The following is a 57,354-nucleotide window of genomic DNA, read 5'->3' as shown; positions in this document are numbered from 1 at the left end:
CTCAGCATCATCGGCTACGGCGCCGGAGACGCCGGCAACAACCTCGCCTTCACCACCGCCACCATGTTCCTGCTGGTGTACTACACGGACGTCGCCGGCATTTCCGCCGCAGCGGCAGGCACCCTCCTGCTCGTCGTCAGGATCTTCGACGCGTTCGCCGACGTCTTCGCCGGCCGCCTGGTGGACCGGACCTACAGCAAGCGCTTCGGGAAGTTCCGTCCGTTCATCATGTTCGGCTCCATCCCGCTGCTGCTCCTGAGCGTTGCAACCTTCTCCGTCCCGCAGCTGGGCGAGTCCGGCACCCTGCTCTACGCCTTCGTCACCTATGCCGCCCTTGGCCTGGCCTACAGCCTGGTCAACATCCCCTACGGCTCGCTGGCCGGCGCCATGACCCAGGACCCCGGGGACCGGGCCAAGCTCGGCTCCGCCAGGATGGTCGGCGCGCTGCTGGTAGGCTCGGCCCTCGGCATCTTCGTGGCACCCCTCATCAAGCCTGGCGCTGACCTGCAGGCAACCTTCACCACCATCACCCTGGTGTTCGTCGGCATCGGCACCGTCCTGTACTTCTTCACCGTCCTTACCGCCAAGGAACGCGTCCACCGCGCAGTACCGAACGTTTCCCTCAAGCAGAGCATGGAAACCCTCAAGGGCAACAAGCCCCTCCTGATGCTCTGCATCAGCTCCTTCCTCTTCCTCTCCGGCTACCTGGCACTGACCTCCGTGCAGCTGTACTACCTGCGCGACGTCCTCGGCCGCCTGGACTTGTACCCGGTGCTGTCCATCATCCAGCTTGTCCTGACCTTCGTCCTGGCCGCGTTCATGCCCAAGCTGGTCCGCAACATCGGCAAGAAGCACGTCTACATCTACTCCTCCCTAATCACTGTCGCCGGTGGTGTGGTTATCTTCTTCACGCCGGCAAGCCAGACCATGATCGGCTTTGCCGGCCTCGTGCTCAGCCTCGTCGGCGTGCTCGCGATGAGCATCGTGGTGTGGGCCCTCGAAGCAGACACCGTGGAATACGGCGAATGGAAGACCGGCGTCCGCACCGAAGGCATCACCTACGCCCTGTTCTCCTTCACCCGCAAGACCGGTCAGGCCGTGGGCGGCGCCCTCGCCGCATACGCGCTCGCACTGGGCGGTTACAAGTCCGGCGGCGTCGCCCAGACCCCGGACGCCGTGTTCGGCATTCAGATCGCAGCGGGTGCACTACCTGCCGTACTGACAATCTTCGCGGTATTGGTCATGACCAAGTACACACTGACCGATGCCAAGCACGCCGAGATCCTCACAGAGATCAGGGCCCGCCGCGAAAGCGGCGATGCCCCCAAAAAGGCCGACGCCGCCGTCGAGCCCTCCAACGACGACACAGACGGCACCGAAACAAACACGGCCACGAAGCCGCACGCGGCGCCCACCAACTGACCCCTAAACCAGTCCATCCGAAAGGACCTGTTGTGAAAATCATTGCCGCGGAAGTCTTCGTGACAAGCCCCTCCCGTAACTTCGTGACCCTCCGGATCACCACCGAGGACGGCGTCACCGGCATCGGTGACGCCACCCTTAACGGGCGCGAGCTCGCAGTGGCGGCGTACCTGAAGGAGCACGTCGCCCAGCTGCTGATCGGCAAGGACCCGCACCGCATTGAGGACACCTGGCAGTTCCTCTACCGGTCCTCGTACTGGCGCCGCGGCCCGGTGACCATGGCCGCGATCGCCGCAGTGGACATGGCCCTGTGGGACATCAAGGGCAAAATGGCCGGAATGCCCGTCTACCAACTGCTGGGCGGCGCGTCCCGCAACGGCCTACGCGCCTACGGCCACGCGTCCGGCTCCGACATCCCCTCGCTGTTCGACTCCGTCCGGGAACACCTGGAGCTGGGCTACAAGTCCATCCGCATCCAGGCCGCCGTCCCCGGGATCAAGGCCGTGTACGGCGTCGCAGCTCAGGCGCAGGCCTCGGGGGAGCGCTACGACTACGAGCCCGCGGGCCGCGGCGCGTTCCCGATGGAGGAGGACTGGGACACCCGGGCCTACCTGCGCCACCTGCCCACCGTGTTCGAAGCCGTCCGCAACGAGTTCGGTCCCGAAATCCCATTGCTGCACGACGGGCACCACCGCATGACGCCGATCCAGGCCGCGAAGCTGGGCAAGGCGCTGGAGCCCTATGACCTGTTCTGGCTGGAAGACTGCACCCCGGCCGAAAACCAGGAGGCGCTGCGCCTGGTGCGTTCGCACACCACCACGCCGCTGGCCATCGGGGAAATCTTCAACACCGTCTACGACTACCAGACGATCATCAAGGAACAGCTCATCGACTACGTGCGGGCTGCGTCCACCCACTTCGGCGGGATCTCCCCGCTGAAAAAGGTCATGGACTTCGCCGCGCAGTACCAGATCAAGTCCGGCTTCCACGGCCCCACCGACATTTCACCGGTAGGGTTCGCCGCGCAGCTGCACGTGGGCCTGGCCATCCACAACTACGGCATCCAGGAATACATGCAGCACTCCGCGGCGACCAACGAGGTCTTCGAGCAGTCGATGACCTTCACCGACGGGTACCTGCACCCGGGAGACAAGCCCGGCATCGGCGTTGAATTCAACGAAGAAGCAGCCGCAGCGTACCCGTACCAGCAGGCCTACCTGCCCTACAACCGCCTCGTCGACGGCACCGTCCATGACTGGTGACCTGAAGCCAGCTGCTCCCGCCCATCGCCACATCGTGGTGATGGGCGTGACCAGCTGCGGCAAGAGCACAGTGGGCGCGACCATCGCCGAACGCATCGGAGCTGAATTCGTCGACGGCGATTCGCTCCACCCGCAGTCCAATATCGACAAGATGGCCTCTGGCACTCCCTTGAACGACGGAGACCGGGCACCGTGGCTGGCCGAAATAGGCCGACGGTTCTCAGCATCTGACTCCGGCTTGGTGATCGCCTGCAACGCACTCAAACGCGCATACCGGGACATCATCCGCAGCGGCGATCCGTCCGTGGTGTTCGTGCACCTGCACGGAACGCGGGAACTGCTGGCCAGCCGGATGGCGGCACGGCCAGGACACTTCATGCCCCTTTCGCTGCTGGACTCGCAGCTGGAAACCCTCGAAGAGCTGCAGGTCGATGAGGCCGGCGTGGTCGTGGACATCGCGACGCCGGTGGCCCAGATCGTGGATGACGCTGTCGCGACACTGCCCAACCTTGCCGGCCGCTCCGCAAAGAACAACGACGCCGCGCCGTTCAATCTCGACGACGATGCCGTTGCGTAGGTCGAGTTGAGTTGAACTTCAGGTGACCTGCTACAGGTGACCGGTTATCAATGCGTCAAAAAGGCCCAAAATAGGCGCCCGGATCGAGGCACCACCCGAAAGCCCGGCATTCGGGGCAGGTGGCAGGCTATATAACCCGTCCCCAATCCGCCAAGTTCGGGGAGGTCCCAGCCTGAACCCAGGGGCTGGGCCTTTCCCTCTTCAACTCCCAACTGCTACATGAGCAAGGAGAAAACAGAATGACTACTCAGTTAACTAGAAGGCCCCGGACCATGCCGACGGATGTGCTCATCGCAGATTTTGTCGTCGCCACAGCTGAAGAACGCGACTTTGAACTCGACAGGGCCCTAGCCACTGCCCAATTCCAAGCATCGATGGACCGCACGCTGGGCGTTGTCGTAACCCGACACGACTTTTGCCGGTTTTCCGTGTCACTGACAGCCGACGTCCCATACGGAACCATCCACGAACGCGACCAGGCAAGCCACCACTAAGACCCTCACGGCGCCACCTGGTTCCGATGCAGCCGGCCGAACGGTAGATGCCGACAGCGGCAGCCCACTTCTACTCCCGTGCTTCAAGCCGCCGATAACCGATGTTTCGTCAAGCTGAGGGTAAGGGGACCTTCGGGTGAAAGTACGTGAAACTCGTGAAAGCGGTGAAACTTCAGTCCCTCATCACTCGCTGCCGCTCGGGGGACGCATTTCCTGCGGCGGCTGCTGTCAGGGCGGGTGTAGCATCAGGCCGAAGCCGGGACGAGAAATGGAGCGGCCACGCAGCCTGGATCGATTTATGTAAAGCTAGGCTGCCCGGGGCGCTTCAATAATGGCCAACTGCCCGGTTTCAGGGACGCCAGGAAATTGGACCTGCGGGGCCTCAACAGCGTCCACCGGAGGCTCCTGCGCGGAGCGCATGCGAAGAAGCGCGACCGCGGAAATGAGGAACCATGCGATATTCGTGACCACGGACGGCCATGCCTCATGGAATGCGCCATTGACGATGAAGGCACAGGCACCGAGGAGATTCGCGATCTGGAAGCCCCGGCCGGCCTTCAACCAACCCATGGAGACAGCAAGGTACGCACTCAGTATCGCAACCGCACCTGCCCAACCGGAGATTTCCCACAGCAGTTCCATGATGTCCTTTCATAGGTGACGCCCGACTGCCATCCGCCGGGCGGAGTGTAGATGGAGGGCTATAAACGTGTGTTTTGGAAGCGGCCATTGCCGAGTGGATGAGGCATCGCTGGACCAGCCTCTGCTCAACCAGTCTCAACAGCAATTATGAGGACCACGCACCTTTAGATCAATTGCATTCGACTGAAGAGGTGGTTTAGAAATAGTAAATATGGACATCGACCCACGACGGCTGCGCGTGCTTCTTGCTGTTGCCCGCACGGGCGGGGTGCTCGCCGCGGCTGACGAGCTGGGGATCACGCCGTCTGCCGTATCCCAGCAGCTCAGCAAACTGGAGGACGAGACAGGGCACGCATTGGTGGTGCGGACGCCCAGAGGCTCAGTGTTGACGCCTGCCGGTCTCGCGGTAGCAGAAGCGGGCGAGGAGATCGAACGAGCACTCAACGTCGCGCGCGCCCGCATGGAAGGCGGGGCCAGGGTCGCAGGGGCAGTGCGGGTTGGCGGATTCACCAGCTTTATCCGGACGGTGGTGATCCCGCGCCTGCCCGAGTGGCGCAGCCAGTACCCGCAATTGCAGATCCGGATCGTCGAGGACGACTTTCCTGCCCTGATGCGGCTCCTCCGTCAGCGCCAGCTCGACGCCGTCGTGGTCGAGCTTGACTCAACGACGGCCGGGCAACGTTTGCTTTCCGCGGGCATGACCGAGGAGCCACTACTGGACGAGCCATGGAAGCTGGTGGTTCCGCCGGGCGCCCTGCTCAGCACCGAGAACGTCGACCTTGCCCGTCTGCCGCTTCCGTGGCTCGGCGTTGAGTCCTCAGCCGCCAACGCTTCGGTTTTGGGTCGACTTCGTGAATCAACGGGTGCCCGCATTGAAACTGTGCACCAGTACCAGGACACACTGACCGCTCTCGCGCTCGTCGCTGCGGGTGAGGGTATCGCCATCGTGCCGACCTTGGCCTTGACCGGCGTCGTTCAGGACGGGGTTGACGTCCTGGATGTCCCCGGCCTGGGTACGCGACGCATCGTTCTGTGGCGGTTCGACCAGCGGCGGTCACCCAGCATGCCGATAGACACTGTTGCACGCCTGCTGCGGGAATCGGCTGCGGCATTCGACACGCGGTCGACATCCTGACCGGCCTCACCTTCAAACCTTTGTCATCGTCTCGCCTACACGGCTCCAGTCTCTGTCGATCCTTGGGTTCGACAAGGAACACGGATCGCCGCAATCTACGATCCGACGACCGACCGGAAGCGTTCTGGCCAGGGTTTCAGCTGGCCGTGAGGCCGTCATCAGGTCTGCCGGCGCCATTTCCCGGATTTCATCGTCGCCACCACCTCCAGGCCTGCATCGAGCACCACTACATCCGCGCGCTTGCCGGGCTCCAGACGGCCGACGTCGGCCAGCCCCAGCATGTCCGCGGGATTCTGGCTTGCCGAGCGGACCGCGTCAGCGAGGGGGATGCCCGCGTGGTTTACCGCGTGCCGCACGGCTGCGTCCAGCGTCAGGACACTGCCGGCGATCGCTCCGTTGCTGGCAAGACGGGCCTCGCCGTTGGCCACCTGGACCTCCAGCCCTCCCAGCCTGTACGTCCCTTCCGAGGCGCACGCCGCCGCCATTGCATCGGTCACGAAAACGGCCCTGGCGGGGCTTCCCGTGATGAAGCGGACGAGTGAGGGATGCAGGTGCACGCCGTCGGCAATGACCTCGGCAAAAACGGTCGGGTCTTCCAGCAGAGCCAGGGCCGGGCCGGGTTCGCGGTGGTGCAGGGGCCGCATGGCGTTGAACACATGGGTGCCCACCGTGGCACCGGCGGCGATCGCCTCGCGGGCAAGGTCATAGCCGGCGCCGGTGTGGCCAATGGCGGCGACAGCGCCATGGCCGGTGATCTGCCGGATGGCCGCGAGGCCTCCGTCAAGTTCTGGCGCCAAAGTCACCATCCGTACCGCGCCCCGGCCTGCCAGCATCAGCCTGTCGATGCTGGCCGGGTCGGGCAGCCGCAGCAGCTCCTTGGTATGTGCTCCGCGGTGGGAGGGGCTGAGCCAGGGGCCCTCCAGATGGATCCCGGCAAGCACGCCGTCCTCCACCAGACCCGCCAGGGCGGCAACGGCGGTCTCAAGCTCCGCCAAGGGCGCAGTCACGAGACTTGCCATCAGCGTGGTGGTGCCGTGCTCGAGGTGCACCGCGGCGATCCCGACGGCGGCCGCAGCGGGATCCGGATCATTGAAGCTGAAACCACCGCCGCCGTGAATGTGGGCGTCGATAAAACCCGGCGCCAGGGTCCCCTCCGGAAAGCTGACGTCAGGCTCCCGGGGAGGGGGCCCCGCTTCCACCGCGCTGACCTGGCCGGACCGGATCTCCACCCAGCCCGGCTCCAGGACAGTGCCGGGCGTGATCACGCGGGCGGCGGAAATGAGCGTCGTACTCACCAGGTTTCCGTGATTTTGCGCAGGCCCCGGGGCGCGTCGGGGTCGCGGTGCCGGGCCGCGGCCATGGCGTGGGCCAGTCGCTGCAGGGGAAGGATTTCGAGGAGCGGGGAGAGCTGCTCGTGGACCGGCGGCAGCGGCACTACATGGTTCGCCGGCCGGGCCGCGGCAGGGTCGCCGACAAGGCATACGTCCGCCCCGCGCTCCGCCAGCCGCTCCAGCACCGGGGATAGCGCCCGGCCGCCGGCACCCGGCGAAGCGATGGCGATGACCGGGCGGTCCTCGTCAATCATGGCGAACGGTCCGTGCAGGAGATCGGCTCCGGAGAACGCATGGGCGGCCAGATAGGACGTTTCCATCAGCTTCAACGCCGCCTCCCGTGCCGTGGGGTAGGAGAAACCGCGCCCCGTGGTGATGATGTGGTTCACAAACCGGTACCGGTCTGCCACCTCCAGTATCTCCGGTCTGGCCAGGACATCGGCGGCATGGCCGGGCAGGACCGACGCCGCGGCGCCGTCCCCGCCGGCCCAGGCATCAATCAGCAGCCAGAGCGCCAGCAGCTGCGACGTGTAACTCTTGGTGGCGGCCACGGCACGCTCCGGCCCCGCCAGGATGTCCACGTGGTACTGCGCTGCAGTTGCCAGCGGCGACGACGGCGCGTTGGTCACGGCCACGGTGACGGCGCCGCCCCGCGCCGCGGCGGCGGTGGAGTCCACCAGGTCCGGGGATCCGCCCGATTGGCTGACCGCCAGCCAGAGGACGCCTTCCATCTTCGGTTCGGCGCCGTATACGGTGAGGCTCGACGGCGATGCGAGTCCGGCGGGCAGCCCCAGAACAGTCTCGATGAGGTACTTCGCGTACAGGGCAGCGTGGTCGCTCGTGCCCCGGGCCGCCAGCAGGACGTAACGGATTTCTGACGTGCGAAGGGTGGCGGCCAGGCGCTGAATGTCGGCATGGCCGAGGTCGAGCTGCCGGGCGAGGGCCTCGGGCTGCTCGAGGATTTCGGCGGCCATCAAGGCCCCGGGTGCCTGGAGGGCGGAACCGGCTGCGGGCATTGTGGTGTTCTGCGGGGTCATAGGATCTCCTCGTGATCGGGCGGGTCGCTGAAGTGTGGTGGTTCTTAGGCCGGGGCGTGGACGGGATTCTTCGGCTGGCGGGCCGCGTGGTGCGCCCTGGGGCTGGCCAGTTCCAGGGCCAGCTGGACTGCGCCCCATGCCGGGGCGCAGTCCAGCACTCTGATGTCCGTAAGGCCGCGCCGTTCCAGAAGCTTTCTGACGCGGCCGGCCAGGGCCGGCTGGTTGACCAGCATCCCGCCGGCCATCAGGACGGGCAAAGCAGCGGTGCCAGTAGCAGCGGTGCCGCCTACCGTGCCCAGCCGCTGGTTCACAGTGACGGCCAGTGAGGCCAGCTGCTCCGCGGCGTCCTCGACGATGGCCGTGCTGGAGCCATCCCCCAGGGCGGCGTCCGCGAACACTGCGCCGGCAAGACTGGCCCAATATCGGCGTTCGGGGTTGCGGTAGAAGAGGTCCAGCAGCGCCGGGGGTTCGGCGGCGCCGGTCTCTTCCAGAATGCTCGCCGACAATGGCCCTGCGGGCTGGCCGCGGTCGTGTTCGGCGAGGGCGTTGCGGACAGCGCTGCGGGTGATGGCGTAGCCGCTCCCTTCATCGCCCAGCAGGAAGCCCCAGCCGCCTGCCCTGGCCTCGCTGCCTTCCACGTTGCGGGCCCAGGCCGCGGAGCCGGTCCCGGAGATCAGGACGGTGCCGGCATCCAGGCCTGCCGCTGCGAGGATGATGCGCGTGTCGTGGACCACCTGGATCCGGGCTCCCGGGAATCTCCGGGAGAGCAGGGCGGCGAGCCGTTCCCGGCTCCCGGCGGTGTCTGCGCCGGCAGCGCCGGCGCAGACCGTGTGGATTCCGTGGCTTTCCCGGGTGCCGACACCGAGCCGGATGGCGAGTTCGTCCAGTGCCGCGGACGCCGCAGGCTCTCCGACTGAGGTGATGTTCGCGCTGCCGACGCTGACCTCGGAAACCCGCTGCGCGCCGTCGTCGGCCTTGTGGTTGACAGCGTTGCGGGCCAGGATGGCGTGGGTTTTGGACCCGCCGATGTCGAGGCCCAGAACCAGCGGCATTATTTGGCCGCCGGCGCGCTGCCGGTCTGTTCGGGCCAGCGGGCGCCGTTTTCCCAGTAGTGGCGGATCTCTTCGAGGTTCCGGCCCTTGGTTTCCGGGGCGAGGCGGTGCACGAAGATGAACCCGGCGACGGCGAGTACACCGAACACCGCGAAGGTGCCCGCTCCACCGAGCCGCTGCAGCATGGTCAGGAAGAACGCGGCGACGATGACGTTGGCCACGAGGTCGGAGGTCAGCATGGCGCTGGCGCCGAGGGAACGCAGGCGGGCCGGGAACGATTCGCCGGCGTAGACCCAGACCAGCGCGCCGAAGCCGAAGGTGAAGCCGACCGTGAACAGCAGCACGCCCAGGAACCCGATGACGGTCAGGGCACCGCCAAAGTCGCGGCCCACCATGAAGACGGCGACAAGGATGATGTTGGCGACAATCATCATGCCGATGCCGCCGAGCAGGATGGGACGCCGTCCCAGCCGGTCCACAAGCGACAGCGACACGAAGACGGCAACCAGGGCGGCGGCCTGGACCAGGGCAGGGAACAGGAGCAGTGCGGCGTTGCCGGTGAAGCCCATCGCTTCGAAGATCCGCGGGCTGTAGTAGACCACGGCGTTGATGCCGGTGATCTGGATGAAGAAGCCCAGCCCGACCACGAACACTGTCGCCTTCAGGTACGGGGAGCGCAGCATTTCCCGCAGGCCACCGCCGCGTTCTTCGCTGATGGCCCGCTGCATGTCGGCCAGCTCGGCGTCCACGTCGGCGTCCGGTTCGATGGAGGAGAGGGTGCGGCGGGCGTCTTCCGTGCGTCCGCGCATCATGTACCAGCGGGCGGTGTCGGGGAGCCGGAGCGTAACGGCGAGGACCACCACGGCGGGGATGGCCGCCAGCCCCAGCATCAGGCGCCAGTTCTCGGTGGCGGACAGCGCGTAGGCGGCGAGGTATCCGCCGATGATGCCGATGACGGTGGCCACCTGGTAGGCGACGAGCAGCGCGCCCCTGACTTTCGGCGGTGCCGATTCCGCCACGAACACCGGCACCACCACCACGGAAATGCCGATGGTCAGGCCCAGCAGCAGCCTGGCGATGAGCAGCATGGGGACGTCCAGGGCCACGGCACTCAGGGCGGCGAAGGCAGCATATGCGCCGGCGACTCCCACCATGCAGGCCTTGCGGCCGAGGAGATTCGCCAGCCAACCGCCCAGCACGGCGCCGAGGACTTCACCGACGACGACGGCGGTGGTCACCAGTTCCTGCTGGCTGGTGGAGAGCTGGAACTCCTTGGTGATAAAGAGCAGGGCGCCAGCGATATTGGAAAGATCGTAGCCGTAAATAATCCCGATGGTGGCGGCGGCGCCGCCGACCAGGAGGCCCAGACGGGGCGTATGGCGAAGGTCTTGCAGGAACGACATCATTGGGTCCTTGTCTGCCTGGATGGATGGGGTGGGGCGCGCGTCCTAGCGCTTGCACAATTGGTATAAACCAATTTCCTCCATTTTGGCGTAGACCAATTTTTCTGTCAATAGGTAATATCGCAGCATGGAGACCCCCGCTGCCGCCGCGCTGCCCAAGTACTACGTGCTGAAGGAGCAGATCCTCGCGCTCATCGAAGATGCTGCCCCCGGCACCCTGATTCCGACGGAGCGGGCGCTGGCTGAACAATACGGAACGTCGCGCACCACCGTCCGACAGGCAATAGGGGAGCTGGTGGCCGAGGGGCGCCTGGACAGGACGCAGGGCAGGGGCACATTTGTCGCTCCGCCGAAGGTGACGCATGTCCGCCAGCTCACCTCGTTCTCGGACGACGCGGCGAGTCAGGGGCTGACGGCGTCTGCGAGGATTCTGGACATCAGTCTGGTGCCCGCAGACCCCGCGACGGCGAGACGGCTTGGGGTGGATGCCGGGACAGAGGTCCACCGGGTCGAGCGGATCAGGCTGGTCAACGGGGAACCGCTGGCCCACGAGACAGCCTTCCTGGCCGGTTCGCTGCCGGACCTTGCACACAACGTGGAGATCCGCGGATCGCTGTATTCGGCCCTCAACGAGGACTACGGAATACGCATCAGTGAAGTGGAGGACACAGTGGAGACAAAGCTGGCAGGCCCCGATGAAGTCCGGCTCCTGGATGTCGAAATGGGAGCCCCGATGCTGCTGGTGCACCGGCTCGGAATCGATGCGGAAGCTGTGCCTGTGGAGTGGACGCGGTCAGTGTTCAGGGGCGACAGGTTCCGCTTCGTGGCCAGAATGCGCATGTAGGACTTCGGCGGACTGCCGCCGCGCTTGACACTCCCGGCCCTTCTACGCGCCGAATCTTTACGCCGTACTGCGGGGCGTTAAGCCGTATTGCGTCGTGAGTCTGTGCGTGTCCTCGGCCATTGTGGACCACCGGTCCGGGTGGTTGGTTTGGTGCACAAGCATCAGCAGAACGGGGGAACGATGATCACGGCCTTGGCTCACAGGATCCGGATGCAGTGTGGCGCCGAACTGAGCGTGTTCCGTGACCGGGTGTCTGCCTTGGCCTGGCAGGACATCGGCACTGGCGGTTTCGACGGGGCGGCAACAGTCATGGCGTCCCGTCCCTCCTTGGCCACGCCAGGCGTGACCGTGGACATCGTGGGGGTTGCCCACTGGCATGCCCCGTCCGGAACCGCCGCCATCGGGATCTCTGTGGCTATGCTCCTTGGCTCGGATCGCGGTGGTTTGGATGGCGGTGATTCAGACCGTGCGGCGGCAGGGGTCTATTGGGAAGAGGCCCATGCCTGGGCAGGTGCAGTGGCCGGAGGGCAGTGGGCGGCGGCGGAATTTACCGGCAGCCAAGAGGCGCCCGGGGGAGTGATCTTCCAGTATCTGCTCAAAGCCCACGAGGCGTCTTACGCCATCGATCACTTCCAGGGAGCGCTCTAACCGGAAGCTGAACCGGTGGAAGCTCCGGACCTGCAGAGATCTCGCCAGCGGAAATCCTGCAGAGTTGGGGGAACAGCAGGGTTGGGGAACAGCAGGGTCGGGAAACAGCAGAAGATCCGGCGGGAACAGTCCCGCCGGATCTTCTGTTTGGGCCGCGGTCAGGGCTTGGGCCGCGGCTTGGGCCGGTCAGTCCTTTCCGAGCCCGGCTGCGGACGTCTTCTGCCCGGTCACCCTGTTCAGGGCGGTGAGGTCGAAGATGCCGTTGAGGTCGGCCTGCTTGGTGGTTCCGGCGTCCACACCGTCCTGCAGCAGCTTCTTGAAGGCACCGGCCAGCGGGTCCACAGTGAACACGATGTTCTGCAGCGACCGGTCGATGACGTTCTGCTGCAGCGCCTTGCCCGCCGTTTCCTTCAGGGCCGCGTTCACCTTGGTGGTTTTTTCCGCAGCCGGAGCGTCATTGAGCCACTTCACGGCTTGCACGTGGCCCTTCAGCAGTCCCTCCACGGTCTCCGGGTGCTCGGCGGCGAACTTCTTGTTCACGATCAGGATGGTGGTGGGGAACTCGCCGGGCTTGCCGGTCAGGGAACCGTCCCAGAGGTCTTTCTCGTCCACCAGGACCTTGGCCCCGGCCTGGAGCACCAGGCGGGAGGCCCATGGCTCCGGCAGCCACGCGCCGTCGAGCTTTCCGCTCTGGAACAGCTTCAGCGTCTGGGCATTCTCGGTGGGGTTGATCGCGACGTCTCCGCCGCCGTCGGGATTTGTCTTGTAACCCTGCTTGCCGAGCCAGGCGCGGAGCGCCACATCCTGCGTGCCGCCCAGCTGCGGCGAAGCCAGGGTCTTGCCCTTCAGGTCGGCTGCGGTCTTGATCTCCGGTTTCACCACCAGCTGGGCCCCGCCGGACGCTGCGCCGGCGATGATGCTGATGGACTCGCCCTTGCTCTTGACGAAGGAGTTGATCGCCGGGTTCGGGCCGATGTACGTGGCGTCGATGGCGCCGGCGTTCAGCGCCTCGATGGCTGCCGGGCCCGCGTTAAACACCTGCGTGGAGAGCTTGGTGCTGCCGAGATTGTTCTTGATAAAGCCCTCGTTAACCCCAATCAGGGCCGGGGCGTGCGTGATGTTGCCGAAATAGCCCAGCTTCAGTTCCGCAGCGGGACTGGTGGCGACGGCGGCGCTCGTGGGTGCCGTGCCCGTGCTGCGGGCCGCGGTGGCCGCCGCGGCAGCGCCGGCGCCGAGGAGGGCTACCAGGCCCACGGCGATGCCGATTTTGAGCTGGCGGGGACGTTTCGGGTTGCGGGTCTCACCGGCCGCAATGCGGGTTGTTCCGGCGTTGTCATCTGAGGTCGACATCGTGTTCCTTCGGTGGTGTTCGGGCTTGTTGGACCGAGGTTACGTAGGCCCCCAAGGCCGCCACAACGCCCGCCGTCGCGCACGTTCACCGGAAGTCGTGGACGTTCACCGAAGGTCGCGGACGTTCACCGAACGTCGCGGACGTTCGCCGGGAGTCGCACAGCGTCAAAAAGCGTCGGGCGCCGACCTCAGGGCGTCCAGGATGGCAGGCAGGAGGTGGTGGTTCCGTCCCCACACCGGGTCGAGCAGCTCGAGGTACCAGGAGTCCGCAAGGACGAGGGCCAGCGTTTCGTTGCTTTCCTCCGCCCAGTCCCGGATTTGTTCGGATTCGATGGGGCTCTCGCTGGTCCCCAGGACGGTGACCACCTCGTCGCCGTCGAGCGTCACGGGAATGGACGCGCGGCTCATCTCTCCCGGGGCATGGGCGATCGCAACGAACTCCGTCTGCGTTGAAAGCTGCAGGAGCCGCCGCGCCGACTCGGGGGAGCAGAAGCCCGTCACGTACTCTCGCTGGGCATGGCGGGCATCCGCCGCGAGTCCCGGCTGGGATTCCTTCGTGAAGAACCCGCTGCGGTTGATCTCCGCGAGTTGCCCGGCGATGGGCAGGGTCTCGTCGTCAAAGCCAGGCGCAAGGGTTCCTGCCTGGTACTCGCTCTTGCCTTCCAGCCACCGTGCCGTCAGCTCGCCGGCGGCGGCAAGGGTGGTGGCTTGCCGCCATACTTCCCTGTCCACCAGGAGCCGGCCGTAGCTGTCCCGTTCGTCCGTGAAGTGATTGTTCATATGTTCGAGCCTAGACGTGGCAGCCGTCTGCCGGACAGGGGATGTGACGCCTCCGAACGCAGGGTGAACCGGCGTTACTCCCCGTCTTGCCTGCATCGATTGCTCCGTAGCGGCCCTTATGGCGCCCCAGAACGGCAGTTACTCAGCAGTCGATGGGATTTTCACAAAAAAATTTTCCTGGGCTCTGTCGATTCCCGTTCGCCCTGTTCGACGGAATAGTAGAAGGACGCACACGGCGTCCTCGTCCAGGCAAGGAGACAGACCATGAAGTACATGTTCATCATGCGTTCAACCGAAGAAGCCCTTGAAGCGTCAAAGAAGATCCCGTTCGAGGAGATCCTCAACAAAATGGGGGCCTACAACGAGTCGCTCATCAAGGCAGGGGTCATGCTGGCCGGGGAGGGCCTCGCTGACGTCTCCGAGGACAATGCCTTCGTTGTCGACTTCTCGGAGGAACCGCCGATCATCACGGACGGGCCTTACGGCGAGACCCACGAGCTGTTCAACGGGTTCTGGATCGTCCAGGTCGGGTCGAAGGAGGAGGCCGCCGAATGGGCACGCCGGTGCCCGCTCGGCCCGGGCTCGAAGCTTGAGGTCCGGCGCGTGCATGAAGCTGAGGACTTCGCGGACTTCGCCGACAACGAATACATCCGGAAAGAGACGGGGTGGCGCGAGCAGTTGGGCCAGTCCTGATCCGCAGGCCGGAGGGGCGGAGTCCGCGGTGAGCGGGGGAGCAGGATCCGCGGTGCGGCGGCGGATCGAAGCGCTGTGGCGGATCGAAGGCTCCCGGATCATCGCGGTTCTGGCCCGGGTCACGCGGGACATCGGGCTCGCCGAGGACCTGGCCCAGGAGGCGTTGGCCGACGCCCTGGAGCAGTGGCCGGTGTCCGGAGTTCCGCGGAATCCGGCCGCCTGGCTCACCGCGGTAGCCAAACGCAAGGCGATTGACGCGTGGCGGCGGGCCGAGGGGCTCGACGAACGCTACCGCGCCATCGCGCACGGGCTGGAGGAGGACGACGGTGTGGCGTGGGAGCCGGTGGACGACGACGTGCTCCGGCTCGTGTTCACCGCGTGCCACCCGGTGCTCTCGCGGGAGGCGCAGGTGGCCCTGACGCTGCGGGTGGTCAGCGGCCTGACTACGGAGGAGCTCGGGCGCCTTTTCCTTGTTCCCGTCGCCACAGTGCAGCAGCGGATCGTCCGTGCCAAGAAGACCCTTGCGGCCGCCAAGGTGCCGTTCGAAGTCCCCGAGCCGAACGAGTGGAAGGAACGGCTCGGCGGCGTCCTGGGAGTCGTGTACCTCATGTTCACGGAGGGATACGCGGCGACGTCGGGGGAGCGGTGGATCCGTCCGGACCTCGCCCGCGAGGCACTCAGGATCGGGCGTGTCCTCGCGGGGCTCGTCCCGCGCGAGCCCGAGGTCCACGCACTGGTGGCCCTCATGGAGTTCCAGGCTTCGCGCTTCGCCGCCCGCACCCGGCCTGATGGCACTCCCATCCTGCTGGCGGAGCAGGACCGCACCCGGTGGGACCGTGCCCAGATCGGGCGGGGCAGTGCAGCCCTCGCGCGGAGCGATGCGTTGGGCCGGGGGCGGGGCAACTACGCCCTGCAGGCGGCAATAGCGGAATGCCACGCCACGGCGCCAAGCGTCGGGGAGACGGACTGGCAGCGCATCGTGCTGCTCTACGAGGCGCTCGGCCGGATCGCTCCCGGCCCGGTTGTGGAACTCAACCGGGCCGTGGCCGTATCCATGGCCACGGGGCCGGCCGCCGCGCTGGTTATCGTGGACCGTCTCGTCACCGGCGGCTCCCTCCGCGGAGCCCATTTGCTTCCCAGCGTCCGCGGCGAGCTGCTGGTCCGGCTCGGCCGCCTGGAAGAAGCCCGCGCGGAGTTCACTGCTGCAGCTGCGCTGGCCAAGAACCAGCGCACGCGGGCGCTTCTGGAAGCAAGAGCTGCGAATATCTGAAGCAACCGTTGATTGCTTGGCCACATGCGCATAGCCTGTGTCTCGGCAGTGTTCCTCAATCCTTGTTGGGGGGAAGGCTTGAACAGTCTTCATCTCTGGGGACACTCGCCGGAAAAGGCTGGCTCCACGGTCTCAGCACGCCTGGAGCCAGCTTTCGGCGTTTCAGATCCGCCGCTCGTTCCGCCCAGTTTGCTGTCCGGAGTGAAGGCAGCAGACCCTCCATTACTGTCCTTCCGCCGGCCAATGGCCGCACCGGGGCGGAGCAGGTACAACTGAATCATGACGACCTCACCGTTGGTGCTCGGCCCGATGATGCGGTACGTGGATGAGACCTCGGCGAGTATCTGGGTGGAGACCCGGAATGCTGCCCGGGTCTCGGTTCGTGCCGGCGGCAGGGACTGGGAGGCCAGCACCTTCGCAGTGCACGGCCACCATTATGCGCTCGTGGAGGTCGACGGACTGGAGCCAGGAACGGTCACGCCCTACACCCTCGACGTCAACGGAATCCGGGTCTGGCCCGATCGAGGGTCCGGGTTCCCGGCGTCAATGATCGCGGCGCTGAAGCCCGGAAAGCCGCTGCGGATGGCGTACGGTTCATGCCGCACCAGCGTCCCGCACGATGAGTCCGGCAACCGGACCCACGGCGTCGACTCGCTGAGGGCGTATGCACTGCGGATGGCCTCCGGAGGTGACACGCCATGGCCGGATCTGGTGGCGTTCCTCGGGGACCAGGTGTATGCCGACTCGACCAGCGAACAGATGCAGCAGTTCATCCGCGCCCGCCGGGACATCAATGCACCGCCGGGCGAGGAGCTCAAGGATTACGAGGAATACGCTCACCTCTACTACCTGGCCTGGTCCGACCCGGCAAACAGGTGGCTGCTGTCCACCCTGCCCAGCGCCATGATCTTCGATGACCACGACATCCGCGACGACTGGAACGCCTCGCTGAGCTGGAAGAAGAAAATGGAAGCCATGCCCTGGTGGCATGAGCGGATTGTCGCGGGGCTGGCCTCGTACTGGGTCTACCAGCATCTGGGGAACCTGTCACCGCAGGAGCGGGCCGGGGATCCCGTCTGGCAACAGGTTGCCCGGCACGGCGGCGAGGCCGAACCCGACCTGAGCGCGGAGCTCGACAGTCTCGCGGACCGGGCCGACCAGAAGCCGGAATCGTACCGGTGGAGTTTCTGCCGGGACTTCGGTGACACCCGGCTGATGGTGGTGGACTCCCGGGCTGCCCGGAACCTGGTGCCGGAAGAGCGCGCCTTGCTGGATGAGGCGGAAATGGCCTGGCTCGACGGCAAGATGCGTGGCGGTTTCCGCCACCTGCTGGTGGCCATGTCGTTGCCTTTCCGGCTGCCGATGGGCCTGCACCACGTCGAAGCCTGGGATGAGGCCATTTCCGAAGGTGCGTGGGGAAAACTTGCCGCCCGGGCCGGCGAGAAGCTGCGGCAGGCGCTGGACCTTGAACATTGGGGCGCCTTCCAGGACAGCTTCCAGGACGTTGCGGCCATCGCGGCCGAGGTTGCCGACGGTAAACGCGGCCCGGCGCCGGAAACTGTGACCTTCCTCGCGGGCGACGTCCACTTCTCCTACGTTTCCGAGGTGGAACGTGCCTCGGGCAGCCGGATCGTGCAGGCAGTCTGCTCCCCAATCCGCAACCCGCTGCCCCGGCTCATGAGGTCGTTCACGGCCATCACGTCCTACGGCCTGGCCACGCCGGTAGGGGCCTGGGTGGCGCGCTCGGCGAAGGTCCCGAACCCCCCGTTCCGCTGGTCCTCACTCAAGGGGCCATGGTTCGACAACAATCTGGCCTTCCTCGAGGTGTCACCGGAAGGGCTGAAACTATGGTGGCAGACAGGCGTGGTGAACGGCGGCGATCATCTGCACCCCGGGCTGGAACGGGTCGCCTCCTTCACCGTGGCCCCCCGGAGATCAGAGGAGACCGCCCGCGAACAGCTTTGAACCGGGCCTGGAATTTACCGGGGCCTGGGATTCACTGCCCGACGCCTCGCGGCTAAGGCCCGAGGTTCAGAACAGCGGGGAAAGTCCGTTCCAGCCGGGGCCGACCTGCACACGCGGGAGCAGGAAGCCGGTGCCGGTGCCCGGGTACAGCCACAGCACGCCGCTGCCGTCGCGCGCCAGCAGGTCAGGCCTGCGGTCGCCGTTGAAGTCGCCAGGGCTTACGACGGCGGTCATGACGTTCCAGCCGTGGCCCACCCTCGTGCGGGGGAGCCAGCCACCGGTGCCGTTGCCGCGGTAAAGCCACAGGTGTCCGGTTGCCGTCTCCCGCGCCAGGATATCCGCAGTGCCGTCACTGTTGAAGTCGCCGGGACCAACGAGGGAATTGACGGTGTTCCACCCGGCCCCCACACGGAGGCGCGGCAGGAATCCGCCGGTGCCGTTCCCGAGGTAGAGCCAGAGGTAGCCCGTGGCTGTTTCCCGCGCCAGGATGTCCACCCGCTGGTCGCCGTTGAAGTCGCCGGGGCCGACGACGGCGCTAAAGATGTTCCAACCGTTGCCCACCCGGAGCCGCGGCAGGAATCCGCCGGTGCCGTTGCCGCGGTAGAGCCAGAGGTAGCCGGTAGCCGTTTCCCGGGCAAGGACGTCCAGCGGACCGTCACCGTTGAAGTCGCCAGGTGTCTCGAGCAGGCTGAAGCCGTTCCAGCCGTTGCCGATGCTCACTCCGGGCAGCCTGCCCCCGCGTCCCGTCCCGGGATACATCCGCAGTTCGCCGGTGGCGGGTACGCGGGCGAGGATGTCGGTGTTCCAGTCGCCGCTGAAGTCAGCCGTCGAACCCGAGAGGCTCGATGCCGGAATCGGCAGGGGAGTGAACGCGTAAGGATCGCAGGTCAGATCGTAGTCCCGGCTGTCGTCGTACCACTGCGAAATGTAGACGCGCCCGCCGGAGAAACTTGCCTGGCGGCAGCGGTCCAGCGCTTCACCGGGATAGTCCAGCCGGCCGGCAGTGGCCCAGACCGGAACGCCGGGCAACCGCCATGACCCGGTGATGCTTGTCCAGCCGGAGGCAAATGAGTAGAGGCCGTAGGACAGTTTGGCATCGCGCAGGCCGCGCATGAGGCCCTCGATGATGTACCGGTTCTCACGCTGCTGCAGTGCAGTGGCGGTGGGCCAGGGCTGGGCGGGCCGGGGTTCGACGTCGATCCATACCACCCGAGGCGCAAAGCCCGTCCGCGTGAGGCTGGCGAGGGCAAACCGCGCTTCGGCGTAACCCACGTTGGACAGGTGCCCGGCGCGCGTGGCGGAAGACCAGGGCCCCTGGGTCCGGTAGGCGGAGAGCTGTGCGGGGGTGGGGAAGGCCGCCATGGTGTAGGCCTGGGCCGGCTTGTTGTTGGTTTTGGCCCAGTTCACCTGGCTGGCAAGGCACGGGTTCTCCGTGAAGGGGAGCCCTTTTGTCAGGCCGATGACGACAAACTGGGACGAAGCAGGCGGAAGCGGCAGTCCAAAGCCGCCCACCGCCGTCGGGCACTGGGGCCAGGAGATGTCGTGACCGCGCAGCGATACGGCCTGGGCAGGAGGTGCGCCCGGGATGAAGCCGATGATCAGGGCCAGGAAGACGAGGAGGGCGGTGAGGAGGCGCCGCGCCGATGCCGCCGTCACGTCGACCACCTGCTTCTGACGGCGGTCACGGGGCAGCCGCTGACGTTCCGCGCGGGGAATACCAGCTCCAGGAAAACCAGCCCCGAATGATGAACAATTGCCGTCCATCGCCGTCCGCTCCTTTGCCACCCTCAGTTTACGTCGGGAAGCGGCGGCAGGCTCCTGGTCCCCGTCAGGCGCGTTGTCCGGGGCTCAGCGGATGACCGGAACCCCAGAAGCCTTGATGTATTGGTCCACGCGGTCACGGGCCAGGGCCGTCCTGATCTGAGCGAGTGCTGCGGGATCCTGCAGGACAATTGACCGCCCGTCGAACGAGGTGCTCACGCCTGCGGTGGGCAGAGCGAAGAACGCAGCATTCTTCAGCGGGAGATTGCGCAGGCTGTACGCCAGCCCTGCCAAGGTTTCCTGATCCAGCCCGGTGCTGACCGCAACGATTCTTGAGAGGGAAGCAACGGTCTTGCGGAGGGTCACGGGATTGGTGATGGTCTTGGGCTGGAGGAGTTCGGCGATCAGCGCCTTCACGAAGGTCTGCTGGTTCCGTACACGCTGGTAGTCCCCGTCGCTGAAGGCGTAGCGTTCCCGGACGAACTCCAGGGCATGGGCGCCATTGAGTTTCTGCACGCCCTGCGGGAACGTGTGCCGGCTGTCGTGGGTCGACGTGAACGGCGTCCGGACGTCAACCCGCACTCCGCCAAGGGCATCGACCAGTTCTACGAACCTGCCGAAGTCGATCACGATGGAGTGGTCAATGTGCCGGCCGAACAGTGCCCCGACGGTTTGCCGCATGGCGGGCACGCCGCCCCAGGCAAGGCCGTCGTTGATCTTTGAGTAGCCGTAGCCGGGGATTTCAGCCCAGAGGTCGCGCATAACGGAAATGCCGTGGACGCTCTTGCGGTCGGCCGAGACATGGATCAGGAAAAGGGTGTCAGCACGCTGGTCAGTGGCGAGCCTCCGCACGGTGTCCTTCGCGTTGGTCCCCCTCGTGTCGCTGCCGATAAGCAGGATGTTGACCGGCTGGCCCCGGAGGCGGTCAGCCGGGGGTGCCGGAGGCTTGGGCTTTGGCGCAGGAGTAGTGGCCTTCGGCTTGGGAGTTGGGGAAGTGGCTGGAGGCGCAGTCGGGGCACTCGGGGCACTCTCCGGACCGTTGGCCCGGGCCTGGGACCAAAAGTAGAGGCCTGCCAGCAGCGGAATCAGAAGCCCCAGCGTCACAATGAATGCCAAGACCTTGGGCTGCACGCGTCGTTGCGTATCACTCATGGGATAACTATGTGCCTGAAACGACTTAATGGAAAAGGGCTCGCCGGGCCTCATCCAGTAAATGGAATAGGGCTCCCGGGGCCTCACCGAGCGGTGCCCGAAGGCACCGCTGGATGAAGCCTCGGCGCCGCTAGCCCAGGGTCGAGGTGTCGATCACGAAGCGGTACCGGACATCGGAGGCAAGGACTCGTTCGTAGGCGTCGTTGATCTTTTCTGCCGGAATGACCTCGATTTCTGCGCCGAGCTGGTGTTCGGCACAGAAATCGAGCATTTCCTGGGTCTCGCGGATCCCGCCGATCGCCGAGCCGGCAAACGACCGGCGTCCCATGATCAGGGAGAACACCTGGACGGGGAGTGGTTCCGCCGGAGCGCCCACATTCACCAGGGCGCCGTCGAGGGTCAGCAGCTGCAGGTAGGCGCTGATGTCGATCTTGGCGCTGACGGTGTTGATGATCAGGTCGAAGGAGCCGGCCAGCTGCTCGAAAGTTCCGGGATCACTGGTGGCGTAGTAGGCGTCGGCGCCGAGGCGCAGGCCGTCTTCCTGCTTCTTCAGCGACTGGGAGAGGACGGTGACGTCGGCACCCATGGCGGAGGCGAGCTTGACGGCCATGTGCCCGAGTCCACCGAGGCCGACGACGGCGACCTTCTTGCCGGGCCCGGCGCCCCAGTGGCGCAGCGGGGAGTAGGTGGTGATGCCCGCGCACAGCAGCGGGGCCGCGGCATCGAGTTCGATGCCCTCCGGGATCCTGACGACGAAGTCTTCGGTCACCACGACATGGGTGGAGTAACCGCCTTGGGTGATGGTTCCATCACGGTCCACGGCGCCGTAGGTACCGGTCATCCCTACGAGGCAGTACTGCTCCTCGCCCTTTTGGCAGTTGGCGCATTCGCGGCAGGAGTTGACCATGCAGCCGACGCCCACCCGGTCACCCACGGCGTACTTGGTCACCTCGGAGCCAACCTTCGTGACGATTCCGGCGATTTCGTGGCCGGGGGCCAGCGGGTAGGACTGGGGCCCCCAGTCGCCGCGGACGGTGTGGATGTCGGAGTGGCAGATGCCGGCGTACTTGATCTCGATGAGGACGTCACTTGGGCCGACGTCACGGCGCTCGATGGTGGTCGGGGCGAGGGGTTCGGTGGCGGACGGGGCGGCGTAGGCGCTAACGCTCAGCATGTCTCTCCTGATGGGGGGATGGGGTGTTGGTTGTTCCGCGGAGACGGAACCGGTCAAAGCCGCTGCAAACTTGGGCGGTTGCCTCGGATGTCCTGTGCTGTTCAGGAACTGCAGTCCAGGAACTGCTTTCCAGGAAGCGGGGCTCACTATCCATGGAACAGGGGATCGCCAGCGTGAGGGAGTCCCTGCTGATAGGGGTATTGCCAGTGCCTCCCTCACTGAGCCCGGACCTTTTCAGCCTTGAGGCTATGGACAACCGGACCGAGGTCCGCGAGTTCCTGGCCTTCCCGGCGGCCAAAGGCGGACGCGCCGGACAGTGACTGGATCCTCGGCTGGCTTCCCGCCAAAGCATCCGGCTGCGGCCGGTGGTCCTGCTGCGCCGACGTAGACTGGCAGGATGCGGTTGGTTGCAAGTGACATAGACGGAACGATCCTGGGGCACGACGGAAAAATCAGTGTCCGCACGGTCCGGGCGTTCCACGCCTGCCGGGAGGCCGGCGTCGAGCTCGTCTTCGTAACCGGCCGTCCGCCGCGCTGGCTGCACCCGCTGGAAAAACAGCTGGGGCACACCGGCACGGTGATCTGCTCGAACGGCGCAGTGGTGTGGGACCTCGAGGCGGACAAACTGGTGTCCGCGCAGACCATGGCCCTGGACGACGTCTTCGAGGTCCGCCGGATCATCAAGAAGCTCCGCCCTACCGCGCTGTTCGCTGCCGAAACCCTCACCGGATTCCACCTGGAGCCTGGCTTCATCGAAAACGACACGAGCGAACTCCTGTCCGAGTTCACACCAGCCCCGCTGGACGAGACGCTCACGGCAGATGACGCGGTCGTGAAGTTCCTTGCCATCATCCGCGAAGGCACCGCAGATGAGTTCCTCGCAGCGGTGAGCCCCGCCGTCGGGAATCTCGCCACCGTCACGCATTCAGCGCCTACCGTCGCCATGCTGGAACTGTCCGTCCCGGGCATCAATAAGGCTGTCACTCTCGCCGGCTACGCTGCGGCGCGGGGAATCGACGCCGCGGATGTGGTGGCCTTCGGCGATATGCCCAACGACATCGAAATGCTCCGCTGGGCCGGCCACGGTTATGCGATGGCCAGCGGCCACCCGGAAGCGATCCGCGCCGCCGGGCAGCAGGCGCCGCATTTTGACGACGACGGCGTGGCCCAGATTCTCGAGGAGAAGCTCGCCGAACTCGGCGTCAGACTGCCGTAAAAGCGCTGTGACGCTGCCCTTCTTTTCGTCCCCGGAATCAGCAGCCGGCGCCCACATGCCCATCGCCATGGCCCACAGGGGCTTCTCCCTTGACGGCCTGGAGAACTCCATGGCGGCCTTCGGCGCCGCCGTCGGGCTCGGCTACCGCTACCTTGAAACGGACGTGCACACGACCACCGACGGCGTGCTGCTGCTCTTTCATGACGCCGCCCTGGACCGGATCACGGACAGCGCCGGACGCATCGCCGACCTGACCGCCGAAGAGGTGTCCCGGGCGCGGATCGGCGGGACGGAACCCGTGCCCACCTTCGATGAACTCGTGGCGGCCTTCCCCGGGACCCGGTTCAACCTCGACGTCAAGGACTGGCATTCAGTCCGGAGCGTTGCGGACGCAATCGAGCGGCATGCTGTCCATGACCGCGTACTCATCGCCAGCTTTTCGGACCGCCGACGGCGTGCGGTACTGCGGCTGCTCAGCCGCCGCACCGCGTCGTCCGCCGGGACGTCGGTCAACGCTGCTTTCATGGCGTTGTCGCCGCTGCTCGCCGTACCCGGCCTGCGTTCGTGGGTGCGGCCCGTGCTGCGCCGGGTGCTGCGCGATGTTGATGCCCTGCAGGTGCCGGTCCGGTACCGCGGCTTTCCCGTCGTCACGCCCGGCTTCGTCCGCCGCGCGCACGGGCTGGGACTGAACGTCCACGCATGGACCATCAACGATCCGGCCGAGATGCACCGGCTCCTGGACCTCGGCGTGGACGGGATCGTCTCCGACCGCGCCGACCTGCTCAAGGACGTCCTGGAAAGCCGCGGCGCCTGGTCCTAGTAGTACTTTCTTAGGTTTCGGCTGTGGTCTTTTCACTCTGCAGGTCAAGTAGGAAACGTACGAGGGCCGGTTCAGTCCCCTGCCGGCGCGCCTGCTACCCTCCCAGCGGCGCCATGATGAACCGCGAAGGGACCGCTGCCCGGAACGGCGCCAGGACGGCCGGATCCGCGGTGGCCCTCCAGTCGATGACCTGGTTGCTGGGTTCCGTTTCCTCTTTGGTGTACTCGAACCACATGGCCAGTTTCATCTGCGGGAATTGTGTTTCGAATCCGGCATCGAACAGCTGCTTCCACCAGGCAGATTTGATCTCCAGCGCTGCCGCGCCGTCTGTGCGGGCCGTGTTGTAGAAGGCGGCGGTCTCGGAAATGGCGAACGGCTTGGCGTGCCCTACCGCGTAGGCGGCATAAAAGTCCGGGACGGCTGTTTCATCCACGAAGCCGGTCCTGTATGTTCCGGTGATTTTCGCGGCCAGCTTGCCCGGGGCAGGAATCTCGTTTTCGCCCCACGGGTGGACATCGCCGTAGTGATAGAGCGTGAGTCCCACCCAGTCCACGGCAGCGTCGCCTGGCCAATAGGGCCCGTAGGGGTCATCGTCCATGGAGAGCCTGCCGTCGCCGTTGGTGTCCAGGACAGAGAATGCCGCGGCCGCGGGCTTCGCCTCGTGTGCCCCGCCGGGGAACGGGTAGCCTCCGCCTTCGTTCGGGGACCACAGCATAGTTGATCCGGGGACTGCATGGGCGGCTGCTGCCACCTGGCGGAATTTTTCGATGAAGAGCTCCGGCTGCTGGCCCCATGGATACCATGATCCGTTCATTTCATGGGCGAAGCGCACCATAACCGGGACACCCTTGCGGGTCCACGCCGTCAGGTCCTGCGAGAAGTCCGCAAGCACTTCAGGCGTGATGGACGCGAGGCCGTTCCAAGGCTCCAGCGTCAACATCATGGCGGAATGGGCGTCAGCCAGCTGGGATATCTCCTCGCCCACTTCCTTTTCCTCCTCCGGTGTCAGCGGGAAGCTGACATAGCGTCCGTACACTGCGGGCGTCGCCCCCAGCCGGGATGCATAGCCGTCCGCGGAATCGTGCTGCCAGTCCAGCTGGACGCCATAGTAGGCCTCCCCGTGCTCGGGCACGGGCAGCGGGACGTGCCGCTCGGTGAATGCAAAGGCCAGGGAAGCGGTTGCGACCGCAAGGAGCACCATGCAGACAACCACCTTCCGGGCTGGGTTTTCCCGGTTCCGCACGCGGTTCACCGTACGCTCTTCTCGGTCCTCAGGATGACGGACGCCACCATCAGCGCTAATTCAGCAGTGATCGCGGCTGCGAAGATGATACCCAGCAGGGGCTGATACACCACCGCATGCAGGGCTGCGGCCAGGGGTACACCGATGAAGACAGAGGCCATGGCAACCGCGGCCAACAACAGGGTCAGGCACACCAGGCGACTGCACCGGCTGGCGCCGCCCTGGGCCGTCGGCATGGGCAGTTCCTCGCTGGCAACGGCCGCCCTTGTTTGGGCCGTTTTTGGCGTCAAGCCGTCCCCGACGGCGACTGTTGCGGTTGGTTCCATGTCAATCACCGTTCCTGACGCTCGCGAGGTCTGCCTGCTTCGTCTTGGGGGTTGGCGTCCACTGCACGTTGCGTTTTCCGGAGATCCAGTTGGCAACAGCCCAAAGCGCCGCAGAACTTTCGCAGATTCCTGCTATGGGGGCAACCGCGACCGACCGGGCTATTTCCGCTGCCCGCTCCCATCTGTCCAGCCCCGCGTCGGCCACATTGTGCCACGCACCAACGAACACCGAACCGAGCCACATGGCGCCGACCACGGACAGCCAGAGGTTGGCCGCCCCGGGGATCAGCGGAGGTTGGTCGAGCATCAGGGCCGTGATAGCGCGGGCTACGAAGATCGGAACCACCAGTAGCGAAAGCGTCCCCACGATGGCGCCGAGTGCGAAGGTGGCGATGCGGAACCGTGTGCCCCACAACAATCCTGTCCTGGTCCGCAGTGGAAGGGCCCGGAAGCGCGGTCTCCGGGCCGCGGCGGTGATCCCCTGCAGCACGCCAAAGATCCAGCGGTAGCGCTGTTTGAAGGCGCTGTGCAACGAGAAGGGAGCCTGTTCCAGCATGAGGCAGCCGTGCCAGTCGAAAATATTGCGGCCGTACTTGGTAAACGCGTTCATTCCGAACACATAGTCCTCGGCAATGAACGGCTGGCCGTCCAGGGAGCCGATGTCCCAGCCCAGTTCGTTCTCAAGGGCTTCCTCCACCACGAGGTTGGAACCGTGCAGGTGGAACGGGACGCCTGATTCCATCACCTGGCGGCACTCATAGCAGCCCATCGGGCGGCTTGCCTCCATCGACCGGCAAAGCACGGACGCGTGAAGGTATTCCAAGGGGTAGTAGATGGGGCCTTCGAGGATCATCTTTGTTGTGGTGGAGAGGACTCTGATCAGCTTGCGGAGCTCATCGGGAACCATAACGCTCTCCTCGTCGTAGTGGACGATGAAAGTGCGGCCCGGTTTCCTGTTCCACAGCCCTCGCCGGTTTTCCACGGCATAATGCAGGCCCCGCGCCTTGAGGCCGGTGCCGGCGGGGGTTTCGTAGCTGGCCGGGATCACCAGGGCGTCGACGGCGATGGGAGCGCCGTGGAAGACACTCCGGACCGTCTCCGCCTGCTCAAAGGATTCGGTCACCACTTCCACTGACAGGAACCGCCGGTAGAAGGCGGGGTCTTCACGGCCAAGCTCGATGACGTTACGGATGCCCCGCAGGACGACGGCGGTACTGCCCGCCGAGCCGCGGGTGGTGATCTGGATCTTGACGAACGGCACGTCCAGTTTGCGCAGCCCAGCCGTGGTCACAGCCTCACGCCGCCGGTAGCGCTGCCAGAAGAAAATGAAGCTCCACCAGTATCCGGCCATCCGGAGGCCAATAACCGAGACAGCCACGAAAAGGAACGGACCCAGCATCATCAGCGCGGCATCCATAAAATCCGACACGGTGATCACGTCCACGTCCCCATGGAGGGGTAGGGGTGCGCCGGGCCAGTCCCCACTGGCACGGCGCCCATGAGTATCGCTTCTTCACGCATTTTGAGACCTTTTGCGATAGGCGGTGTTCAGTTGAACCACAAGTTCACAGCATGGGAAAGCGCACGTCATGAGTACCCGATACCCGCTAATAGTTGGCTGCCGTCTTCGGTCTCTTGTGCTTGTACGCAGAACGGGATGGGCAACCACTTGGTCCTGGCGCTGGATCTCTGTTGGTTGACCCGAAGCGCGCGGCACAGCGAGCCCCTTACGAGGGAGAAGATAAAGGTGCCCGGTGGGAGGCACCCCGCGTAGTGCACCGCAATGCGCCGCGGGCGCGGCTTTCCGTGACGAGTTCCGGCTGCGGCGTCAGGAACCGCGCGCTGGAGGCCCCAAACAATCCCTCAAAGATCACCCAGGACTCCACGTGCCGGTCCGTAAGATCCGTTCAACCACGCACCACACCTGCCCGCCGACCAAGAGGCCGACGCCGACACCACCAAGGCCCCCTAATTCAGCATGCTCCCAGCCCGTCCGCCTCTCCTGCGTTGGATCGCCCATCCGTCTAACTGCGGCCGAGACCGGTGGTTGGGTCCTGGTCGCCTTCCGAAGGGTCGGCCCGGAGTTCGTCGGGATCGGGGTCGGGGAGTCCGGCCGAACCGGCGACATCCCGGGGAAGGTCCGATCCCTCCGCCGCGCCAATGCCTCCTGAATCCGTTGTGCCGCCCGCTTCTGCGCTGCCTGTATCCGGGCCGGCCGTGTCCGCGGCGCCCGTTTCAGAGCCGGCCGTGTCCGAGCCGCGCGCTTCTGAGCCGCCTGTTTCCGGGCCGGGCGTTTCTGGACTGCCGGACGCGGCGCCTGAGGTGCCCGGTCCGCCGTCGTTATCCATTGCGTTGGAGCCTTCGCTGATGGAGGAGTGGACCTGAACGTCGTCGTCCCGGGTGCCGGGCTCCGGCACATGGGCGTCATCTGTAGGTTTGGACGTCCCCGCCAGATCCTCCATGGCGTTCTCCGCTGCTTTGCCTATGCTGTCGCCGATTCCCATCAGCTTGCTCCTTCGTCACTCCGGCGTAGGGCCGGATATCGCGACATCTGACTGTTCCAGAATTATCAGCATGCTTACAATTAGTCCAGTGCCCCCGGGCGACGGAGGCCAAGCTCCACCGTCATCAACGTCTGCTGTCATTTCACCAATGACCCAAACCCACGGAGGACTGCAGGACCATGAGCAGCTATCACCCAGAAAACGACCCCGCAAACCCGGACCGCGACGAGGCCGCCGACGCAGCCGGCGAACATCGGAAGCACGGAACCGAACGTGACCCGGCCGGATCACCCAACCCCGACCCCCTGAACGGCAATATCACCGGCCTCGAACCGGGCGGCGGAGTGCCCCCGGGCGAAACGCCGCCGGCCGAGGACCAGATGAGCGGCGACCAGGGGCACGAGGAGTAACGCCGGATCTCCACACAGCCCGGCACTCCGGGCGTGCGCGGAATCCGGGACGCATCAATATGGAATGGGAGAGACTTAGCGGGGCAACTGACCGCATGACGCACCGGGCAAGCGTGTTCCTGGCTGTTGCTGGCAGGATGGTGCCATGCGCATCCTCATTGCCCCGGACAAGTTCAAGGGTTCCCTCACTGCCATCGAAGCCGCCGCTGCCATCGCCGAAGGCGCCCTCCGCGTCTATCCCGACGCCGTCGCCACGCAGTTCCCCGTGGCGGACGGCGGTGAAGGGACCCTCGAAGCGGCGGTGGCCGCCGGTTATGAAGAGCGGCTTAATGCCGTCGTCGGCCCCATCCTGGCGCCGATCGGCGCGGCCTGGGGGCTCCGCAAGGACGCCTTTGGCGGCACGACGGCAGTCATCGAGACGGCCCAGGCGTCCGGCCTGGCGCACATGGATCCGACGCCGGAGAATTCCCTCCGTGCCCACAGTTACGGCTGCGGACAGCTGATTGCCGCGGCCCTGGATGCCGGGGCCACCGAGATCGTGCTGGGTGTCGGCGGTTCGGCCATGACCGACGGCGGCAGCGGGGCCCTGCGTGCCCTGGGCCTCAAGCCCCTGGACGCGGCCGGAAATGTGGTGCCCCTGGGCGGCGGATCGCTCGCGGACGTTGTTGCCCTGGACGCCTCCGGCTTGGATCCCCGTCTGTCAGCGGTGAACTTTCGGATCGCCGTCGACGTACGGAACCCGCTGTTCGGCACCGCCGGCGCCGCCCACGTCTTCGGTCCCCAAAAGGGGGCCGACGAGCACGCGGTGGAGAAGCTCGACGCCGGCCTGCGCAACTGGGCGTCCATTCTCAGGGAGGCAACCGGCCGGGACGTCAACGTTCCGGGAGCCGGGGCGGCGGGCGGCTTCCCGGCGTCATTCCTTGCCTTCACGCACGCCACGCTGGAAGGCGGCTTCGCGCTCGTGGCCGGGCTGACCGGCCTCGCCGAGCAGCTCAAGGACGCCGATCTGGTCATCACCGGGGAAGGGTCCATGGACTCGCAGTCGCTGACGGGCAAGGCGCCCATTGCGCTCGCGGATGCCTCCCGGGAGCTCGGCATCCCGGTGATCGTGGTTGCGGGGCGGATTCTGGTCACGCCTGAGGACCTGGCGGAACACGGGGTCGTCGCAGCAGCACAACTGCTGGACGTGGCCGCAAGCCCGGAAGACGCCGTCGCCAACGCCGCGAAGTACCTCACCTGGGCCACAAGCCAGGTGCTCGAAGGCGCCTGATCAGCCCGGCTGCCTCTTGGCCTGGCGGTGAAGGTGCACTGGGATGTACGCGAGGAGCAGCACCAGCACCGCAAGGAGCACCAGCCCGGCGGTGATTCCGGCGGCCCGCCCTGCCACCACATCGAACACCAGCGCAGCCGTACCGACGCTCAAGGCTGCCACGCCGCTGAGCGCGATTTTGGTGATGTTGTCCGCGCTGGTCACAAGTGTCGCCTTGAGCCGTTGGCGGAACAGTCGCCGGTGCACGCTGACGGGCAGGAGGATGAAGGCGGTGGTCAGGGCTGCCAGTGCCACGTCCACGAGGTAGAGTCCGGTCTGGAAGTCGTCCAGGGTTTCAAAGCGGGCCTGGAAAGGCAGCGTCAGGAGGAAACCTGCAAGGATCTGCACGCCTGTCTGCAGCACCCGCAGTTCCTGCAGCAGCTCCATCCAGTTGCGGTCGAGCTGTTCCTCGCGGGTCTCATTCCTGCCGCTGCCTTGAGGGATGTCCGTGTCTGTCATGCCTCCACCTCCATCGGCCAAGTGCTGGCCCGCTTGCTCCAAACCTAGGCTCAAGCCGGGCCCAATTCAACGACTGATAAGTTTGCTGAGTATTTCCTGGCACGCTGTGGACTTGCTCCTCCAACCTGCGTTAGGTTCAAAGAGCCGGACACCCTGAAGTCTTGGAAGGGGGTTGTGGAAAGCGCGCACAGTGGAGCCGCCCTGATGGCCAGCCCCGATAATCAGCCCCGAATAACCTGCACCGTTAGTGACCCAGACCGTTAGTAGGTGGACTATGAGTGATCCAGCCAAACAGCCTGACCAGCCCAGAGACCCCCGGGGAACATACCCGTCAGAGCCCTTTCCCGAGCAGGAACAGAAGCAGCCCGGCCTCACGGCACCGATGGATCCGCAGCCAGACCACGGTGAGCTGAGCTATGAGGGCAGTGAAAAGCTGCAGGGCAAGGCCGCGCTCATCACCGGTGGCGATTCTGGCATCGGCAAGGCGGTGGCGATTGCCTTCGCCCGCGAAGGTGCTGACGTCGCCATTTCCTACCTGCCGGAGGAGGAAGCGGACGCCCAGGACACAGCGGAATGGATCCGCAAGACCGGCCGGCGTGCCCTGCTTCTTGCCGGTGACGGCCGGAGCGAAGATTTCAGCACGAATATCGTGGAGGATGCCTTCGCGGAGTTCGGACGGCTGGATGTGGTGGTGCTCAACGCCGCATACCAGAAAAACCGCGACAGCTTCGAATCGCTCCCCACGGAGGAGTTCGACCGCGTCTTTCAGACCAACCTCTACTCCCTTCTATGGACCGCCCGCGCCGCGGTGCCGCACCTGACAGCGGGGGCGTCGATCATCACCACGACGTCCATCCAGGCATTCAACCCGTCACCGGGACTGATCGACTACGCCATGACAAAGGCGGCCCAGGTTGCCTTCACCAAGGCCCTCGCCCAGGAACTCGGGCCTAAAGGCATCCGCGTCAACGCCGTGGCGCCCGGCCCCATCTGGACGCCGCTCATTCCCGCCACGGAGTGGCCGCACAAGCTGCCCAAGTTCGGTCAGGACACCCCGTTGCAGCGCCCCGGCCAGCCCGCGGAACTCGCGCCCGCCTATGTCCTGCTGGCCTCCGACGCCGGCTCGTACATCTCCGGGGCGGTGCTTCCCGTTACCGGCGGCAAGGGGTTGTAAGCCGGGGGACACGGGACCTTTCCGGTAATTTCCAGTTATTTCCAGCAATCAGGAGGATCACATGAGCCAGGACAACCAGCACGCAGCCCCTGAAGAGGAAGTCGGAGGTTATGGCACCCCTACCGTGGAGCAGGAAATGGGCGGAAAGCAGTTTGCCCAGCCCCGCGAGGAGGAGGACTTCGATGAAGCGGGCCTGAACCAGGACAGCCCGGAGGGCGAGACCTTCGACACCGGCACCCCGAACCTCAGCCACTTTGCCGAAGAGGACCAGGACAGCGCGGGCGAACCCGGGGCCGGCCGGTTCGGCGGAACTGACGAGCAGCTCCATGCCGAGGCCGACGCCAGCCGGCCCGGCTTCGACGCTGTACCAGGGGAGTCGCCGATTCCCCGCGATGCTGATGCGTTCCCGGGCGCCGATGCAGGGACCGGAGCTCCGGGGGACACGGTGGTGCCGTCCGCAGACGCCGAGATTGATGAGCGCAACGCGGATGAGCAGGGCGCCGACCAGTTCTCCTCGGAGCCGGGCAAGGACGCCGCCGGCCTGCCTGACGGCAGCGGGAACGACCTGCCCAAGGAAAAGTCGCCGAATGATGAGGACGAAACGTTCGACGCCGGGTAACGGGGCAGATTCTTAGACCCGGCCTGGGGTTTCAAGGCCGCATTTCTGCACCGCTTTAAAGCCCGCGGGTAGGTGGCGCCCCTGAATTACCGGGGCGCCACCTTGCTTTGGCGGGACAAAGCGGTGCAGAAACGCCTAGGAAGGTGGCAGAAAAGCACCAAGGGTGGCTGGCCGGGGAACCAAAAGCTCCGGGGAAGGCTGCCTGGGAGGCCTACCGTTTCTTCGGTGACCGCTTTGCCGCGGCATTGATGGCTGCCTTCACGGCCGGGGGAAGTCCCGACTGCTCGGTCTCAGGCTCGGCCGCCGTCCCGCGGGCCTTCGCGATGGCCTTCATGCCGTGGTAGATCGCCAAGGCGGCGGCGGTGCCCAGTGCAATACCGGTGAACTTCAGGTCCCCGATGATCCAGGTGTAATCGGCGATGCCGATGATGAGCGCGACGGCGGCCGTCGTGAGGTTCACCGGGTTGGAGAAGTTCACCTTGGCTTGGACCCAGATCTTCACGCCCAGGATGCCGATCATGCCGTACAGCATGGTGGCCGCGCCGCCCAGCACACCCGGCGGGACGGTGGCGATCAGTTCGCCGAACTTGGGAGAGAAGCTCAGCAGGATGGCGAAGATGCCGGCCACCCAGTACGCGGCGGTGGAGTAGACCTTCGTCGCCGCCATGACGCCGATGTTTTCCGCGTAGGTGGTGGTGCCCGATCCTCCGCCGATGCCGGCCAGCACGGTGGCGGCGCCGTCTGCCATCAGGGCGCGGCCTGACACGCCGTCAAGGTTCTGCCCGGTCATGGCGGACACGGACTTCACGTGCCCGATATTCTCCGCCACCAGCACCAGCACCACCGGAACGAAGAGGCCCACAACGCCCAGGTGGAACTCCGGCGTCTGGAACTGCGGCAGGCCGACCCAGGCCGCGGCGTCCATCTTGGCGTAATTGACCTCTCCGCGGATCATGGCCGCGAGATACCCCACCACCACGCCCACGAGGATGCTGAGGCGGCCGATGATCCCACGGAACAGGACGCTCGCCACGATGATGGTCACGAGCGTGATGAGCGCCGTGACAGGGGCGGCGTCGAAGTTGTTCTTGGCCGCCGGCGCGAGGTTGAGGCCGATCAGCGCCACAATGGCGCCGGTGACAATCGGCGGCATGAGCCTGTTGATCCAGCCTGCGCCGAACCTCTGCACGATGGCGCCGATCACGGCAAGTCCGACGCCGGCCAGCACCACGCCGCCCAGGGCGCCGGGAACGCCGAACTGCTGCTGGGACGCCATGATGGGCGCAATGAACGCGAAGCTGGAGCCGAGGTAGCTGGGCACCATGCCCTTCGTAATCACCAGGAACAGCAGTGTGCCGATGCCGGAGAAGAACAGGGTGGTGGCCGGAGGCATTCCGGTGATGATGGGCACGAGGAACGTGGCGCCGAACATGGCCACGACATGCTGCATGCCGATGCCGATGGTGATGGGCCAGGCAAGCCGTTCTCCCGGGGCAACAACTTCACCGGGGCGGACCGCTTTGCCGTTGCCGTGCAGCTTCCATTTGGTTCCGAGCATGCTCATTGCCGGGGCCTTTCAGAGGGGTAGCCCGCGGTGGGGCTGGGTCGTCCGGTGCAACAATTCCGGTGCAACAATACCGCGCCGCGGCCGTGAGCAAGAGGGCGGCGGAAGGGCGCACGAGAGGTGCCATGAGGGCTGGGACGCGAGCCGCGCGCGGCATGTGCCCAAGGTCACGCCCGATAACATGCCGTCAGGGGAAGAGGATGCCGCCGCACAAGGTTGGAACCATGGAAAGCAGGACCACCCCGCCACATCCCAGCAGGAACGGCGGCCATGCGAAAGGGAACCGAATGACCATCGCCCATGAAGAAGCCGTGATCGATTCCGCCGCTGTGGACGCGATCTTCGCCGAAGCCCGCACCGCCAACGCCTTCACGGGCGAGGTCACGGAGCAGCAGGCCCGCGCCATCTATGAACTGACCAAGTTTGGTCCCACCGCATTCAACTCGCAGCCGCTGCGCGTCACGTACGTGCGGTCGGACGAGGCCCGCGCCAAGCTCGTGGACGCCCTCGCCGCCGGGAACCGCGCCAAGACGGCTTCCGCCCCGCTCGTTGCGATCCTCAGCTATGACACCTCATGGCAGGAGCAGTGGGACAACTTCCTGCCTGGTTACAACGCGCCCAAGGCCATGTACGACGCCTCCGAGGACCTTGCAGCCTCCACGGGCAACAACAACGCGCACCTGCAGGCGGGCTACTTCATCCTCGCCGTGCGCTCCCTCGGCTTCGCGGCTGGCCCCATGACGGGCGCGGACTTTGCCGCCATCGATGCCGAGTTCTTCCCGGCCGGAGACCGGAAGAGCTTCCTCGTCGTCAACATAGGCCAGCCCGGACCCGACGCCTGGGGCCAGGCCAAGCCGAAGTTCGCGTACGACGACGTCGTCCGGACAGTCTGATTCGTCCAGCCAGTCTGCGGCCCGGCTGCCTGCCGCCGCTAAGGCTGTGGCCGGTCTGTCTGCGGCCGTTTAGACTGCGCCCGTAAAACTGCACCAAGACGCGCAATTGCCTCCGGCAACATGGGGGACATTCCGGAGGCAATCGGGGCAGTATTTCTGCAGTCGAAACTGCAAGGCATGCGTCCGGGCCTAGTCCAAGTTTAGACCTGTTCTGGCAAGTTGAGCCGGTCTCCGGTGGCACACTTGGGATATGCGGAACCTCATCATGGTGGCGTTCGTGGAGCCGGTCGCGGAGGGCCAGGTTTTCCTGCGGACCGAGTGGCCGCTGCACATCACCCTGGTGCGTTTCGACCTCGGGAACGACGACGACACAGCCCGGTTCGCGGCGCTCGCCGAAGTGCCGGCCAAGCAGGCGCTGGGCACGGTCCTGACGGTCGGCGCCGATGACCGCTTCGGATACCGGGGCTCCGTGCCCGTCAGCCTGGTGGAAGCTGATCCGGCGCTCCAGGCGCTGCACGACTCCCTCGTCCAGTTGGTGGAGGAGCTGTCCGGACGTGTTGCCAGCCCGCACCATACGCGGCGGCACTTCCGCCCGCATGTGTCCCACCACGGTGAGAAACGCGTGAACCCGGGCGACGCCGTCGTGCTTGACCAAATAGCGCTCGTGGACATGGCGCCGGATGGTGACCGTACCATCCGGCGCATCCTCGCGCTGTGGGAGCTTAGGAAATAACCCCGTCCACGAGTGCCTTGGCCTCTGCCTGCACCTGCTTCAGGTGGTCGGCGCCCTTGAAGGACTCGGCGTAGATCTTGTAGACGTCTTCGGTGCCGGAGGGGCGGGCGGCGAACCAGGCGTTCTCCGTGACCACCTTCAGCCCGCCGATGGAAGCTCCGTTGCCCGGCGCTTCCGTGAGCTTCGCGGTGATCGTCTCGCCTGCCAGTTCGGTGGCGGTAACGTCGGACGGCGACAGCTTGCCGAGCGCTGCCTTCTGCTCCCGCGTGGCGGCGGCGTCGATGCGGGCGTAGACGGGGTCGCCGAACTGGTCCGTGAGCCCCTTGTACAGCTGCGACGGCGACTTGCCGGTGACGGCGGTGATTTCCGAGGCGAGCAGGGCCAGCAGGATGCCGTCCTTGTCGGTGGTCCAAACGCTGCCGTCCATCTTGTTGAACGAAGCGCCGGCAGATTCCTCGCCGCCGAACGCCCCTTCGCCGGACAGCAGGCCCGGAACGAACCACTTGAAGCCCACGGGCACCTCGACCAGCTTGCGGCCCAGGCTCTCGGCCACACGGTCAATGATGGAGGAGGACACGAGTGTCTTGCCCACCACCGAATTCGGGTTCCAGCCGCTGCGGTGGCGGTAGAGGTAGTCGATGGCGACAGCGAGGTAGTGGTTCGGGTTCATCAGTCCGCCGTCCGGGGTGACAATGCCGTGGCGGTCAGCGTCGGCGTCGTTTCCGGTGGCGACGTCGTAGCTGGCGCCGTCGGACATCCGGTTGATGAGCGACGCCATGGCCGACGGCGAGGAGCAGTCCATGCGGATCTTCTCGTCCCAGTCCAGGGTCATGAACGCCCACTGCGGATCCACGGTCGGGTTGACCACGGTGAGGTTGAGGTTGTGGCGCTCGCCGATTTCGCCCCAGTAATCCACGGACGCGCCGCCCATGGGATCGGCACCGATCCGGACGCCGGCCTCGCGGATGGCGTTCAGGTCCAGCACCGAAGGGAGATCGTCCACATAGCTGCTGAGGAAGTCGAACGTGCCTGTGGTCTCGGCCTCGACGGCTTCCGCCAACGGGATCCGCTTCACGCCGCGGAGGCCGTTTTCCAAGAGTTCATTGGCACGGTTGGCAATCCAGCCGGTGGCGTCGGAGTCCGCGGGGCCGCCGTGCGGCGGGTTGTACTTGAAGCCGCCGTCACCGGGAGGGTTGTGGCTGGGCGTGACCACGATGCCGTCAGCGTGCGGGGTGCCAGCCGGGGCGTTCCGGTTGTAGGTGAGGATGGCGTGGCTCAGGGCGGGGGTGGGCGTGTAGCCGTGGCGGGCGTCAACGAGGACCTTCACGCCGTTGGCGGCGAGAACTTCCAGGGCCGAGTTCTGCGCCGGTTCACTGAGCCCGTGGGTGTCCTTGGCCAGGAACAGCGGTCCGGTGATGCCCTGCCCGGCCCGATATTCCACGATAGCCTGGGTGATGGCCACGATGTGCGCCTCGTTGAAGGACGCCTTCAGGCTGGACCCGCGGTGTCCGGAGGTCCCGAACGCCACGCGCTGGCCGGGATCACCCAGGTCAGGCTTGACGTCGTAGTACGCATCCAGAAGAGCGGTCAGGTCAACAAGGTCGTGGGGTTGGGCAACTGTGCCCGCGCGGCTAGACATGGCACCAGCATGCCAGACGACGGCGGACTCAACACGACATTTCCGGAATCCGGCCCCTATGACGCCGAAATGTCGGAAACAATGCGGACCATGTGGACGAAGGATAATAAACTCCCCGGGTTTAGAAGCCGTTGGGCGGCTGTAATGTTTTGCCTAGGACATTTCAGAGGGGAATCCCATGACCGAGCAGCGCCCTAACGGAACCGGCGGCGACCAGACACCGAGGGGCTACCAGCCGCCGTCGTATATTCCGCCGCAGGGTTCGGACCTGCCTGCGCCTCCGCTGTACACGCCGCCCTATGACCAGTCCGGCCAGCACTACGGGAACCAGTACGGGCAGCAATACGGTGGCCAGTACGGCCAACAATATGGACAGCAGTACGCCGGCCCGTACGGACAGCCGTACTACGGCATGCCAGCGGAGCCGAAGGGCCTGAGCATCGCCAGCCTGTGCTGCGGGATTGCCGTGTTCGTCGGCTTCGGGTTCATCATCCTGCCGCAGGTCGCAGCGGTCATCCTGGGGCATATGGCCCTTCGGCGTGAACCCTCCGGCCGCTCCCTCGCCATTGCTGGCCTCGTGATGGGATACATCGGCCTTGCCCTCACGGTACTGGCTTTCGTGGCCCTGGCCATGCTCTTCAGCATCGCAGCCACCAACTCCTACACCACGGCCTGACAAGTGGCCGGGCTGGCCGCGGCAGCAGGAAGCGCGCAGCAGACCGGTTCTGCTGCTAGAAGATCGACCATCCGGTGCGGGTGGTGAATTCATCCAGGGCGGCGACTCCTGCCACGGAGTTCCCGGACCGGCCAAGTCCAGGGCTCCAGACACAGATTGTGCAGTTGTCGGGCACCACCGCGATGATTCCACCGCCCACCCCACTCTTGCCCGGAAGTCCCACACGGTAGGCAAATTCGCCTGCTGCGTCGTAAGTCCCGCACGTGAGCATCACGGCATTGATGCGCTTGGTCTGGGCCGGGGAGAGCAGCGCGCTGCCATTGGCAGCTACTCCGTTGCGGGCAAGGAAGCTGCTGGCCACGGCCAGATCGGTGCAGCTCATGGCGAGGGAACACTGGCTGACGTAGGCGTCCAGGACATCTTCCACCGGATTGTCCAGATTGCCGCAGCTGGCCAGGAAGTGCGCCAGCGAGGCGTTCCTGTTGTTGTTCCTGGCCTCGGACTCGGCCACTACCGCATCCATCCGGATGGAACCGTTGCCGCTTTCTGTCCGGAGCAGATCGCGGACAGCCGTATGGGGGCTATCGGCGATGCTGAGGAGCCTGTCGGTGACCACCAGGGCTCCGGCATTGATGAACGGATTGCGGGGTATTCCGTCTTCATGCTCCAGCTGGACCAGCGAGTTGAACGGATTGCCGGATGGCTCCCGGAATACGCGTTTCCAGATCCTGTCGCCGTCGCCGGCGAGCACCAGGGCGAGGGCAAACACCTTCGAGATGCTTTGAATCGAGAACGCCACGTCCGAGTCACCTGACGAAAACACCTCGCCGTCGCCGGTGGCGACCGAAATTCCGAAGTGGCCGGCGCTCACGGCGCCGAGTTCGGGGATATAGCCGGCAACCTCACCCTGGCCAATGTGGGGTTTGACCGAGCCGGCGATGTCGTCAAGGAGGTTTTGGATGTCCATTGCGGGGTGTTCTCTTCTTCTGTTTCAGGGCGCGGCAATAGGTTCAATTGCGGCCATTGGTGAATGAATCTGCTGTGGCTTGGCTAGATGGCGGTGCTGGCTGAGATGCCGGTGTATGGGGCAGTTGCTGGCGTTTTAGGCCGTTACGGGTTGAAGGGCTTCCACCGCTGTTGGGTTTCCATCCACAACCGGATTTGTAGATGGGCGAGCAGCCGCTGGCCTGGATCCTGGAGGTCAATTCCGGCGACTTCGCACGAGCGGCGGAGCCGGTAATGGACGGTGTTCCGGTGAATGAGGAGCTGTTCAGCGCACCGGTTCACGTCGCCGAAGGACTCCAGGTAGGCCAGCAGCGTAACGGCGAATTCCGGGTACCTTTCACACAGCAGTGCTATCCCCTTGTGCCGGAGACGGTCGTTGGAGCCGATCAGCTCCAGCAACTCGTTGACCAGGACGGTGGTTTCCACCTCGCTGAAGGCCGCAACGCGCATCGACAGGGTGGCTTCAAGGACCTTCAGGACATTGCGGACGTGCTCGACCGAGGCATGCAGGCGGTCCAGCCGGTCGACCACAGGCCCGATGGCCGCCTGCACTTCCAGGTCCAGGTGGGCTTCCGCATCCCTGACAATGACGTTGACCAGCCTGCTGATGGCCGCGGGTGACTTAATCGGGTCGAGGTCGGGCAGGACGATCGCTGTTTCGAGTCCGAGCGCGCCCACCACCGCGCCAGGCCTGTACGCGGCGGCATGAATCGAGATGAGGTTGGCCAGTTCTCCCCGTTGCAACTGCATGCCCGGGGCACTCTGGTTGGGATCGCCTGACGACACCAGAACCAGAGCCGCGGGCCTGGAAGGATCAAGCCCGGCCGATTGGGCCTGGGAATGGATCTGGGCGGTTCCGCTCAGGAGGCTTGAAACGCGGTCCCGGCGCATGGACTGCGACTGTTCGTTGCGGTGCCGGACCAGCTCTATCGCTGCGTGCCGGGCGGAGCCGATGAGGATCCGGTCAGTGTTGGACGCCAGACGTTCGGTTCCTTCCTGAAGCCAGATGTAGCCCAGAACCCTTCTGCCGGCATGGATGGCTATGGCGACGCGTTCGCGGAGGCCCTCTTCCGGGTTTGCCGGGATATGGATCGGACCCTCGCCGGCCTGCAGATGCTTGTAGACACCCGACTCCTTGAGCAGTTTCTGGTAGCGCTCCGGGCCGCGCCTCGCCAGGATGGACAGCCTGCGCAGTTCGTCCACGTCGTTGGACGCGGGGGAGTAGGCCAGGACCCTGTTCGCGGGATCCTCGATGACAACGTGGCCGTGAGTCAGCGTTGCGGTTGTCTGCGCGATGCCGAAGAGGTCGCGCTGGATGAGCGTTGACGCATCTTCCGAAGGGAGCGATTCCCGGATCCGGTCAATGGCTATGCTTTCGATCTGGTCCCACCGCGCCGATCGTGAAATCGCAATGAGGCCGATTCCGGTCGGACGCAGGAGTTCCTGGACAGCATCAAGATCGGACTCCGTGCCCTTGACGGCAACCGCAACCGGCTTGTCCCGGATCAGCTCCCGGATTTTCGGCAGGGCAGCGCGCCCTCGCGCACCAATGAGCAGGACCAGCGCCCCGGGCCGGACAGAGCCCTGGTCCTCCGCATCCAGGATGACGGTTTCGCTGACTCTTTCGTTGGTGGGGGAGGGCGCTACCAGCAACTGGCCGTTGTCCACGCCGAGGTCTTCAAGAATGTCGCTGAGTGTGACACTGACGGCGCCTCCGTCGAGTTCCTCAGGTTTCACGCAGCGTTCAGGCCCTTCTTCATCGAAGTATTCATGGCGGATGCCACAGCCATGAACGATACTCGCCCCTGGCCCTTGCAAAGTTGGCGCCGGGCACAATTCTGAATTCGTGAATTTGTCATGGCAGCCAAGCTAAATTTATCGCCGGGGATCTAGAGTTGGATACTGTCGCCCCACGCAGAGCCGCGCTGGTATCGGCAAGAACACTTCACCCGTCATTTCACCGTCATTTCATCGCTGGGCTCTTTAGGAGGAGCCGGCGATACAGGAGTCAAAGGAGACCCCACAGTGACAGCCTCGCCTCATCCGGAGTCGCCGGAAATGCTTTAGGACAGCGTTAGACCCCCCGAGCCAGCAGACCGTGCACTGACCAACCGTGCACTGACCAACCGGGCATTGGCCGTCTGTTCATTGACCGATGGCGTCTTCACTGAGCGGTTTAACCGGGCAGTGCACCCGCTCGACGTTACAGCCATGGACCTGCCGTCCGTGGCTGTACCTTCACCTGCCCGGGAGCGGACTGCCGCAGCCTTGTCTCCGCCAACGAAATTTGGGATTGCCATGAAAACTAAAGAGTCAGACACGAAGTTAGACCCCGCGCCCGCCCTTGAAAACGGCAGGGAGTTGCTGGGCGACCGGATGGCGGCCGCACAGGACTTCTCCACGGAAGAAGCCGGTTACCACAAGACCCTCAAGCCCCGGCAGATTCAGATGATCGCCATCGGCGGCGCCATCGGTACCGGCCTGTTCATGGGCGCCGGCGGCCGACTGAACGGCTCCGGACCTGCGCTGATCCTGGTCTATGCGATCTGCGGATTCTTTGCGTTCCTTATCCTGCGTGCACTCGGCGAGCTCGTGCTGTACCGGCCGACATCGGGGTCTTTTGTTTCCTACGCGCGGGAGTTTTACGGCGAAAAGATGGCCCACACCGCAGGGTGGCTGTACTTCCTCAACTGGGCCATGACCTCCATCGTGGACGTGACAGCCGTGGCCCTGTACGTGAAGTTCTGGGCGCCCTACTGGGAGCCCGTCCGGGACGTGCCGCAGTGGCTCATTGCCTTGGTCGCCCTGGTTGTGGTGCTCGGACTGAACCTGGTCTCGGTCAAGGTCTTTGGCGAGATGGAGTTCTGGTTTGCCTTGACCAAGGTGGCGGCTCTCGTTGCATTCCTCATCGTCGGCGTGTGCTTCATCGTGCTGGGCGGAAAAACCGACGTCGGAACACCGGGATTCGGGATCATTCTGGACAACGGCGGGCTTTTCCCGACTGGCGCGGTAGCGCCGCTGCTGGCCATCAGTGGCGTAGTGTTCGCCTACGCTGCGATTGAACTTGTCGGCACGGCCGCCGGGGAAACAGCGGCACCGGAGAAGGTCATGCCCAAGGCCGTCAACACCGTGGTGGTCCGCATCGCCATCTTCTACGTCGGATCGGTGCTGCTGCTGTCCATGCTGCTTCCGTTCACCGCCTACAAGGCCGGCGAATCGCCCTTGGTGACCTTTTTCTCCCATTTGGGCTCCGCGGAGGCCGGGGCAGTCTCCGCGTCGGTCATGAACTTCGTGGTCCTGACCGCGGCTCTCTCCAGCTTGAACGCCGGCCTGTACTCCACCGGCCGGATTCTGCGGTCGATGGCTGTCCACGGTTCCGCTCCGGCGTTCACGGCCAGGATGAGCCGGAACGGCGTGCCCTACGGCGGGATCCTGCTGACCGCCGTCATCACGCTGATTGGCGTTGGCCTTAACGCCCTGGTGCCCTCGCACGTCTTCGAAATCGTGTTGGAGATATCCGCTGTCGGCATCATCGGAGGTTGGGGCACCATCATGCTCTGCCACATCAAACTGCAGAAATGGGTTAACCAGGGCAAGGCAGAACGCCCCTCGTTCCGGCTTTTCGGCGCGCCCTACACGTCCTACCTGACTCTCGGTTTCCTGGCCTTCGTCCTGGTGACGATGGGCTTCTCTGAAACCGGCCGTTGGGTGCTGGCATCCCTTCTGGTCCTCATTCCACTGCTGTGGCTCGGCTGGTACTCGTCGCGCCGGCGGAGACGTCAGGCCGTCTCGGCGGCTCCAAGCCTGCAAAAGACACCCTAGGGATTCCCCTAGCCGGCTCCTCATCACATCACCCGCACTCTACGAGAAAGCATGAGAACTCAAGATATGAACAACGACGGCGCCTCCCCGGCATCCGGTGTCGGACCTGAAATTGGTACGCCGAGCCGGGCCTGGCGCGTACGGGCTGATGCCTGGGAATTCCTCGGTTATGCCATGAAACAGCTTGCTTCGGCGGCACCGCCGCTCGGGAACCAAAGCGGGCTGAAAAGCCAGGTCCGCCGGGCCCTTGGGCTGCTCGGCTCCATCGAGAAGTTCTGGGCATTGCCCGGGACGGAGACCATGGGGCGCTTGCGCGGCTGCATCGATGCCGAAGCATACGGCGAAGCGCTGAAGCTGGTGGAAGCAGTCAAGCAGGTCCGCTGCCGCACCCGGCCGGGACCGGAACAGCCCAGGCAGGGGCAGGAACACCACGCCCACGCCGAAATTGCGGCACAGGAAACCTCCGTCGTATCGGATGAGCGGCCACGCTTTGAGGTGCTGGTGGTGGATGACATCACCGAGCGGGACGCGGAGACGCTGAAGAAGGACATGCTGGAGCAGCGCAGGCCGGCGGACGCCTTCAGCTATGAAGTCAACGTGGTGCCTTCCTTTGAGGACGCCTTGGTGGCAGTGCTCATTAACCCGGACATCCAGGCCTGCGTTCTCCGGCCCGGGCTTGGGATCAGGGCTGAGGGGCCGCTGGGATCTGACCTGAAAACCTTCCTTGGCCGGCACGTCGACGACGGGCTGGAGGGGTTGCGTCCGATCGACCGGATCCTTCGGCTCGCCGAGAGCATCGCCGAACTGCGGCCGGAGCTGGATATCTACCTGGTGGCCGGCGTCGGCATCGAAGGCCTCGCTGGATCACTGACGCGCCCGTTCGCGAGGATCTTCCGGCGCGAGGACCGCCTGGACCTTCACCTTTCCCTGCTGGCCGGAGTCACCGAGCGCTTTGACACGCCCTTTTTCACCGCCCTGCAGGAGTACAGCCAGCGTCCGGCCAGCGTGTTCCACGCGCTCCCCATCTCCCGTGGCGGCTCCGTCGGCAGCTCGCCCTGGACCAAGGACATGGTGGACTTTTACGGGCTGAACCTGCTGCTGGCCGAAACCTCGGCCACCTCCGGCGGCCTCGATTCGCTGCTGGACCCTCACGGTTCCATCAAGGAAGCCCAGACACTTGCTGCCAGGGCGTTTGGGGCGGAGAAGACGTTCTTCGTCACCAACGGGACGTCCACGGCGAACAAGATCGTCCACCAGTCCGTCGTGGCACCCGGCGATGTGGTCCTGGTGGACCGCAACTGCCACAAATCCCACCACTACGCCCTCATGCTCTCCGGCGCCCAGGTGGCCTACCTCGACGCGTACCCCCTGCACCAGCACTCCTTTTACGGGGCAGTGCCGCTGGCCAGCATCAAGAAGATGCTCCTTGATTACCGGCGGGCGGGGCGCCTGGACGACGTCAAGATGATCACCCTGACCAACTGCACATTCGACGGTATCGTCTACGACCCCGAACGGGTCATGGAGGAGTGCTTGGCCATCAAGCCGGACCTGGTGTTTCTGTGGGATGAAGCATGGTTCGCCTTCGCCGGGTTCCACCCGGTCTACCGGCGCCGTACGGCAATGGCGGCCGCGAGGAAGCTTGAGGCCCGGTTCCGGGACCCCGACTTTGTGCTGCGGCACGCCGAGCAGACCCAAGCACTCAAGGATCCGGAAACCGGTGAATTCGCCGACGACGAGGTGTGGCTCCGGACGCGGCTCATCCCGGATCCGGCGCGCGCCCGCCTGCGCGTCTATGCCACCCAGTCGACGCACAAAACCCTCACGTCCTTGCGCCAGGGGTCCATGGTCCATGTTTTCGACCAGGACTTCGAGCATCTCAACGAAGAGGCATTCCGTGAGGCGTACATGACCCACACCTCGACCTCGCCGAACTACCAGATCCTGGCCTCGCTGGACATCGGGCGGCGCCAGGTGGAGCTGGAAGGGTTCGCGCTGGTGCAGAAACAGGCGGACCTCGCGGTCAGTATTGCCCAGGCCGTGGCGCGGAACCCCTTGCTGAAAAAGTATTTCCGCGTCCTCGGCTCCCGGGAGCTCATCCCGGCCGAGTACAGGGAAACTGACTGCTCCATGCCGCTCAGCCAGGGCCTGTCGGTGCTTGACGAGGCGTGGCGGAGGGATGAATTTGTGGTCGATCCCAGCCGGCTGACGCTGGACATCGGGCTGACGGGAGTCGACGGCGACACGTTCAAACACGATCACCTGATGGACAAATACGGGATCCAGGTCAACAAAACCTCACGCAACAGCGTGCTTTTCATGACCAACATCGGGACGTCCCGCAGCGCCGTGGCCTATCTGGTGGAGGTGCTGGTCAAGCTCGCCGAATCCTTTGACGCGGAACAGAGAACACTCGGGCCGCGGGGACGGCGTGCCCGCGATGCCCGGGTGCGCGCACTGAGCAGCGCCCCGCCGGCGCTGCCGGACTTCAGCAGGTTCGCCCGCCGCTTCCGAAACGACGACTTGACGTCGGACGGCAACCTTCGGGCCGCCTACTTCGAGACCTACAAGCCGGGGGCAACCGAATATGTTGGTCCGGATGAGCTGGCGCGCAAGGTCACCGCCGGTACGGAAGTGGTGTCCGCCGGCTTCGTAACGCCGTACCCGCCGGGTTTCCCCATTCTGGTGCCGGGCCAGGTAATTACGGCCAACACGCTGGCTTTCATGGCCGCCCTCGATACCCGGGAGGTCCATGGCTACGACGCCGATCTGGGGTACAGGGTGTTCAGCGACAGGCCGTCTCCCGCCACGGACGCGGAGCAGGAGGCCAGGCTGGTGACCAGGCCCGTTTGAGCCGCAGTCCTGGCCCACCGGTGCGGGCCAGGACTGCCCGTCAACGCTGGAGAGGGCTGCCCGCTAACGCTCGAAAGACGGCCACAAGGACAAGCTGCAGCCGCCTCAAATGCGAAGTACCCCCAAGGCGTTGAACTCGCCGGGGACATCTCGGCCACACTGAAGACCGAACCCCAGATGGTTGCCGCCTGCCCGCGGAGGTCCTCCGCCAGGAATCCCTCGGTGCCGGCGTGCTCGCGGTCGGTAACCGTGGACCCGGCGGCTTCCTCGGAAAACTGGTTGGCTCTGTTTCCCTTGACCTCGGGTGCCTGCCCCTGCCCCTGGTCGTCGTGCGGGCGCAGCGCGCGGACGGGGAAACCGGTCCTTGCCTGCGTCGACGGGCACCTGCCCAGCCAAATGCAGCTCACGAACACTTTGTGCCTGCTGCAAGGGAAAGCAAGTTCGACCTATGGATCGCGCTGTTGGCTGGTGGTACTTTGACCCTCGTACGTCGCTCAGCAGGAACGATCCAGGAGGAGGGCCATCCCATGACTGACACGAATTCCGCACGGACGAATTTGGACGTCGTAGACATCCTTACGATGGACCACCGGGAGATGATTGGACTGATCGAGCAGATCGAGAGCACGCCCGATGTCAGCCAGCGCAGGGACCTGACCGATACCCTGATCGCGGAAGTAATGCGTCATGCTGTCGCCGAGGAGATGTACGTCTACCCTGTGATTAAAGATCACGTGCCCAACGGCAACGACGACGTTGAACACGACAAGAAGGAGCATCACGAGATCGTCAAGCTGATGAAGCAGCTGGAAAATGTTGAGCCTTCCGACCAAGGCTTCATGGAACTCGTACGTCAGCTCCAGGGACAACTGAGCCATCACGCTAACGACGAGGAGTCCGATCAGTTCCCGAAGCTCCGAATTCACATCCCCGGCGAAAAACTCGTCGACATGGGCGAAAAAGTCGAAAAGGCGAAAAAACTGGCGCCGACAAGGCCGCACCCCAGCGCGCCGCATTCCGAGCTGTTCCATAAGACCGTGGGGCCTGGCGTCGGTATGGTCGACCGACTCCGTGACAAACTCACCGGCCGCAACACAGGCTCCAACGACGACTGAGCTTTTGTTTCGCGACGAGCCAGCCGAATCGCGAGTGCTGCCTGCAGCTCTCGCAGTCGACCAGGTCCAGCAACTCGAAGTCCGCTCCGCCACGGGTAATAGCCCGGCTCAGCACCCAGTCCGCCACCTGCTTTCTCCTGCGCCCCGGCCTTGTGCTGCCGACCACCACGGCGATCCTCACCCCGCAGATCACACCAATGCCATCGGCTTCCCGTCAACGGTACTGGGGCAGGTGGCGAGGCGCTTGTTGTTCCTGTTCGCCCGTTCTGGCTCACAGCGTCTATGCCGGCGCTGCTTTTCTTCCTGAGGGTTGGCGGAGCTTGTGATGCGCGGCCCGCCGGGCCTGCAGGGTTGGCTGTTGGATGATCTGGATGCGGTCGCCTCGGGCCTTCACTGTGGCGCCGCCGCGGTGGTCACGGCGGATGACCAAGTCGAAGGTGGCTCTCCCGAGCCGGACGCCTTCAAGGGTGAGGTCGGGTAGCCAGGGCGGCAGGTGTGGGTCGACAAGGATGGCCCGCAAGGGCACGATCGGCCGCAACATCAGCAAGGCCTGGACGAGGGCGACGATTGCACTGGCTGACCAGGCTTGCGGGGAGCAGGCGTTTGGATAGACGCCGGGGTATGGATGCGCCTCGTCCCGGGGTAATCCGGAGATCACCTCGGGCAGTCGGTGCCCTTCGAACAATGCGGCCGTGGCGAAGGTGGCTTCGGCAAGGACGTGAAGTTGCTCCCAGCACCCGTAGCGGGCCAGCCCGAGGGCCAATGTGCCGGCCTCGACGGGCCAAACGCTGCCACGGTGGTAGCTGAACGGATCGTATGCGGGGTGATCTGCAGAGAGCGTGCGCATACCCCAGCCGCTGAACATGTCCGGCGCCAGCAATCGCCGCGCGACCGTGGGCGCATGGCGGCTGGGGACGATGCCCGTGGCCAGCAGTTGGCCATCGTTTGAGTTCACCGATTTCACCTGTTGCTTGTCGGGTCCGAGCGCCAAGGCGTAGCAGCCATGTTCAGGCATCCAGTACTTTTCGTGGAACCGGTGCCGCAGCCGGGCGGCGCGGGCGACCAGATCGACGGCATAGGCGCGGTCACCGACGGCGCCGAAGGCCAGGGCGCTGTACCGGAGAGCGGCGTAGTGATAGCCCTGCAGTTCGCTGGCGGCCAATGGAGTCGGGATGGAGTGTCCAGCATCATCGACGATGGCGGTATCGGAGTCTTTCCAGCCTTGGTTCTTGACTCCGCGCTTGGACCGCGTCTGGTACTCGATGAATCCGTCGCTGTCGAGGTCTGCATACCGGTCCAGCCATTTAAGACACTGGCGCGCGACCGGCAAAAGCTTCCGGACGGTATCCACGTCACCGGTCCAGGCAAGGTACTGGCCAAGGAAGATCAGGAAGTCCGGGGTGGTGGACATGTCGCCGTAGTAGCCGCTGAAGGGATCAATGCCAAGCTTGGACAATGGTCCGTGCCGCGCTTGGTGCAGCATTTTCCCCGGTTCCTCGTCGCGCCAGTCATCAATGCTTCGGCCGATGTGTGCGGCATTGAGCAGCAACGCGTCGCGCAGCATCGTGGGTCCCGCCAGCAAGGCCTGCCAGCTCGCAGTAAGGGAATCACGGCCGAAGATCTGCTGGTAAACGGGCAGGCCTGCTATGGGAGCGGCGGGGCCGGGTGGCTCGCCCAGGGGCAGGCAGGCCAGGTCCCCAACGGCCGTCTGCCAAGCAGCGGCAACATCTGTGTTGCTGGACTTCAGCGTGGCCAATTCGTCCCGGAGCAGGGTCCGGGCCCGGGCCGCCGGATCATCCGGTTCGGCATACGTGGCCGCTGGCGCCCTCAACAGCCTGCCCTCGAAAAGCGGTTGCGTAACCAAGTCGAAGAAGGCCGTTCCGTCAGGAGCGACCGGGAGCCCGAGGGTTAGGACAGCATCCTCGTGTGAGACTCCATCCTCGTATGACACATCGAGCGATGTCTCGACTGTGGTCTCAACGGCCAGGTCCAGGTCCGGGTGACCATATTCAAGCTTCAACGTCTTTCCCTCGGCGTCCCAGGCCCGGGTCACCTCCCCGCGCTGCTGTCGTTTCCCCTGCTCGGCTTCGTCGGTATCGGCGAAATCTGCGCCGACTTCGATCCGCAGTTGGAAGCGGTGCTCAACGTCGGAGTAACTCTGTACGCGTATCCGGGTGCGCAGGCCCTCGCCGACAAATCGCTCCACCATCAAATAGGCGCCCCGGCGGGGCAGGGTTTCACCGTCGACGAGTTTGGCGTAGGACAGTTGCGCGTGGGCGCCCACTTTGGCTGTGCTGAAGGGTCTCGGCTCCTGACCGTTCACGGTGATGCGTTGACGGTTGAGCACACGGGTGTTGCGGGCGTAAAAGCCTTGCGGGTCGACGCCGGCGATCCGGCCATGGACGTCGGTAATCAGAACGTTCCATCCGCTGGAGACATAGTGCAGGTCTGGCCGAACCCGCAGATCCCGCACCCGCCTCATCGATGACGACCGGCTCGACGAAGCACAATAGCCGCCCCGGCAACACCAGCCATGACAGCGGCGCGAACACTGGCCGGGTGTGGAGCGACCAGCCTGGTGTACACGCTCGTGGACTTCGATCGCTCGCCGAAATCGCCCGTCGTACTACCAGGGCCTGTGCTTGAGCTGAAGAGGTTGTCGGTGCCTTCATCAGGATGGCTGGTGCGCTGCCCGCCGACGGCGTCACCGGGGCCGCTAAGGTACCAGTCCGTCAGGCGCGGGCTGATGCGCTGGCCGATGGTGAGCATCCGGCCGGCAAAACCGGCATAAACCTCACGAACCGGACGCTGTGCCGCCATCACGACCGCCTCGGCAACCACCGACGGCTCGTAGATCCGCCCCACCGGCTTGGGCTTCACCCCGATCTTGGAACGAGCATGCGTGAACAAAGGGGTATTGATTGAAGACGGAAGCACGTCCACCACACGAATGCGCGATCCGTCGGCCCGCAGCTCCAGCCGGAGGGCTTCCCCGAAGCCGACTATGCCATGCTTGGCAGCGCAGTAGGCAGCCTGCAAGGGGATCGCACGTTCGGCCAGCGCGGAGGAAACATTGATGATCGTGCCGCCGGACTCCCGAAGGTAGGGCAGAGCGGCCTTGACACCGTAAATTTGCCCCATCAAATTGACCTCAACAACACGGTGGATTTCTTCGGCCTCCATTTGCTCCACAGTGCCGTACGTGGACACGGCGGCATTGTTCACCCATATATCAATGCGACCGAAACGCTCCACGGCCTGCCTCGCCAGCGCGGCCATTTGGGCAAAGTCGCTGACATCGGTGACGACGGGCAGCGCCTCACCGCCAATCCGGTGTATCTCGGCGGCAAGTGTCTCCAAAGCCTCGCGATTGCGGGCGGCTGCCACGACATGCCCGCCCCGGCGCCCGAACTCCAAGGCGGTTTCACGGCCAATACCGGACGACGCACCGGTGATAACTATCACCTGGGCAGAATCATTCACGACCGAACTAGGTAACCCGATGAAAGGGTAGAGACCTGGAACGTCGGCGGGCCTCACCCTGGACGAGCCACCTAATGCCTCGCGCCTGGACGAATCGCTGATGCCTGGGGTTGTCATGCTATTCCTTTTTCGGCAGGAGTTCCTGGGCCTTGGTCTTGACGCTCTCTTTGATGATGCCCCAGGTGCTGTCGTCGCCCTTGGCCAGGGCTTTGGCGGTGTTGAGTGCCTGCTCAAGCGTGGTGTGTGGAGGGATGGGTGGGATGTCGGGATTAGTGTGCACGTCCAGAACTGTGGGCCGATCCGCGGTGAGCGCTTTGTCCCACGCCGGCCCGACTCCATCGGGCGTGGTTACGGTAATGCATTCCAGACCGAGGCTTGAGGCGAAGGCTGCGTAGTCGACGTCGGGAAGTGACTGGGATTCCCGGAAGGCGGGGGCGGCGCCCATCGCCCGCAGTTCCCAGGTGACATGGTTCAGGTCGTTGTTGTGCAGCACGGCGACTATGAGCCGGGGATCGGCCCATTCCTGCCAGTACCGCTGGACGGTGATCAGCTCGGTCAGGCCGTTCATTTGCATCGCCCCGTCGCCGGCGAAGGCGATGACGGGGCGGTCCGGATGGCCGAATTTCGCGCCGATCGCGTACGGTACAGCGCATCCCATCGTGGCCAGGGTTCCGGATAGCGAGCCTCTGGTGTTGCTGCGGAACGCCAGCTGGCGGGCGTACCAGTTGGCGGAGGATCCGGAGTCCGCGGTGATGATTGCGTTATCTGGCAGCCGGTCGGAGAGTTCGGAGAAGAGCCGCATCGGATTCACCGGGGCGGCCTCGACCAGGGCTTCCGAGCGCATGGTGTCCCACCAGTGATGGATTTTCTTTTCCAGGTCCTCGCGCCAGGAACGGTCTTCCTTCCGGTGCAGGAGCGGGATCAGGGCTTTCAGTGTCGCTGCCGCATCGCCGACGATGTTGAATTCGTACGGGTAGCGCAGGCCGATCATCGTGGGGTCGATATCGATTTGGACGCCGCGGGCCTGCCCTTGCTCCGGCATGAACTGCAGGTAGGGGAAGCTTGAGCCGATGGTCAGGAGGGTGTCGCAGTCGCGCATCATCTCGTAACTGGGCCGGGTGCCCAGCAGGCCGATGGAGCCGGTGACGTAGGGCAGGTCGTCGGGCAGAGAGTCCTTGCCGAGCAGTGCCTTGGCCACGCCTGCCCCCAACAGGTCCGCCACCTGCTCCACTTCCGCTGCTGCGCCGCGGGCACCATGCCCGATCAGGATGGCGACTTTCCTTCCTTCATTGAGCAGTTCAGCGGCCCCCTGGATTGCTTCTTCGTCCGGGAGGACCTCCGGAGGCCGGATGTCCAGGCTGGAGGGAACCATCTTCAGCGCGTGCTCGGGCGGTGTGTACTCAAGTTCCTGAACGTCGGCCGGGATGATAATCGCAGTTGGAGCCTGTCTGGAGAGGGCGACACGGATGGCCCGATCGACCACGTTGGGCAATTGTTCCGGGACGGTGACCATCTGGACGTAGTCGGAGGCGACGTCCTTGAAGAGGGTGAGCAGGTCCACTTCCTGCTGGTACGAGCCGCCCATTGCGCTCCGTGCCGTCTGGCCCACGATCGCCACGACGGGGACATGGTCGAGCTTGGCGTCGTACAGGCCGTTGAGCAGGTGGATGGCCCCCGGCCCGGAGGTGGCGATGCAGACGCCGACTTTCCCGGTGAACTTCGCGTAGCCAACCGCTTCCAGGGCAGACATTTCCTCGTGCCGGGCCTGAATGAATTTCGGCTGGTTTTCGGCCTTGCCAAAGGCTGCCACTATTGCATTGATCCCATCGCCCGGGTACGCGAAGACTTTGTCCACTCCCCATTGACGAAGACGGCCGAGCAGATAGTCCCCAACTGTTGATGATGCCACTGTCAATTCCTTTCGGACATCCCTGGACTGTCTCAGGTGGGTGGCCCCTAGTCCATCAAGGGGAGGTCTTTGGTTGTCGGGCCCTGGAGGACTTCCCCGGCGGGGGAGTAGCGTGAACCGTGCAGGGGGCAGTCCCAGGACTTTTCGGCGTCGTTCCAGCTCAGGAGTCCCCCCAAATGGGTGCATACGGCCGAGACCCGGCAGGTCACGCCGTCGACGGTGGAAACGGCAATGGGTTTGCGGCCCTTGCGGACGACAGTGCCTTCGCCTTCCGCCGGCACCGTTCCGGGGTCGGGCTTGGCCAGTTCCGCCTTCGCCCAGCTCTCGGAAAGTGTTTTGGCGACGTCGGCGTTCAGTGCCACCGCTGCAGCGGCCCCTGCCGGTGAGGTGACCCGTTTGTGGATGGTGTCCGCCCAGGGAAGCTGTCCGTTCAGGATGTCGGAGCTGATAGCGAGGGAGGCTGCGATGCTGTTGGTCATGCCCCACTTGTTGTAGCCGGTGGCGAAGAAGATCCTGCCCGCGCCACGGGGCATCTTTCCAAAGAAGGGCATCAGGTTGACGGCCCGGTAGTCTTCACCCGACCAGGTGTGGGTGACCTCGGACCCTGGGAAGTGATGAACTGCCCAGTCCAGCAGTTCGTCCAGCCGGCGCTTGGGGGAAGGTTCCTTGCCCACTTGGTGTCCGTTGCCCCCGACCACTAACAATTCCTCATTGGCGGCGGGGTAGGTGCGAAGGGACCGGCCCGGGGACTCGGCGGAGAGATACATTCCCTTGAAGAGTTGGGTCGGCTCGGGAACGCGCAGCGCCGCGGCGTAGGACTGGGATGCCTTCAGCTTGGCGAAATACAGGCCGCGGTCCAGGATCGGGATGCCGGTGGCCAGCACCACCCGGTCTGCCCGGACATGCCCGGAGCTGGTGAACACGGTGGCTCGGTTCTCCGTGCTGACGTTCTTGACTCGCACGCCGTCGACGAACACCCCGCCGTGGGCCCGGAAGTCCGAAAGGAGTGCCTCCAGGACGTCCATCGGGTTGAACTGGGCCTGATCGCCTAAACGGATCGCAGTGCGGGTGCTGAACGGCAGTTCCGTTCCGGCTGTCTCGGTGACGTCCAGACCGGCTGCTTTCGCCACTGACAGTTCGGACTTCACCTGGTCCGCTCCACCGTCTGTCATGGCGAAGGTGTAGGCGTCGCGTTTTTGGAAGGGCACGGCGTTATCGGTCATGAACCCCAGAAGCCAGGCCTGTCCTTCCCGGTTGGCCTGCACGTACGCGTTGACGGTCTTCTGGGAGTACTGTCTGCGCAAGGACGACAGGACCGTTCCTTGGAGCAGCGTCAGTTTCGCTGTGGTGTTGCCTGTGGTTCCGGCCCCCGCGGTCCTGGCCTCAATCACAGCTACGCGCTGTCCCGATCTGGCCAGTAGAACAGCCGTCGCCAGCCCGGTGATGCCGGCTCCGGCGACGACAGTGTCAAAATCCTCGTCGGGGGTAAATGGATCGACGGTGAGGGTCCGGCGTCGATCCAGCCAGACTGAGGTCACTAGTCTTCCTTTCCTGTCCGTTTCGTGGCGTTTTGGGGCCGGTCGGCTGAAGGATCGGTTTCCCCTAGCCGGCCCGGCGTGATCCGCGTTTGAGGAAGATGCCGGTGGTGAATTTGGCGGGTGCGTCGAGGCTGGCGCCGTCGTCGACGCCTACTCCCAGCCGGCTCACGAGCTCCCCGCCCAGCCAGCCGGTGCCGCTGGCGATGATGACGGCCAGCAGTTCCAGCACGAAAGCCAAGGTGGTGGGTGTGTAGTCCTGGATACCTCCGCGGAGGAGCCAGCTGACGGCGAATAGCACGATCATGACGACATTGCCGATCCCGTGGACGCGCCCGACGCGTTTGGCACGGGTGCCGTTGGGCACGGCAAGGTAGTCGATGAACCCGAAAACTGCGGCCACCAGGCCCATGATGACGCCGGCGGCGATCATCAGGTATGCGGCCGAGGTGAAATGTCCGTTGCCGGCCAGCAGCCCGATCACATCGAACACGACCGCCGCGGTGAGCAGCCCCAGCGGGAAAACAACCAGTTGTTGGTGGATGGCGTGCCCTGCGGCTTTTGCTCTGCTCTCCATGTCTGCCTCCCATAAGGTTAGCCGGGGGAGGCGAAGACACGCTTGCCTCCAACTGCAACACTAGCCCCGGTTGCCGTTAGACGCTAGGTCCGTACTGACCGTCGGGGCTGGCCGAGGGGTGGCTCTGGTTTTCAGGGAACAGCCTGACACAGCAAAAGCCTGACCGCTGTTCCGGCGCCGCCCGGTGCGAGCCGGGCAGGACTTCGGTAACTCCTTGCAGGAGGGCCAGGTTCATGGAGCATGTCGTGTGCCGATCTTCGTCAGCCAACTCATGGAAGGGGCAGTTGACCAGGTCAATGGACCCATCAGGCGCCTGGTTTGGCTCGTATCCCAGTACCGACAGCAGCTGCGCCAGGTCATGGTCCCGCGAGTGTTCCGCCAGGCTGCGCCCGCACCGCCGCGCCTCCTGCAGGACCCGCTCCGGGCTCACCCCGGATGACCCGGCTGACGTGGTGACGGAACGCAGCAGAATCATCGCGGCAATGTCATGACGGCGCGGCGGCACGCTGATATCAAAGCCATGCGAACTGGCGGAGTACCACTTGGGGGGCCTTCCGGACCCCGGTCCGCCTTTGCGCCCCTCCGGCCTGGCGTAATGGGCGCTGAGCAGGCCTTCGTCGACAAGCTTGTCCAGATGAAAAGCTGCGAGCCGGACACCTATGCCAAGCTCCTGTGCCACATCCGCCCGGGACACCGGCCGGCGCGCTTGGCGGACCGCTTCATAGGCCCGCCGCCTGGTCGGTTCACCAAGGGCACCGAGGACCCAGGTGAGGGCTCGCGGACCCCGGTGCACCCTGCTCATTCCGCCGCTCCAAGCTCCTTCAGCTGTATCAGGAGCCAGTATGGATCTTTCTATCGGCAGTGTCTATCGTCGAAATACAGGCGTAGGAGTCCTGATGCCGCCGCGCTCATTGACGAGTGGCCAGAAGCCCAGAAGAAAGTGGCCGAGCCATCGCGGAGTTCGACGGGAGCTTCGCCCTCCATGACCATCTGCCGGAAGGTGCCGGCGGAGGTCTTCTTCCCCAGTCGCTGTGTGGGCCCTGCCGCCAGGGACGGCAAAACCATCAAGTGGGCGCAGAGTGACATGACGCATGGCTGACAGGACTCCTAGCTGCAGCCAGGCCCGAACAGAACACCGATACCGAAGCCCCCGCCAGCGGAGATGACTTTGACGGCCGTGATTTCTATCTGACGGTCGCAGAGGCGTCCGCGCTGGCAACGGAAACCCTCGGCACACAACTCACAGTTGCGGCCTTCCGCCGGATGGCCACCTGCGGGGAAGCACCGGCTCCCGTGGTCCATGCCGGGGAAACCGCCAAATGGTCCCAGCTCACCCTGGACGAATGGCTCGAGAGCCAACGCGCTGCTTCATCCCGCGAGGAGCCGCAGATACCAGAGCCGGAGCTGTTCTACCCGGATCTCGCCAGCTTTGTTCAAGACCAGCTTGCCCCAACATCCAGCCGAAACATGAACGGCACCTCCACCACCTGGTGCCCGACCTGGTGGAGGCACGCCGAAGCCATCAGCCGCCTGGAAGCTCTGTGGCGTGCCTGGGAGTTCCTGCGCCTGGACCCCTCCACCGGAATGAGCGTCTGGTGGCGTGACCACGCAGACCACCACATGGGCGTACTTCTATCAGCCGATGGCCATTTCACAGGACGCTCATCCAAAGACGGCCACAAAGACAGACTGCAACCGCTCAAACCCCTAACACTGGGCCGCTTCAGGAAGTCCCAAGCTTTTTACAACGTGTTCAGTCGAGCATGTTCCGATGGGGAAGTGCATGCACGTTGTCAGAAACAGCAGCAGCAGGCGCTTCGGTTTCTCGTATCCAGCCGGGAAGGTTGGTCGGGACTGGCATAGGCAAGCAACTCCGATGAGTGGTGAGGCCAGTGACCGTCCTTATGCAGTCGACATTCAACGGGGGCAATGATGCTGGGCTATCCATTTTTTCACCGGGGCGGGCGTGGTCGAGGTCGCAGGACTTCCTGGCTTGGCATAAGGCGGGGAGGTGGTCCCTCGGCTGGGCTTCGTCTTCGACCGTCGCGGAATCTGCGGCTCCATGCACTGCTGACAGTGCTGCTGATTGCGCTGGGTAGTGTTCTGGTGGTGCCGGTTGCGGCGTCGGCTGCCTCGGGTGATGTTGGGGTTGAGGGGCCGTCGCATTCGGGGACGGGGACGCCGACGGGTACGAAGCGGGCGGAGAGTGCGTTGTGGTTCAACGACGGGCTCTGGTGGGGGAACCTGTGGGACACTGCCAGCTCGGATTTCCATATCTTCCGGTTCAATGCCGCGACGAGCTCGTGGGTCGATACGGGTGTGGCGACGGACACGCGGGCGAACACTCATCATGACGTGTTGTGGGACGGGACGACGTTGTATGTGGCGAGCCATCTGTTCGTCAACGACGGTCTGCCGGCTGAGCCGAACTTCCCGACGACGATGCGGCGTTACAGCTACGACTCGAGTGCGGAGACGTACTCGCTGGAGAGTTCTACCACCATCAACAACCACCGCGTTGAGGCCCTGACCATCGATAAGGATTCCACTGGTCGGGTGTGGGCCACGTGGCAGCAGGGGAACCGGATCTATCTGAACGTCACGGCCACGGATGGCAAGACGTGGGGGACGCCGTTCCCGCATCCTGCGTCGTTGAGCAACGTCTCTGTCGACGACACCTCGGCTGTGATCGCGTTCGGACCCGGCAAGATGGGTGTGATGTGGAGCCGGCAGGTCGGTGATGCCACCGACGGCATGTACTGGAGCTACCACGTCGATGGTGCGCCGAACACCGCCTGGACGACTCCGGTGGCGGCGGTGAAGGGGCAGCGCAGCGGTGATGACCATATGAACCTGAAGTGGCTGGATTCCTCGGCTGGCCAGGTTTTCGCCGCTGTTAAGACGTCGTTCACGTCCGCGTCCCAGCCGCTGATCCAGCTGTTGGAATTGACTGGAACGACCTGGTCGGCGCACACGATCGCGACTGTGGCGGAGTGCCCGAACCGGGTGATCGTCTTGATTGATGAGAGCACGCGGAGGCTGCGTACCTTCGCTACCTATCCGAAGCCCAGTGGCACGACGAACGGAGGCGTCTGCACCACCTCGGGGGGTGCGATCTACGAGAAGTCCACACCGCTGGACGACATCAGCTTCACCACCTCTAAGACGGCCCGCATCGTGGACGCGGACCAGTATGTCCACAACGTAACGTCCACGAAGCAGAACCTCAACAGTGAGACGCGGGGCACGGCCAACAGCGGTGTGCTGGTGCTTGCCGATGTGAACGCCACAAGCCGATACTGGCACTTTTACGACGGCGACGGCGACGGCGGCGGCGACGGCGACGGCGGCGGCGGTGGTGATACGTCGGCTCCGACAGTGACGCGTGCGTCTCCGTCAGCTGGTGCGACTGGTGTGGCGGTGACGGCCAATGTGACGGGGTCGTTCTCGGAGGCAATGGATGCGTCGACGCTCACGT

Annotated in this window: 50 protein-coding genes (1 of these 50 only partly in view); 24 read left to right on the top strand and 26 right to left on the bottom strand. The window is 64.9% G+C overall.

What is annotated here, in order from left to right:
* The 4 genes from uidB to J7E80_RS13245 form a co-directional block, all read left to right on the top strand.
* Positions 1-1,422: the 3' portion of a glucuronide transporter gene (gene uidB / locus J7E80_RS13260; protein ID WP_251036842.1), read on the top strand. 18 nt of this gene lie to the left of the window's left edge; 1,422 of the gene's 1,440 nt are visible here — the last part of the coding sequence; the start codon falls outside the window, past its left edge; its stop codon occupies positions 1,420-1,422.
* 32 nt (positions 1,423-1,454) lie between these two features.
* Positions 1,455-2,684, top strand: a complete 1,230-nt coding sequence (gene manD, locus J7E80_RS13255; protein ID WP_215052264.1) for a D-mannonate dehydratase ManD — start codon at positions 1,455-1,457, stop codon at positions 2,682-2,684.
* Positions 2,674-3,261, top strand: coding sequence for a gluconokinase (locus J7E80_RS13250; protein ID WP_215052262.1), 588 nt, complete (start codon positions 2,674-2,676; stop codon positions 3,259-3,261). Before manD ends, J7E80_RS13250 begins: the two co-directional genes overlap by 11 nt.
* Before the next feature lie 239 nt (positions 3,262-3,500).
* Positions 3,501-3,755: a hypothetical protein gene (locus J7E80_RS13245; protein ID WP_251036841.1), complete on the top strand. Its 255-nt coding sequence runs from the start codon at positions 3,501-3,503 to the stop codon at positions 3,753-3,755.
* A 306-nt stretch (positions 3,756-4,061) separates the two neighbouring features.
* Here the strand turns inward: J7E80_RS13245 and J7E80_RS13240 are convergent, their stop codons facing one another.
* Positions 4,062-4,397: a YgjV family protein gene (locus J7E80_RS13240; RefSeq protein WP_215052261.1), complete on the bottom strand. Its 336-nt coding sequence runs from the start codon at positions 4,395-4,397 to the stop codon at positions 4,062-4,064.
* Between the two features lie 211 nt (positions 4,398-4,608).
* Between J7E80_RS13240 and J7E80_RS13235 the strand changes: the two genes are divergently transcribed.
* Complete coding sequence (locus tag J7E80_RS13235) at positions 4,609-5,532, top strand: LysR family transcriptional regulator (RefSeq protein ID WP_215052259.1); 924 nt, start codon at positions 4,609-4,611, stop codon at positions 5,530-5,532.
* Positions 5,533-5,690: 158 nt separating this feature from the next.
* Here J7E80_RS13235 and nagA read toward each other — a convergent pair whose 3' ends face one another.
* From nagA to J7E80_RS13215, 4 genes are read right to left on the bottom strand one after another with little or no spacing between them, the layout of a single operon-like run.
* The gene (nagA, locus tag J7E80_RS13230; protein ID WP_215052257.1) at positions 5,691-6,827 is read right to left on the bottom strand and encodes an N-acetylglucosamine-6-phosphate deacetylase; all 1,137 of its coding nucleotides are present in this window, start codon (positions 6,825-6,827) and stop codon (positions 5,691-5,693) included.
* Positions 6,824-7,900, bottom strand: coding sequence for an SIS domain-containing protein (locus tag J7E80_RS13225; protein ID WP_215052255.1), 1,077 nt, complete (start codon positions 7,898-7,900; stop codon positions 6,824-6,826). The genes nagA and J7E80_RS13225 overlap by 4 nt, the downstream gene beginning before the upstream one ends.
* A gap of 44 nt (positions 7,901-7,944) precedes the next feature.
* Positions 7,945-8,952: an N-acetylglucosamine kinase gene (locus tag J7E80_RS13220; RefSeq protein WP_251036840.1), complete on the bottom strand. Its 1,008-nt coding sequence runs from the start codon at positions 8,950-8,952 to the stop codon at positions 7,945-7,947.
* On the bottom strand, positions 8,952-10,358 hold the full coding sequence (locus J7E80_RS13215) for a sugar porter family MFS transporter (protein ID WP_251036839.1): 1,407 nt from the start codon (positions 10,356-10,358) through the stop codon (positions 8,952-8,954). The genes J7E80_RS13220 and J7E80_RS13215 overlap by 1 nt, the downstream gene beginning before the upstream one ends.
* Positions 10,359-10,482: 124 nt before the next feature.
* On the opposite strand from J7E80_RS13215, the gene J7E80_RS13210 reads away from it, so the two are divergent.
* Together J7E80_RS13210 and J7E80_RS13205 are read left to right on the top strand one after the other, a co-directional pair.
* Positions 10,483-11,199: a GntR family transcriptional regulator gene (locus tag J7E80_RS13210; protein ID WP_215052253.1), complete on the top strand. Its 717-nt coding sequence runs from the start codon at positions 10,483-10,485 to the stop codon at positions 11,197-11,199.
* Between the two features lie 210 nt (positions 11,200-11,409).
* Positions 11,410-11,847, top strand: coding sequence for a hypothetical protein (locus J7E80_RS13205; protein ID WP_215052251.1), 438 nt, complete (start codon positions 11,410-11,412; stop codon positions 11,845-11,847).
* A 186-nt stretch (positions 11,848-12,033) separates the two neighbouring features.
* Here J7E80_RS13205 and J7E80_RS13200 read toward each other — a convergent pair whose 3' ends face one another.
* Both J7E80_RS13200 and J7E80_RS13195 read right to left on the bottom strand, forming a co-directional pair.
* The gene (locus J7E80_RS13200) at positions 12,034-13,197 is read right to left on the bottom strand and encodes an ABC transporter substrate-binding protein (RefSeq protein WP_215052249.1); all 1,164 of its coding nucleotides are present in this window, start codon (positions 13,195-13,197) and stop codon (positions 12,034-12,036) included.
* Between the two features lie 165 nt (positions 13,198-13,362).
* A complete protein-coding gene (locus J7E80_RS13195; protein WP_215052248.1) occupies positions 13,363-13,977 on the bottom strand; it encodes a DUF6919 domain-containing protein in 615 nt (204 codons plus the stop codon).
* Between the two features lie 264 nt (positions 13,978-14,241).
* Here J7E80_RS13195 and J7E80_RS13190 point away from each other — a divergent pair, with 264 nt between their 5' ends.
* From J7E80_RS13190 to J7E80_RS13180, 3 genes are all read left to right on the top strand, one after another.
* Positions 14,242-14,670, top strand: a complete 429-nt coding sequence (locus J7E80_RS13190) for a YciI family protein (protein ID WP_215052246.1) — start codon at positions 14,242-14,244, stop codon at positions 14,668-14,670.
* A 28-nt stretch (positions 14,671-14,698) separates the two neighbouring features.
* Positions 14,699-15,940 carry an RNA polymerase sigma factor gene (locus tag J7E80_RS13185; protein WP_311380828.1) on the top strand — a complete coding sequence of 414 codons (1,242 nt, stop codon included), beginning with the start codon at positions 14,699-14,701 and terminating at the stop codon, positions 15,938-15,940.
* Positions 15,941-16,219: 279 nt separating this feature from the next.
* Complete coding sequence (locus J7E80_RS13180) at positions 16,220-17,905, top strand: alkaline phosphatase D family protein (RefSeq protein WP_215052243.1); 1,686 nt, start codon at positions 16,220-16,222, stop codon at positions 17,903-17,905.
* A 66-nt stretch (positions 17,906-17,971) separates the two neighbouring features.
* On the opposite strand, the gene J7E80_RS13175 is transcribed toward J7E80_RS13180, so the two are convergent.
* The 3 genes from J7E80_RS13175 to J7E80_RS13165 all read right to left on the bottom strand — a co-directional run bounded on the left by J7E80_RS13175 (position 17,972) and on the right by J7E80_RS13165 (position 21,992).
* Positions 17,972-19,561, bottom strand: a complete 1,590-nt coding sequence (locus J7E80_RS13175) for an FG-GAP-like repeat-containing protein (protein WP_311380827.1) — start codon at positions 19,559-19,561, stop codon at positions 17,972-17,974.
* 192 nt (positions 19,562-19,753) lie between these two features.
* Positions 19,754-20,818, bottom strand: coding sequence for an LCP family protein (locus tag J7E80_RS13170; protein ID WP_215052239.1), 1,065 nt, complete (start codon positions 20,816-20,818; stop codon positions 19,754-19,756).
* Between the two features lie 130 nt (positions 20,819-20,948).
* The gene (locus tag J7E80_RS13165) at positions 20,949-21,992 is read right to left on the bottom strand and encodes an NAD(P)-dependent alcohol dehydrogenase (protein WP_215052237.1); all 1,044 of its coding nucleotides are present in this window, start codon (positions 21,990-21,992) and stop codon (positions 20,949-20,951) included.
* A gap of 397 nt (positions 21,993-22,389) precedes the next feature.
* Here J7E80_RS13165 and J7E80_RS13160 point away from each other — a divergent pair, with 397 nt between their 5' ends.
* Both J7E80_RS13160 and J7E80_RS13155 read left to right on the top strand, forming a co-directional pair.
* Positions 22,390-23,208: an HAD family hydrolase gene (locus tag J7E80_RS13160; protein WP_215052235.1), complete on the top strand. Its 819-nt coding sequence runs from the start codon at positions 22,390-22,392 to the stop codon at positions 23,206-23,208.
* 55 nt (positions 23,209-23,263) lie between these two features.
* A complete protein-coding gene (locus J7E80_RS13155; protein WP_215052377.1) occupies positions 23,264-24,028 on the top strand; it encodes a glycerophosphodiester phosphodiesterase in 765 nt (254 codons plus the stop codon).
* 94 nt (positions 24,029-24,122) lie between these two features.
* On the opposite strand, the gene J7E80_RS13150 is transcribed toward J7E80_RS13155, so the two are convergent.
* The 4 genes from J7E80_RS13150 to J7E80_RS23845 all read right to left on the bottom strand — a co-directional run bounded on the left by J7E80_RS13150 (position 24,123) and on the right by J7E80_RS23845 (position 28,101).
* Positions 24,123-25,229 carry a glycoside hydrolase family 26 protein gene (locus J7E80_RS13150; protein WP_215052233.1) on the bottom strand — a complete coding sequence of 369 codons (1,107 nt, stop codon included), beginning with the start codon at positions 25,227-25,229 and terminating at the stop codon, positions 24,123-24,125.
* A gap of 47 nt (positions 25,230-25,276) precedes the next feature.
* On the bottom strand, positions 25,277-25,597 hold the full coding sequence (locus tag J7E80_RS13145; RefSeq protein WP_215052231.1) for a hypothetical protein: 321 nt from the start codon (positions 25,595-25,597) through the stop codon (positions 25,277-25,279).
* Position 25,598: 1 nt separating this feature from the next.
* Positions 25,599-27,035 carry a glycosyltransferase family 2 protein gene (locus J7E80_RS23850; protein WP_215052229.1) on the bottom strand — a complete coding sequence of 479 codons (1,437 nt, stop codon included), beginning with the start codon at positions 27,033-27,035 and terminating at the stop codon, positions 25,599-25,601.
* A 586-nt stretch (positions 27,036-27,621) separates the two neighbouring features.
* Positions 27,622-28,101, bottom strand: coding sequence for a hypothetical protein (locus J7E80_RS23845; protein WP_251036838.1), 480 nt, complete (start codon positions 28,099-28,101; stop codon positions 27,622-27,624).
* A gap of 179 nt (positions 28,102-28,280) precedes the next feature.
* Here J7E80_RS23845 and J7E80_RS13130 point away from each other — a divergent pair, with 179 nt between their 5' ends.
* Entirely contained in the window at positions 28,281-28,511 is a 231-nt protein-coding gene (locus tag J7E80_RS13130) for a DUF6480 family protein (protein ID WP_215052227.1), read from the top strand.
* 145 nt (positions 28,512-28,656) lie between these two features.
* Positions 28,657-29,781, top strand: coding sequence for a glycerate kinase (locus tag J7E80_RS13125; protein ID WP_215052224.1), 1,125 nt, complete (start codon positions 28,657-28,659; stop codon positions 29,779-29,781).
* Here the strand turns inward: J7E80_RS13125 and J7E80_RS13120 are convergent, their stop codons facing one another.
* Positions 29,782-30,279, bottom strand: a complete 498-nt coding sequence (locus J7E80_RS13120) for a DUF6328 family protein (protein WP_215052223.1) — start codon at positions 30,277-30,279, stop codon at positions 29,782-29,784.
* Positions 30,280-30,553: 274 nt separating this feature from the next.
* On the opposite strand from J7E80_RS13120, the gene J7E80_RS13115 reads away from it, so the two are divergent.
* Positions 30,554-31,453 carry an SDR family oxidoreductase gene (locus J7E80_RS13115; protein WP_215052221.1) on the top strand — a complete coding sequence of 300 codons (900 nt, stop codon included), beginning with the start codon at positions 30,554-30,556 and terminating at the stop codon, positions 31,451-31,453.
* 61 nt (positions 31,454-31,514) lie between these two features.
* A complete protein-coding gene (locus tag J7E80_RS13110) occupies positions 31,515-32,072 on the top strand; it encodes a hypothetical protein (RefSeq protein ID WP_215052220.1) in 558 nt (185 codons plus the stop codon).
* Between the two features lie 211 nt (positions 32,073-32,283).
* On the opposite strand, the gene J7E80_RS13105 is transcribed toward J7E80_RS13110, so the two are convergent.
* Positions 32,284-33,636: a uracil-xanthine permease family protein gene (locus J7E80_RS13105; RefSeq protein WP_215052218.1), complete on the bottom strand. Its 1,353-nt coding sequence runs from the start codon at positions 33,634-33,636 to the stop codon at positions 32,284-32,286.
* A gap of 287 nt (positions 33,637-33,923) precedes the next feature.
* On the opposite strand from J7E80_RS13105, the gene J7E80_RS13100 reads away from it, so the two are divergent.
* Entirely contained in the window at positions 33,924-34,529 is a 606-nt protein-coding gene (locus J7E80_RS13100) for a malonic semialdehyde reductase (protein ID WP_215052216.1), read from the top strand.
* A gap of 250 nt (positions 34,530-34,779) precedes the next feature.
* On the top strand, positions 34,780-35,262 hold the full coding sequence (locus J7E80_RS13095; RefSeq protein WP_215052214.1) for a 2'-5' RNA ligase family protein: 483 nt from the start codon (positions 34,780-34,782) through the stop codon (positions 35,260-35,262).
* Here J7E80_RS13095 and pgm read toward each other — a convergent pair.
* Entirely contained in the window at positions 35,252-36,901 is a 1,650-nt protein-coding gene (pgm, locus tag J7E80_RS13090) for a phosphoglucomutase (alpha-D-glucose-1,6-bisphosphate-dependent) (RefSeq protein ID WP_215052212.1), read from the bottom strand. The two genes, J7E80_RS13095 and pgm, sit on opposite strands and share 11 nt — an antisense overlap.
* Positions 36,902-37,079: 178 nt before the next feature.
* Here pgm and J7E80_RS13085 point away from each other — a divergent pair, with 178 nt between their 5' ends.
* The gene (locus tag J7E80_RS13085) at positions 37,080-37,577 is read left to right on the top strand and encodes a DUF4190 domain-containing protein (protein WP_215052210.1); all 498 of its coding nucleotides are present in this window, start codon (positions 37,080-37,082) and stop codon (positions 37,575-37,577) included.
* Between the two features lie 55 nt (positions 37,578-37,632).
* On the opposite strand, the gene J7E80_RS13080 is transcribed toward J7E80_RS13085, so the two are convergent.
* Both J7E80_RS13080 and J7E80_RS24425 read right to left on the bottom strand, forming a co-directional pair.
* On the bottom strand, positions 37,633-38,544 hold the full coding sequence (locus J7E80_RS13080) for a glutaminase (RefSeq protein WP_215052208.1): 912 nt from the start codon (positions 38,542-38,544) through the stop codon (positions 37,633-37,635).
* A 143-nt stretch (positions 38,545-38,687) separates the two neighbouring features.
* Positions 38,688-40,319, bottom strand: coding sequence for a CdaR family transcriptional regulator (locus tag J7E80_RS24425; RefSeq protein ID WP_215052206.1), 1,632 nt, complete (start codon positions 40,317-40,319; stop codon positions 38,688-38,690).
* A 639-nt stretch (positions 40,320-40,958) separates the two neighbouring features.
* Here J7E80_RS24425 and J7E80_RS13070 point away from each other — a divergent pair.
* The 3 genes from J7E80_RS13070 (at position 40,959) to J7E80_RS13060 (ending at position 46,372) form a co-directional block, all read left to right on the top strand.
* Positions 40,959-42,404, top strand: coding sequence for an amino acid permease (locus J7E80_RS13070; protein ID WP_396020777.1), 1,446 nt, complete (start codon positions 40,959-40,961; stop codon positions 42,402-42,404).
* Between the two features lie 51 nt (positions 42,405-42,455).
* Complete coding sequence (locus J7E80_RS13065) at positions 42,456-45,257, top strand: aminotransferase class I/II-fold pyridoxal phosphate-dependent enzyme (RefSeq protein ID WP_251036837.1); 2,802 nt, start codon at positions 42,456-42,458, stop codon at positions 45,255-45,257.
* A 527-nt stretch (positions 45,258-45,784) separates the two neighbouring features.
* Positions 45,785-46,372: a hemerythrin domain-containing protein gene (locus tag J7E80_RS13060; RefSeq protein ID WP_215052202.1), complete on the top strand. Its 588-nt coding sequence runs from the start codon at positions 45,785-45,787 to the stop codon at positions 46,370-46,372.
* On the opposite strand, the gene J7E80_RS13055 is transcribed toward J7E80_RS13060, so the two are convergent.
* From J7E80_RS13055 to J7E80_RS13025, 7 genes are all read right to left on the bottom strand, one after another.
* Positions 46,338-46,538 carry a hypothetical protein gene (locus J7E80_RS13055; RefSeq protein ID WP_311380835.1) on the bottom strand — a complete coding sequence of 67 codons (201 nt, stop codon included), beginning with the start codon at positions 46,536-46,538 and terminating at the stop codon, positions 46,338-46,340. The genes J7E80_RS13060 and J7E80_RS13055 overlap by 35 nt on opposite strands.
* 114 nt (positions 46,539-46,652) lie before the next feature.
* A complete protein-coding gene (locus J7E80_RS13050; RefSeq protein ID WP_215052198.1) occupies positions 46,653-48,845 on the bottom strand; it encodes a glycogen debranching N-terminal domain-containing protein in 2,193 nt (730 codons plus the stop codon).
* 5 nt (positions 48,846-48,850) lie between these two features.
* Positions 48,851-49,972 (bottom strand): SDR family oxidoreductase, encoded by a 1,122-nt coding sequence (locus tag J7E80_RS13045; RefSeq protein ID WP_251036836.1) that lies wholly within the window; start codon positions 49,970-49,972, stop codon positions 48,851-48,853.
* Between the two features lies 1 nt (position 49,973).
* The gene (locus tag J7E80_RS13040; protein ID WP_215052195.1) at positions 49,974-51,764 is read right to left on the bottom strand and encodes a thiamine pyrophosphate-requiring protein; all 1,791 of its coding nucleotides are present in this window, start codon (positions 51,762-51,764) and stop codon (positions 49,974-49,976) included.
* 47 nt (positions 51,765-51,811) lie between these two features.
* Complete coding sequence (locus J7E80_RS13035; protein ID WP_215052193.1) at positions 51,812-53,302, bottom strand: FAD-dependent oxidoreductase; 1,491 nt, start codon at positions 53,300-53,302, stop codon at positions 51,812-51,814.
* A gap of 64 nt (positions 53,303-53,366) precedes the next feature.
* Positions 53,367-53,876, bottom strand: coding sequence for a DUF2231 domain-containing protein (locus tag J7E80_RS13030; protein ID WP_215052191.1), 510 nt, complete (start codon positions 53,874-53,876; stop codon positions 53,367-53,369).
* A 76-nt stretch (positions 53,877-53,952) separates the two neighbouring features.
* Complete coding sequence (locus tag J7E80_RS13025) at positions 53,953-54,678, bottom strand: metalloregulator ArsR/SmtB family transcription factor (protein WP_215052189.1); 726 nt, start codon at positions 54,676-54,678, stop codon at positions 53,953-53,955.
* Positions 54,679-55,169: 491 nt separating this feature from the next.
* Between J7E80_RS13025 and J7E80_RS13020 the strand changes: the two genes are divergently transcribed.
* Positions 55,170-55,739, top strand: coding sequence for a DUF4913 domain-containing protein (locus J7E80_RS13020; protein ID WP_311380826.1), 570 nt, complete (start codon positions 55,170-55,172; stop codon positions 55,737-55,739).
* A gap of 213 nt (positions 55,740-55,952) precedes the next feature.
* The coding region (locus tag J7E80_RS13015; RefSeq protein WP_311380825.1) for an Ig-like domain-containing protein at positions 55,953-57,354 on the top strand (1,402 nt) is incomplete at its 3' end.

The sequence above is a fragment of the Arthrobacter sp. ISL-28 genome, assembly GCF_018613875.1.
Lineage (GTDB): Bacteria > Actinomycetota > Actinomycetes > Actinomycetales > Micrococcaceae > Arthrobacter.
The sequence above is the reverse complement of the archived record's forward strand: the minus strand, read 5'-3'. Positions and strand labels throughout refer to the sequence as shown.

Excerpts from the sequence above, each read along its gene's own strand:
- J7E80_RS13250 (WP_215052262.1), top strand. The coding sequence starts at position 2,674 with ATGACTGGTGACCTGAAGCCAGCTGCTCCCGCCCATCGCCACATCGTG.
- J7E80_RS13245 (WP_251036841.1), top strand. The coding sequence starts at position 3,501 with ATGACTACTCAGTTAACTAGAAGGCCCCGGACCATGCCGACGGATGTG.
- J7E80_RS13240 (WP_215052261.1), bottom strand. The coding sequence starts at position 4,397 with ATGGAACTGCTGTGGGAAATCTCCGGTTGGGCAGGTGCGGTTGCGATA.
- J7E80_RS13235 (WP_215052259.1), top strand. The coding sequence starts at position 4,609 with ATGGACATCGACCCACGACGGCTGCGCGTGCTTCTTGCTGTTGCCCGC.
- J7E80_RS13225 (WP_215052255.1), bottom strand. The coding sequence starts at position 7,900 with ATGACCCCGCAGAACACCACAATGCCCGCAGCCGGTTCCGCCCTCCAG.
- J7E80_RS13220 (WP_251036840.1), bottom strand. The coding sequence starts at position 8,952 with ATGCCGCTGGTTCTGGGCCTCGACATCGGCGGGTCCAAAACCCACGCC.
- J7E80_RS13215 (WP_251036839.1), bottom strand. The coding sequence starts at position 10,358 with ATGATGTCGTTCCTGCAAGACCTTCGCCATACGCCCCGTCTGGGCCTC.
- J7E80_RS13210 (WP_215052253.1), top strand. The coding sequence starts at position 10,483 with ATGGAGACCCCCGCTGCCGCCGCGCTGCCCAAGTACTACGTGCTGAAG.
- J7E80_RS13205 (WP_215052251.1), top strand. The coding sequence starts at position 11,410 with ATGCAGTGTGGCGCCGAACTGAGCGTGTTCCGTGACCGGGTGTCTGCC.
- J7E80_RS13200 (WP_215052249.1), bottom strand. The coding sequence starts at position 13,197 with ATGTCGACCTCAGATGACAACGCCGGAACAACCCGCATTGCGGCCGGT.
- J7E80_RS13195 (WP_215052248.1), bottom strand. The coding sequence starts at position 13,977 with ATGAACAATCACTTCACGGACGAACGGGACAGCTACGGCCGGCTCCTG.
- J7E80_RS13190 (WP_215052246.1), top strand. The coding sequence starts at position 14,242 with ATGAAGTACATGTTCATCATGCGTTCAACCGAAGAAGCCCTTGAAGCG.
- J7E80_RS13180 (WP_215052243.1), top strand. The coding sequence starts at position 16,220 with ATGACGACCTCACCGTTGGTGCTCGGCCCGATGATGCGGTACGTGGAT.
- J7E80_RS13170 (WP_215052239.1), bottom strand. The coding sequence starts at position 20,818 with ATGAGTGATACGCAACGACGCGTGCAGCCCAAGGTCTTGGCATTCATT.
- J7E80_RS13165 (WP_215052237.1), bottom strand. The coding sequence starts at position 21,992 with ATGCTGAGCGTTAGCGCCTACGCCGCCCCGTCCGCCACCGAACCCCTC.
- J7E80_RS13160 (WP_215052235.1), top strand. The coding sequence starts at position 22,390 with ATGCGGTTGGTTGCAAGTGACATAGACGGAACGATCCTGGGGCACGAC.
- J7E80_RS13155 (WP_215052377.1), top strand. The coding sequence starts at position 23,264 with ATGCCCATCGCCATGGCCCACAGGGGCTTCTCCCTTGACGGCCTGGAG.
- J7E80_RS13150 (WP_215052233.1), bottom strand. The coding sequence starts at position 25,229 with ATGGTGCTCCTTGCGGTCGCAACCGCTTCCCTGGCCTTTGCATTCACC.
- J7E80_RS13145 (WP_215052231.1), bottom strand. The coding sequence starts at position 25,597 with ATGGAACCAACCGCAACAGTCGCCGTCGGGGACGGCTTGACGCCAAAA.
- J7E80_RS23845 (WP_251036838.1), bottom strand. The coding sequence starts at position 28,101 with ATGGGAATCGGCGACAGCATAGGCAAAGCAGCGGAGAACGCCATGGAG.
- J7E80_RS13130 (WP_215052227.1), top strand. The coding sequence starts at position 28,281 with ATGAGCAGCTATCACCCAGAAAACGACCCCGCAAACCCGGACCGCGAC.
- J7E80_RS13125 (WP_215052224.1), top strand. The coding sequence starts at position 28,657 with ATGCGCATCCTCATTGCCCCGGACAAGTTCAAGGGTTCCCTCACTGCC.
- J7E80_RS13120 (WP_215052223.1), bottom strand. The coding sequence starts at position 30,279 with ATGACAGACACGGACATCCCTCAAGGCAGCGGCAGGAATGAGACCCGC.
- J7E80_RS13115 (WP_215052221.1), top strand. The coding sequence starts at position 30,554 with ATGAGTGATCCAGCCAAACAGCCTGACCAGCCCAGAGACCCCCGGGGA.
- J7E80_RS13110 (WP_215052220.1), top strand. The coding sequence starts at position 31,515 with ATGAGCCAGGACAACCAGCACGCAGCCCCTGAAGAGGAAGTCGGAGGT.
- J7E80_RS13105 (WP_215052218.1), bottom strand. The coding sequence starts at position 33,636 with ATGAGCATGCTCGGAACCAAATGGAAGCTGCACGGCAACGGCAAAGCG.
- J7E80_RS13100 (WP_215052216.1), top strand. The coding sequence starts at position 33,924 with ATGACCATCGCCCATGAAGAAGCCGTGATCGATTCCGCCGCTGTGGAC.
- J7E80_RS13095 (WP_215052214.1), top strand. The coding sequence starts at position 34,780 with ATGCGGAACCTCATCATGGTGGCGTTCGTGGAGCCGGTCGCGGAGGGC.
- pgm (WP_215052212.1), bottom strand. The coding sequence starts at position 36,901 with ATGTCTAGCCGCGCGGGCACAGTTGCCCAACCCCACGACCTTGTTGAC.
- J7E80_RS13085 (WP_215052210.1), top strand. The coding sequence starts at position 37,080 with ATGACCGAGCAGCGCCCTAACGGAACCGGCGGCGACCAGACACCGAGG.
- J7E80_RS13080 (WP_215052208.1), bottom strand. The coding sequence starts at position 38,544 with ATGGACATCCAAAACCTCCTTGACGACATCGCCGGCTCGGTCAAACCC.
- J7E80_RS13070 (WP_396020777.1), top strand. The coding sequence starts at position 40,959 with ATGGCGGCCGCACAGGACTTCTCCACGGAAGAAGCCGGTTACCACAAG.
- J7E80_RS13065 (WP_251036837.1), top strand. The coding sequence starts at position 42,456 with ATGAGAACTCAAGATATGAACAACGACGGCGCCTCCCCGGCATCCGGT.
- J7E80_RS13060 (WP_215052202.1), top strand. The coding sequence starts at position 45,785 with ATGACTGACACGAATTCCGCACGGACGAATTTGGACGTCGTAGACATC.
- J7E80_RS13045 (WP_251036836.1), bottom strand. The coding sequence starts at position 49,972 with ATGACAACCCCAGGCATCAGCGATTCGTCCAGGCGCGAGGCATTAGGT.
- J7E80_RS13030 (WP_215052191.1), bottom strand. The coding sequence starts at position 53,876 with ATGGAGAGCAGAGCAAAAGCCGCAGGGCACGCCATCCACCAACAACTG.
- J7E80_RS13025 (WP_215052189.1), bottom strand. The coding sequence starts at position 54,678 with ATGAGCAGGGTGCACCGGGGTCCGCGAGCCCTCACCTGGGTCCTCGGT.